Raw genomic sequence first — 51,720 nt, 5'->3', positions numbered from 1 at the left:
GGGTACGGCTCGGGGTACGGGGATGTGTGAGTTTTCATTGTACCCCTGAGGATACCCATGGACAATCAATAAAATCAAAACCATAAAAAACAACACTTTAAGCGCAAAAAGTAGAACCGCACGTACACTGATGGACACTATTATCTATTTACGCACCACATGGAAGCTGGCGTATTCCTAGAGCGTAAAGCGTAAGTATCGCTTTCAGGTCTAAGCCAAACAGCAGATACAAAAAAACGAGCCCATTGGCTCGTTTTTTTAATTTCTAAATCAGCTTAAGCAGTTTTGCCGATAAAGCCGAGTTTCTTACCTACCCATGCAAGAAGCAACATCGCGACAATAATCGCAAAGAAGTTTGAGCCAGCATCAGGGTGTTGTGCCTTCACAAAAGCCGAGTGGCCAAATGCACCTACAAAGAAACAAGCCAAACCTACTAGTGGAATATCTTCAGATACTGGGTTAGTTAGGTACTCTTGGTAAAGTGCTTGTACAGCCAAGACTAAAGCAATCAGTGGGAAAATAGAGAAGCCCACTTCGCTCATTGTTACCCAAGATAACAGAGCATCACCACACACACCGGCAATAACAGCAAGTACGAGTGTCTTTCTTTCTGAACCACGGTTTACAGTATTATTTTCATTCGACATTATTCAATCCCGCCTTTTAATCGGTTACGTTCACGTTCTTTACGATACCAAAAAGCCCCTTTGGCCATCATTCGCAATTGCATGATCAAGCGTTCAGCCAGTTCATCTCGCTGACGTCGATCTAAATCTAATGCTTCTGCCCCTGAGTTGAAGACCAAGATAACGGAGGCTTCAGCTTGAGTAAAAGCTTCGTCTCGTGTCATGCCAGTCGTTATCAAATATTCGGTTAACTCAGCAGAGAAGTGCTGTATCTCACGAGCTACCGCTGCACGAAACTCAAATGAAGTTCCTGAGCGCTCTCGCAATAACAGTCTGAATACGTTAGGGCTGCTTTCAATGAATTCCATAAAGGTTTCAACCGATGTACGAATCACACTGCCTTCTTTTACTATGCGTTGCCTAGCTTGACGCATTAACTGGCGCAGCAGTAAGCCACCTTCATCAACCATGGTTAAGCCAAGCTCATCCATGTCTTTGAAGTGACGATAAAAGGAAGTCGGTGCTATTCCAGCCTCACGAGCGACTTCTCTCAAGCTTAGATTGGAAAAACTACGATCGGCGCTGAGTTGGCTAAATGCTGCATCGATTAAGCTGCGACGAGTTTTTTCTTTTTGCTGTGCGCGAATGCCCATTGGTTTCATACTTTATCAATTTCTTCTTTTACAGCCTAAACAGGCATGTCTAATACTCTATTCAATATAACGCGAATCACTTATTTATATAAGGCACTCTGGTTATATAAGACACTAAACATACCTCTTTGTTCACGTACCGAAGTAAATACGTTCGAAGAAAAAATTTCAATATCCACGCTGTCATTTGGAGACATACGACATACCAAATATTATTTTTTCGATAACACTGCGTGATCCCACCGACTCTCTGATGCCCTTTTCATGTACCCGAGAACAGAATCGGTTAAAATCTCGCTAAAGCAATGTTAATCAAATATAACAAGGAAGATATCTATGCCGCACTCCAACCACTTTGATGTAATCGTAATTGGTAGTGGCCCCGGAGGAGAAGGGGCAGCGATGGGATTAACCAAAGCCGGGTTGAACGTTGCAATCATTGAGAAAGAGAGCAGCGTTGGTGGTGGTTGTACTCACTGGGGAACAATTCCTTCAAAAGCACTGCGTCATGCCGTAAGTCGTATTATCGAATTCAACAGTAATCCGCTGTTTTGTCAGAACAATAAAAGTATTCACTCAACCTTCTCCAACATTCTGGGTCATGCTAAATCAGTCATCGACAAACAGACTCGATTACGCCAAGGCTTCTACGACCGCAACCAGTGCACGTTGGTCTTTGGTACTGCACGTTTTATCGATACCAACACTGTCTCGGTAATGCAAAGCGATGGCACTGAAGAACATTACAGTGCAGACAAATTTGTTATCGCGACAGGCTCTCGCCCTTACCAACCAGATAACGTCGACTTCCTGCATGAACGTATCTACGACAGTGACTCGATTCTTTCTCTTAAACACGACCCGCAACACATCATCATCTATGGTGCTGGCGTTATTGGTTGTGAATACGCGTCGATTTTCCGCGGTTTGGGTGTAAAAACCGATCTTATCAATACTCGTGACCGTCTGTTGTCATTCCTAGACAATGAAACCTCAGATGCACTTTCTTATCACTTCTGGAACAGCGGTGTCGTGATTCGCAACGATGAAACCTTTGAGAAAATTGAAGGCACTGATGATGGCGTGATCATTCACCTAGAGTCAGGTAAAAAGATGCGCGCTGATTGCCTACTGTATGCCAATGGCCGAACGGGTAATACCGATAAACTGAACCTTGGTGCTGTTGGCTTAGAAGCGGACTCGCGTGGGCAAGTCTCAGTAAATACCAATTACCAAACCAATGTTGACCATGTTTACGCTGTCGGTGATGTGATTGGCTACCCTAGCCTAGCAAGTGCTGCTTATGACCAAGGTCGATTTGTGGCTCAAGCAATTGTGAAAGGTGAAGCTGAACGCCACCTTATCGAAGACATTCCAACCGGCATCTACACCATCCCGGAGATCAGTTCTGTTGGTAAAACCGAGCAAGAACTTACCGCAGCTAAAGTACCGTATGAAGTAGGACGTTCTTCATTCAAACACCTAGCTCGTGCTCAAATTGCGGGTAAAGACATTGGTAGCTTGAAGATTCTGTTCCATCGCGAAACCAAAGAGATTTTAGGTATCCACGTGTTTGGTGAGCGTGCCGCTGAAATCATCCATATCGGACAAGCGATCATGGAACAGAAAGGTGAAGCAAATACCATCGAGTACTTTGTGAATACGACCTTTAACTATCCAACGATGGCGGAAGCTTATCGTGTTGCAGCACTCAACGGGCTTAACCGTTTATTCTAGATAAAGAACCAATAGGAGTATTTGACCACCCATAGGCCAAATACATAAACAGCAAGCCATGCGCTTGCTGTTTTTATTTAAGATATTGAATGTTAAGGTATTGATAGTAATTAGATCATGATGTTCTAAATACCCCTTTACCTGTACAGCCTCATTTACTCTCCACAAACAGAGCCCTCGAGCTAAGCGAGAAACTCCCCTTTCTTCCACTGAGAAACAAACAACACACCAAGACCAATTCCGCGCATTGCCATAAAGCTCAGCATCGCTAACCACAGTGCATGGTTCTCTAAACCTGATGCTAAATAGAAAATCGCGAAGAAACTGCAGGTCGCAACAAACATACTATTGCGCATATCCTTGCCCTTAGTTGCTCCAACAAAAATACCATCCAACAAGAAGCACCACATAGACACCAATGGCATTGCGATTAACCACGGTAAATACACCTCGGCTTGACTCTTCACGTCTGGGATTGTGGTGATCATATTGATTAAGCTCGAGCCAACGAGTGCGAACACTATGGTCAGTACCAAACAAATATTGAAGCTCCAGAAGAAAGTTCCAATCAATGACTGGTTCAGCTCATCTTTGTCTTTCGCGCCTATCGCCTTACCGACCATCGCTTCCATTGCGTAGGCAAAGCCATCCATCCCATAAGAGATGATCATCAAGAAACTCATCAACACGGCATTGGCCGCAACAACATCATCGCCAAAGCTTGCACCTTGGAAGGTCATGAAAGTGAAAGTCGCTTGTAGGCATAATGAACGAAGAAAGATATCGCGATTCAATTTCACGAAACGACTCAAACCTTGGCTGGTTTTCTTAAGCAGATCCCATGGCGATGGTAACTGCTTCTTCGCCCAGATTCGGTAAACACAAATTAGGCCAAATGTTAGACCGGCATAATCAGCCATTACAGATGCCAATGCAGCACCTTCCACTTGCCACCCTAAGCCGATAACAAAAACGATATCCAAAACGATATTGGTGATATTGGTGATGATCACCATCCACATTGGCGCTTTGGCGTTTTGAGTCCCGAGCAGCCAACCTAGAATCACAAAGTTAGTCAGCGCGGCAGGTGCACTCCAAGCGCGGATTGAGAAATATTGCTGACCATAGTGCTTAACTTGATCACTGGCGCTACTCAATGAGAAAACTAAATCGGCGACTAAACTGTGTAAAAGTAAAAAGACACCAGCAAACCCTAAGGCCATGGTCACGCCTTGCACAAAAACTAAGCCTAGTTGCTTGCCATCATTCGCACCATAAGATTGTGCAGCTAGCCCTGTTGTCGACATACGCAGGAAACCAAGCAACCAAAAGGTCACGCTGATCATTGTGCCGCCCAGCGCCACACCACCTAAATACCAAGAGTGCTCTAGGTGACCGATAACCGCCGCATCGACTAAGCCCAACAGTGGAACAGTAATATTAGAGAGAACCATCGGGATCGCGAGCAACAGCACTTTTTTATGCATCGCCTGATTGGATAGCGTTTGAAAAATAGTTTGGGGATTAAATAACTTCACGATCACCTCTTAGATTAGAGGCGATAGTTTAACCTAGTGGGTGGGCTTTCACTATGTTGTGGAATTTTACTTATACCGGCTATGTACTCAGTTACTCGAAATACAAAACACCTAGGATTACCACTTAACGAGCACTAACTGCGGCGTTAAACGCTTTTTGACCTGAGAGATCTTACAAAGAAGTCGCTGCCACAATTTCCAACGGTTGCATTTTTGGTCTAGTGGAGAAAACGCTTTTACCCATTGTGCCCATGGCAACCAATTGAGAACACTGTCTATTGGAGAAGATAGGCCATGCGCATACTTTCCTGAACCAAGTTTTTGCCCCAACGTACTTGAGCTTTTATCTCCAGCTAAGACTAAACACGCATGTGCATGAGTAAAGTAGCGACTCAAAGACTGAATGAAGTTCGCCGTCTGCTGTTCATTGCAATCCAGCAGAGCATGTTCACACACCACCATCACCGAGGCTTGTTCTGGAATATTGAGTTCATCCAACCAAGTCAGGTCATCGACAGAACCACACTCCAAACGATAGCGTTCATTTTTGTGGAACAGACGTTGGCGCCACACAAGGTTTTCCGTGACATCCAGCTCAACCCAATGGCAGCGTCCATTATCTAAACGGTAGAAGCGGGTATCGAGCCCTGCTCCAACATTGATGATCCAAGCATCTGGGTTGTGAGATAGAAATTGCTGAACTTGAGAGTCACAAAGTTGAGTCAGTGTTGCGTAGAGAAGTTGTTGTTGGTCTAGCTCGCCAGTAAGACATTCAGGTGCGAGCTGGCAACGCTTGCAGGCTTGAGCTGCGATGGGGTCATAAACGAGACCATCATCGGCTAGGCTTTCACGACTACGAAACCAAAGATGTTGAACGAGGTTGGTCGGAACTTGGAATTCTTGATGTACAGACCCTTGTTCAGAAGAAGCCTTTTGAACAGAGGAGCGCGGCTTACGAGTAAGCGGCTTCATTTGAGGTTTGGTTGGGTTTGGCATCATCATCTTCCTTGTATCTCGACAAAGAAGATGATAATGAATATCAATTACAATGGCAAGTTATTGAGAATAAATATCAATAAGCTATTTGTACTGACTACATCCAGTCGGTGTTGCGAATAATACCAACCGCAAGCCCTTCAATAGACAAGTGTTGAGATTCTAGATCGACATGGATTGGAGAAAACTCTTCATTTTCAGCATGTAACAGAACCGTTGAACCTTTACGTTCTAGGCGTTTTACCGTTACATCATCATCGACACGAGCCACTACAACCTGACCATCGCGTACATCTTGTGTTTTATGAACAGCTAATAAATCACCATCCATAATACCGATGTCTTTCATACTTTCGCCATTTACACGAAGTAAGAAGTCAGCTTGTGGTTTAAACATGCCTGGATCAACTTGGTAATGCATTTCTACATGCTCTTGAGCCAAGATAGGCTCACCAGCGGCAACCTGACCGATTAATGGTAAACCTTGCTCTTCGTTTGCTGCATCTTCAAGCAAAATACGAATACCGCGAGACGCACCCGGGATAATCTCAATCGCTTCTTTACGAGCAAGAGCTTTCAAATGTTCTTCTGCAGCATTAGCAGAACGGAAGCCTAGTTCACGCGCGATTTCTGCACGTGTCGGTGGCATACCGGAATCTTCGATCTTACCTTTGATAAGGTCAAAGACTTGTTGCTGGCGGGGCGTTAACGGCTTCATGATTCACCTGTCTTTTTATACAGTTGACTGTGAGTATATCCAGTAACTGAACAAAAGCAAAGCAATTGGTTGTTTTTAGTTCATTTTTAGCAAATTACAAAAACAGGATCTCTAGCCACACATAACCTGCGAGTGCCAAACAGATGAAAACTGCTGCCGAACCGACATCTTTAGCCATCCCAGAAAGCTCATGATATTCACTGCCGATTCGGTCGACAACCGCTTCAATCGCGGTATTGATTAGCTCGACAACCATCACCAATACCACCGATGAGATCATTAAGATTCGTTCAACTTGGCTTACATCTAGGTAAAATGCCAACGGAATAAGCACGACCGCCATGAACACTTCCTGTCGAAATGCAGCCTCATTTTTAAACGAACTCGTAATGCCTTGCCATGAAAAGCCTGCTGCTTTGATGATGCGTTTGAATCCGGTGTTTGATTTTTTGGTCATTTTTAACCCTATACTCAATCAGTCGATGAATGATTTTCCACAAACTTAACGGCAATATGACTATTTCCATTAAAAGGTTAGACCAGTTTCTGGTATTCTTGCATCGATTAAATTTACGCCTAGGCTTATCCCTATTTCACTCATAGGATTTATCCTTTTTATCAGAGAAATAGAGATACGCTTCAGCACATTGAAATAACTATTGAGGCAGTGAACCTATATGTCTTCTGGACAATCTTTTTCACGTTCATTAATGAAGCTACCTTTATCCGTATTGGTAAAGGGCACATCAATTCCTTCAAACCCTGTTGAGGATTTGAACATTGATTTGAGCAAACCGATTGTATACGCCTTACCGTTTCGCTCAAGTGTCGACATTCTTACATTGCAAAAACATGCACTTGAATTAGGCCTACCTGATCCGTTGAGCAAGCTTGAAATCAACGGCAAATCACTGCAACGCTACGTTTTCATCTCTTCTCGCAAAACTCTGCTGCAAGACGATGATTATGTACCAAGCTCTTCAATTGAAGTGTTCTCTGAATTGCTTTCACTGCACGCCGACGACTCTGAACTCGATGTTCAAGTTATCCCTGCTACCGTTTTGTGGGGGCGCAAACCTGGTAAAGAGAATAACCAGAAGCCTTACCTACAGGCAATGAACGGCTTAGAGAAATCAAAAGCGGTATTGCTAGCCGGTCGTGACTGCTTGGTTCGCTTTAGTCCTGTGGTTTCTCTGCGTTACATGGCCAACTCACACGGCACCGACAGCACCATCGCGCACAAACTGGCGCGCGTGGCACGTATTCACTTCTCTCGCCAAAAGCTTGCAGCATCAGGCCCTAACCTACCAAGCCGCCAAGCTCTGTTTGATCGCCTGTTAAAATCAGAAGCGATCAAAAAAGCGATTGAAGACGAAGCACAAGCAAAGAACATCTCGATCGAGAAAGCGAGCAAAGAAGCTCAAGACATCATGGACGAGATTGCTGCGAACTTCTCTTACTCGCTGATCAAGCGTGGTGAGAAGATTCTTGGTTGGCTGTGGAATAAGTTGTACCAAGGCCTGCATATCAGCAACGCTTCAACGGTTCGTAAGTTGGCTCAAGATGGTCACGAGATTGTTTACGTGCCTTGTCACCGTAGCCACATGGACTACTTACTGCTTTCTTATGTGCTTTACCACGAAGGCATGGTGCCTCCGCACATCGCTGCGGGTATCAACCTGAACTTCTTCCCTGCCGGTCCTATTTTCCGTCATGGTGGTGCGTTCTTTATTCGTCGTAGCTTCAAAGGCAACAAACTGTACTCGACGATTTTCCGTGAATACCTAGCGGAATTGTTCGCTAAAGGTTACTCAGTAGAGTACTTCAGTGAAGGTGGTCGTTCTCGTACAGGTCGTCTACTGCAAGCGAAAACGGGCATGCTAGCGATGACAATCCAAGCAATGCTGCGCGGCATGAACCGTCCGGTGACTTTGGTTCCTGTATACATCGGCTACGAGCACGTGATGGAAGTAGCGACTTACGCGAAAGAACTTCGTGGCAAGCGTAAAGAAAAAGAAAACGCGAGCTTAGTGATTCGTACCATTCGTAAGCTGCGTAACTTTGGTAAAGGCTACGTGAACTTCGGTGAGCCGATTCAACTGAACCAATACCTGAATGAGCACTCACCAGAGTGGACCAAAGACATCGACCCAATGGGCACCAGTAAACCACAATGGATGAATCCAGTGGTTAATGACCTGGCGACCAAAATGATGACGCACATTAACGATGCCGCGGCGACCAACGCATTGACCCTTTGTGCAACCGCGCTATTAGCCTCAAGACAGCGCGCATTGTCTCGTGACTCTTTGGTTTCTCAGATCAATTGCTACCTGTCTCTGCTTAAGAACGTACCTTACTCTGATACATTTACGGTACCAAAAGACAGTGCTGAAGATCTGGTAAAACACGCTGAATCGCTGAACAAGTTCCTAATTGAATCAGACTCAATGGGCGACATTATTTCGCTAGACCGTCACCAGTCAATTCTGATGACCTACTACCGAAACAACATCATTCACTTGTTCGCTCTGCCATCTTTAATTGCCCAGATGACCATTCGTCAGCGCGGTTTATCGATTGAAGCGATTCAAAAGAATGTTGCAGCAATTTATCCGTTCTTAAAGAAAGAGCTGTTCTTAAGCTACGACGAATCACAGCTTGAAGGCGTAGTATCAAACATCATTGATGAACTTGTTAGCCAGGGCATGATTGTTGTGTCTGACAATGAAGTGACGATCAACCAATCGAACAGCCAAGCTCTTATGCTGTTAGGCCGTACGATTTCAGAAACGCTACAGCGCTACTCTATTGCTCTAAACTTGCTGGCAGAGAATCCGGAACTGGACAAATCTGACCTTGAACAGAAAAGCCAAGACATCGCACAGCGACTTGGTCGATTGCATGGTATCAATGCTCCCGAATTCTTCGATAAAGGTGTGTTTGCTTCTATGTTCGCAACGTTGAAGCAGCAACAGTACCTAGATAACGACGGCAACTGCGATTTAGAGAAGACTCAGCAATTCGCTAAGCTTCTTTACTCGATGCTTTACCCAGAAGTCCGTCTGACTATTCAAGAGAGTATTCACCAAGTCGAGTAATTCCTGTATATAGCAGGGCTCTGATAGCAGATTCAACGCGATCAAAAAAGGCACCCAATGGGTGCCTTTTTCTTTAGCATTCGTTAACTCGAAAAGCGGATGCTTACCAGAAGGTAATGAACAAGCCCGCTGTCACTGCCATTCCAACATAGTTATTATTGAGAAAGGCTTGGAAGCATAGGTCTCGATCACGATGGCGCATCAGGTGTTGTTGATACACAAACAAGCTGCCCGCTACCAACAATGCCCAATAGAAGGTATCTCCTAGTTGGTAATGCATGCCTAACGCAATCAGCATCGCTAGGGTGACGAGTTGCAAAGAGCCAACAATCAGTTTATCGAAGCGACCAAATAAAATAGCCGTCGATTTAATACCAATCTTCAAGTCATCATCTCGGTCAACCATCGCATATTGCGTGTCGTAAGCAATCGTCCACAACGCGTTAATCACGAAGACAAACCACACAATGCTTGGCAGTTCATTGGTTTGTGCCGCCCAAGCCATTGGTATCGCCCAACTAAACGCTAAGCCAAGAAACAACTGTGGAAGATGCGTAAAACGCTTCATGAAAGGGTAAATGAACGCCAGACCCACACCAATAAATGAGAGCTTAATGGTCAGTGGATTCATGGTGAGTACCAGCAAGAATGAAACTACGGCTAGCACTAAAAAGAGCAGAATCGCTTCCTTACTGGAAACCAAACCAGACGGCAGTGGACGCTGCTTGGTACGTTTAACATGACCATCTACTTTACGGTCCGCAAAGTCATTGATCACACAGCCAGCTGAACGCATCAACACCACGCCGAGTACAAAAACAACCAAGACATCAAAATCAGGCATACCTTGTGCGGCGATAATCAGTGACCACAAGGTCGGCCAAAGGAGTAATAGGGTACCAATCGGGCGATTCATTCGCGTTAATTGCCAATACGCCTTCGCTTTGGTGGCAAGCATTTACACACTCTCCTTAGAGTAAATGGGTGATGTTGGTAAAAACAGTTCTGCCACAAGCATCGGTTTATGGTTCATCCATAATCGAGAACGACGCGCGAGTAATCGCTCATCGCCTGCGATAACCCAACCGACTTGCAGCGCATCTCGCTCCACGTTCTCAGCACTGAAAACGGTCAATCCAAGCGGGACATTACCTTGTTGAGAAAGGTCTGAGTGCTGATGATCTTCTAATGTGACTCGGGGAATCAAGGTTCGACCTAACACCCACGGTTCGTCATCACCCTTTAAAATCACTTTACGCAGTAAGCAATCAAACGATGATAAAAGATGTTCCTCGTCTTGTTGCAGCATTGAGCGTTCTACAACTTGATTATGAAGCAACTCAACAGACAGGTGCTGACAGCACTTCCCCAACTTGCGGGAAAGAGAACCTTGCTCCATCAGCCACTCTTTGGTGGTTTCATTAGGAAAATCAAATGTTTCTGTACTTTGCCAATCTACATTCATTAACGAATTAAGATACAGCGATATTGGCTGATTCATACTAGTATTCAATAGGTGACTTTACACGTACAATAAAGCTTCAACTTTCGAACAAAATTAAAGCGTTCTTCGAATTGTAAACGTATTTAGATTTAGACCGCTCATTGTAACAAGACTAATGCGTTTCGAATATCGCGAATAAACTAAAGAAAAGTCACAAATATGCACAAACGTTATGTAGCCCAAATATTTCTTGCGATTACCCTACTCTTTTCAGCATCAAGTTTCGCGGAAGAGGAGTCGGCAGCTAAACTCGCCTACTTCACGCTAGAGCCAGACCTGACCACCAATTTTTACACTAAAGGTAAAAAACTGGGCTACATTCAGGTTCGCCTCGACATCATGGTGGCAAATAGTAGCGACTTGGCCGCTATTGAGCATCACCAACCACTGATTCGCGATGCGGTGATTGAATTGCTTGGCAAACAAAACGAAGAAACCATTAAATCTCTATCTGGCCGTGAAGACTTAAGAAAATCCTTAGTTGAACACCTCAACAAGATTTTGCTTCCAGAGACAGGTAAAACCCTGATTGCTGACTTACTGTTTACCAAATACCTTTATCAGTAATGATGTAAAACGAATCCCAATAAAAAAGCGGCTCATCTGACCGCTTTTTTTGTCTCTATCGTTTGGCTACTCATTAGAAGATATGAATTAGCTTCTTGCCGAGCTTGGTGCTTTCATCGCATCGATAAAGCCAATAATCACACCAGCGGCTAGACCAGCTAAATGCGCCGTATTGGCGATAGCCATAAATGGCTGCATGTACCCAAGCACCAACCACACCAACATAAAGCCGACAATCTGTCTTGGGATACCTAAACCAAGTTGTGGCGCCTTCGCACCAACCACCCATAAGTAACCAACCAAGGCATACACAACACCAGACAAACCACCGAAGTTCGCCCCTTCAACCCAATACTGCCCAGCACCTGAAAGCGCAGAAGAGACAGCAAAGATCTGAAGTAGCTTGAGGCTGCCAAGTTTCTTCTCAATGTCTCCACCTAGCTGCCACCACCACAAAATATTAAATGCGATGTGCATAACAGAGAAATGTAGAACGGCATGACTCAACCAACGCCACAGCTGCCATTGCTGTCCATCCACCGCTGGGAAATGTAGGGCATTGAAAATAGCTTGGCCAAAACCGATCTGTTGCAGCGCAAAAATCACCACACACACCAACATCAGGCTTAGTGTCACTGGGCCTGCTTTGGCTTTGATCATGCCCATGAAGCTTGGCGTGTGGTAATGGAAGTTGCTCTTTCTGGTCTCTGCCATGTCCCAAGATGCAGCTTGATAGCGCTTATGATTGGGCTCAGCCAGAAAACGATTCAGCTCAGCTTCGGTTTCAACCTGAAATTGGCCATCAAGAAGCCAAAGAGCAAAACGCCCTTCTCCCTCTGGAGACATCTGAATAGGGATCTGACGAGAGGCCATATAATCAATAAATGCTTGAGCAAGACGTGGATTGTCTAACACCATCAATCTAATCATTGTTACTTCCTATTCATTCTATGAGGGATGCTTGAGGCGGTTCAGGTGATGAAAGTCATTAACCTGCGATCACTGGAAGTTCAGCACGATGCCAAGCTTCGAAACCACCATCAACACTATATACCTCTTCAAAGCCTTGGTTCACTAAATATTGTGCCGCACCTTGGCTACTGATGCCGTGGTAGCACATCACTAAGATAGGTTGTTCGAACTCAACCTCATCCATGAATGACACCATCGTATCGTTAGTCAGGTGGTAGGCTGTTTTTGGGTGGGCAACCGCAAAAGACTGCGGGTCACGTATATCGACAAGTCGAGCTTCGCCTTGTTCGATGAGGGCTTGAGCGCCTTTAACATCGATATGTTTAAACTGGTCCATGACTTTCTCTTTTTATACTGATTTACTTTGCTGCCATTGTAACCTATCCCAAGGCTAACATTCACATCCACTTAATAAGGTTATCCACCAGCGATCACTTTTACACCATTTGTGGATAAATCTGTGAATTGCGTGAATAAAGTGTCTTTTCAAAAATAGATCCACAACATGTAGTAATGATCCTGATCTAACTGTGGGTTAACTGAAACATATCCCCACTCGAAAAACCCCGTCAAAGCCTTACTACACACTGCTTTTAGATAGCTGACGAATAAACTTCTCACAGAGTTATCCACAAAATCATTTTGCAAATTTCGATCGCAAAAGTTGAGAAATCGATCCAAAACAAAAAGGCCGAGATCTCTCGATCTCGGCCTTTTCAAAATTCAGCTATTTGTTAGCTCTACTAGAAAGTAGAAGCTAATAGAAACTAGATGCTATTAGAAATCACCAACGGCTTGTTTCAATTTCTTCATCGCATTCTTTTCTAACTGGCGAACACGCTCAGCTGATATACTGTAGGTATCCGCTAAGTCTTGCAGGGTTGCCTTGTTGTCGTCTAACCAACGTGAGCGAACAATGTGTTGGCTACGCTCGTCTAAGCTTGCTAGTGCTAGCCCTAGGCGATTATTGGTGTGTGACTCCCAGTTAGCCGCTTCAACCGTCTCAGCAACGTCTGACGCCTTGTCTTCTAGGTAGTAAACTGGAGCAGTGTAAGCAGAACCGCCATCGTCATCGTCCATAGGCGCTTCAAACGTCGCATCTTGTGCTGCTAAGCGAGATTCCATCTCACGAACTTCTGAAGGCTCAACACCCAGTTCACGAGCAACCGTCTCAACTTCACCGTTATTGAACCAACCCAAACGCTTTTTAGACTTACGAAGGTTAAAGAACAGTTTACGCTGTGCCTTAGTGGTCGCAATTTTAACGATACGCCAGTTACGTAGAACGTATTCATGGATTTCAGCTTTGATCCAGTGAACAGCAAACGAGACGAGACGAACACCAACTTCTGGATTGAAGCGCTTAACAGCCTTCATCAAGCCGATGTTACCTTCTTGGACGAGATCAGCCATTGGTAGCCCGTAGCCAGAGTAGCCTCTTGCAACGTGCACCACGAATCTTAGGTGGGAAAGGATCAAGCCTTTCGCAGCGTCGATCTCACCTTTGTAATGTAATCGCTCTGCAAGTCCACGTTCCTCTTCAGGAGTCAGCATAGGGTAGCTGTTCGCTGAGCGGATATAGCTATCTAAACTATCTTGTGTGACTAAAGCCATTTGATACGCTTGGTTTGCCATTCGGTTCCTCATCAATCTCTGATCTGGAGTAATACATCTATTAAAACCCTACAATCTTGAACCTAAAATGAACAGGTTTCAAGGAGGGGGAAGTAATTATGCATAATCAATTCGTCTATACAAGGCAAAAACTGGTTAAGAAGTGCCTATTTTTCGTCTAAATATGACTCTATTCACCTAAACTGGTTCAATTTCTTTTAGGTGACGCTGTGCAGAAAGCTTTGCAGCCACACTACCAAGCAGAGTTCCGACGATCAAAAGCAGTAAAGATTCATCCCAACTCAGGCCAATTAAACGGAAGTGGCTGTCGTATAGCTGAGCCAAGTCATCCACCGCGCTGTTCAGCAATACGGTAATCAATGCCGTCATTACCCAAGCGCTAATCGAACCTAAAACGCCAAACCACATCCCAGCATAAAGGTATGGTCGAAGAATGTAGCTGTCGGTCGCACCAATCAGCTTCATGGTTTGAATCTCTTCTTTATGCGCCAACACATTAAATCGTAGTGTATTGCCGATAATCAGAAATACCGCGCCCAGCATCAATACCGTTAAGGTAATCACGATGACAGCCGCTAATGCTTTGATCGCATCTAATCGCGCTAACCAATCTTCGTCTAGGCGAACATCGGTCACTAATTCTTGTTGTTTAACTGTGCCTGCCAGCTCTTTAATTAAGGTATCGCTGTGCACGCTTGGCGTAATCACCAGCACACCTGGCAGTGAATAATCGTCGAGAATGGTTAGGGCGTCTTCAAAACCAGAATACTGGCTGAGGTCTGCAAGCCCTTGCTGCGGAGAAATGTACTCCACGAGCTCAACTTGATCCCAACTTTCGATTTCATCCTTAAGCACCATTACTCGTGGCTCAGGAATACCATCCTCTACATAAGCACTTATTTGTGACGGGCTAGTGACATCTTGCGCCACTTCCCCTACATTTTTACCTAATAGGTACAAACAAGCTGGCATCGCCAACGCCATAGAGATCACCGCAAGGGTCAGTAAGTTGCCTAACGGGCGCTGCCACATTTGCGAGAACGATGACTTGGCTTGTTTCCAGTGAACAACAAAGAAGCCGTCGCTTGAAGCGCGGTTTGCTGCTCGATTAGATTGAGGTTTTTTGATGCGCTTATTCGCGGCCATAGTCTTCAACCTCACTCAAAAATCCTTGGTTTAATTCAAGATGGCGGTACTGAGGGCGAGTGTTCACTAACCCGATATCATGCGTCGCTAGGATGATCGTCACACCTGCGCGGTTGAATTCTTCAAATAATCGCAACACACGGTTAGATAATTCAGGGTCTAGATTACCGGTAGGCTCATCGGCTAAAAGCAGAGTTGGACGGTTAACCACGGCGCGAGCAATACCCACGCGTTGTTGTTCACCACCAGAAAGTTGGCTTGGCAAACAACGGGCTTTATCTAATAAACCGGTTTTATCCAACGCAGCACTGACTCGGCGTTTTATTTCGTTTTCAGAAATAGATTCAATACGCATAGGCAGAGCGACGTTATCGAAAATCGAACGGTCCATCAGCAGGCGATGGTCTTGAAAAACAATCCCAATATTACGGCGTAAGAAAGGAATGTCTTTGGCTGGGATACGAGTGATATCGTGATCGTTGAACCAGACACGTCCATCAGTTGGACGCTCTATCGCGCAGATCAACTTCAGCAAGGTACTTTTACCAGCCCCAGAGTGCCCACCCAAAAAAGCCATCTCTCCACGTTTCAGGTGAAAGTCCACTTTTTGGAGCGCTTGTCTTCCACCTCGGTAGGCTTTACTCACTTGCTGAAATTTGATCACCGAAAATTCCTCTTACGATCACTAATATCAAATTTAAAAACGGTAGCAGATTAAGGATAAACCACTTTGCTACTCGCGTTACTCTTCGCGGCTAAATAGTGCTTCAATGAAGTCTTTAGATTCAAATGGACGCAGGTCATCAATACCTTCACCCACACCAATGTAGCGGATTGGAATCTGGAACTGGTCAGCAATTGAGAAAATTACACCACCTTTCGCCGTACCATCTAGCTTAGTCAGTGTAATACCCGTAACTGGAGCCACTTCACTGAACAACTTCGCTTGGCTGATAGCGTTCTGACCTGTACCTGCATCGAGCGTTAGCATGATTTCGTGTGGCGCAGAGTCATCAATCTTCTTCATTACACGAACGATCTTGCGTAGCTCTTCCATCAGGTTGCTCTTGTTCTGCAAACGACCGGCTGTATCAGCAATCACAACATCAACACCACGAGCCTTCGCTGCTTCAATCGCATCGTAGATAACAGACGCACTGTCCGCACCAGTGTGTTGAGCGATAACTGGCACATCGTTACGCTGACCCCAAACCTGAAGCTGTTCAACGGCTGCAGCACGGAAGGTATCACCCGCTGCTAGCATCACTTTCTTGCCTTCATTTTGGAATTGTTTCGCCAGCTTACCGATCGTAGTTGTCTTACCTACACCGTTCACACCCACCATTAAGATAACGTAAGGTGTTTTAGTGGTATCAACAACCAGTGGCTGTTCCACTTGGCTTAAGATGTCTGCCATCTCTTCTTTGAGCAGACCATAAAGCGCTTCACCGTCTTTTAGGTCATTGCGAGATGCTTTTTCTGTCAGGTTTTCAATGATCTTAACCGTGGTATTCATACCCACGTCAGCAATCAGAAGTTGCTCTTCTAGCTCTTCAAACAGGTCTTCATCGATTTGCTTGCCTTTGAACAGACCAAAGAAACCAGCACCGATGTTTGCTTTAGTGCGGCTTAGGCTGCGCTTAAGACGAGCAAAGAAGCTTTCTGTCGGCTTCTCTTGTACTTCTTCAACCTTAGCTTGAGGAACTGCCACTTCTTCCTGTTCTGCTTCTGCTTCTGCTTCTGCTTCTGCTTCTGCTTCTGCTTCTGCTTCTGCTTCTGCTGCGACAGGTTGCTGCTCTTGTTGAGCTTCTTCAAGCGCTTGCTCAGATTCAGTTGGCTTAACTTGTTCAGCTTCAGGCGCGACCTGTTCAGCCTCAACTTGTGATTCAACTTCAGTTTGATCTTCAACGCTTTCTACGTTCGCTTCATTCTGAGTTTTTGGGCTTTGTTCTTCTTCACCAAAACCAAGCCACGATAATAATCCGCGCTTCTTTTTTTCCGTCATCAGAGGAGTTTCCTAGATCTACTAATTAGCTGTATTGACTTAATACACGTCGACTCTTTGCTATTGTTATACAATACAAGCTTGTACAAACGAATAGTAAAGAAAAATGACAAAGCAGTGATAAGTTTGCTTTTAGCTTGATACACTTTGTCATTGCAAATTTATTTAATACACGAACCCACTTAAATTGGGCTCGGTATAGTATCACTTTATTAGCGGTCAAAAAATCTATGGTAAGACGTCGCCAGCAAAACACATCACAAAAAAAGCCATCCGGAGGCTTTGTTCGAATTATTAGTGGCTCATGGAGAGGTAGAAAGCTGCCTGTTCATGATTTAGAAGGATTACGCCCAACCATTGACCGAGTAAAAGAAACACTCTTTAACTGGGTGGCTCAAGATATCCCACATTCAACTTGCTTGGATGTATTTGCCGGTTCTGGCGGTCTAGGTTTTGAAGCAGCTTCTCGCCAAGCCAAAATGGTGACACTGCTCGAAATGAATCAAAAGGCGGCTAAACAGCTTTCTGATAACGCGAAAGAGCTCAAGGCAGACAACATTAATGTCGTGAATACTGATGCTATCTCTTTCCTTAAGAAACCGGGCACGCCTTACGATATGGTTTTCCTTGATCCACCATTTCGCAAAGGCTTACTGGCAGAAACAGTACAACTGCTTGAGAGTAACGGTTGGCTTGCAGACAATGCCATCATTTACGTCGAGACAGAGAAAGAACTGAAACTCGAAGCTATGCCAGAGAACTGGGAATTGCATCGCGACAAGACCACCGGACAGTCAAGCTACCGACTGTTCAATCGAATCACTGAAGAATAGGAGTTATTGAATGAAGTTCTTGCTTCCACTAGCAAAAGCCGCTATCGCCTTTGTTTGGTTTATCTTAATCGTAAATATTTTCTACCCGTTCCCGGGTAATGCTGCGATTGCGCTTTATATCATGACAGCATTCTTGTTCTTCATGCACGGCCTGCAGATGCTGATTTTCATCGGTGCTTTCGGCGACAAGATCGAGATGTCACGTTGGGAGAAGTGGTCAATATTGATTTTCGGTGTCTTCGCCTTACTCGATATCCGACGCAAACACATGATGTAATCGAGCTTAAGCCCAGATATAAAACGCTTAGCTACAGAAAACATCATGACAGAAACAGTAGAGACAAAAACGCCGCTCATTTGAGCGGCGTTTTTTTATTCAGCAATGATATTGATGTTAGCCCATGTAGCCTTTCACACCATCGAGGAACATTTGCGTCGACAGCATAACCAACAACAAGCCCATCAAGCGTTCGATGGCTTTAAGACCTCTCTCTCCCAGCACTCGCAGGAAGAAGCCATTAAACATCAGAATAAAGAAGGTAGCACCCCAAGCCAGCATCACTGCGCCTGAAAGCTCTAACATATTGTCAGGGTGCTGTGTCGACAACAGAATCAATGCCGCAATCACTGAAGGGCCAGCAATCATTGGGATCGCCATCGGCACAATAAACGGTTCTTCACCCGCCGCGAGTCCAGTAATACTACCCGCACTTGGGAAAATCATCTTAATCGCAATGATGAATAGAATAATACCGCCAGAGATACTCAAGGTTTCAGGCTGCACGTGCAGGAAGTTCATGATGCTTTGACCAGCAAACAAGAACAACAGCAGGATAACCAGCGCAAACATCAGTTCACGAACAAGAACAATACGGCGACGCTTCGGATCAATATGCTTAAGGATAGAGAGCACGATTGGTAGATTGCCAAGCGGGTCCATAATAAGAAACAGCATGGTTGCTGCAGATAAAATTTCCATAAGTTTGTCTCGAAAAGCGTAAGTGCGCGGAGTATAGCAGCCTCAACATTGATTTTCGAACGCAGTAATAAAAGGATTAACTTATGTAATTAGAAGGGAATTTTGCGAGAGCAAATAGAAAGGAAAAAGGAAAAAGAGAATTTAAAGAGTGAAGCCGAAACGTCGCATCCACTCTTCTTATCGATAAAAGCCAAAAGGCTCTAAAAACCAAATCTCTGGGAATTAGTGGTTACACACACGTTCGCGGTTAGTGCAAAGCTTATCATCGACAACGACAACCTTTTCCATCTTCAAGAAAAACTTCAACAGGCTATCTAAATCCAGACCATTGAGCTTACAAGTATGGAAGCGAGCTTCTTCGCCATAGGTTTGAGCAAGCGCTAATGTTAGCTCTTCGCGAGTCAGTGGCTTTTCACTAAGCAGGTTTAAAACGTTGTGTGCGTGAATTTCAGTCGTCATAACTCAATCTCATATTTAATGAATTACACGTAGAGTACCGAGTTTTAGCAACGCCGTTTTGATGTAGCTCAGGCTTGAGAGAGCTCTACCCTAAATAGTAATCGATGCGACGATGAATGCGTGTGCGAGAAAGTAACTGCCCGTTACCCAAAAGTAAGCGCCCTTGATTGGGCTGCGGTAACTGTTTAGCGCATAAGCTAAGGCCGAAAGGAGCAGCACGCTACAGCCAGCAAAACCGACCGCGTGTGATAACTGAGGATCCAGCAGCCAAACCTCACCAGAAGCCCATGCTAACTGAATAAGCACAATGCCCATGATGACCACGGGAAAAACGAGTTTGTCTAAGCGTGGCAGCAGTAAAAAGAAAGCAACAACGCAAGCTGCCAATAACAGCGCGAACAACCACCAAACCATTTCACCTGATAGCTGTAACCAAAAAGCTTTGCTGTAACAGAGTTGAGCCAATAAGAAGCAGACAAAATGCAGAGGGCGTTTTTGAGTGAGAGTATGAAGCACATCTGCGATCGCAGAGATAGCCAACCCCGCAACTATCCAATAGGTAAAGTCAGCCACAACCGACTGAGTTAAAGCAATGGTCGCTAATAATACAAAGGTAAATACCTTATACGATAAGGCCTGACCGATATGTCCATGTTTCGTTCCTGCTATTGCTCCGATACCAGATAAGGAAACCGCTAACCAACTCCACATACCACTTGCCCTATTGCTTTAAATCGTCGCCAGTCTAGGCACACGAGTGTTGATGTAAAGCCTCAGCCCCTCAAAATTGGATCTTGATTACGCTTCCACTAAAAAGAGTCTCTTTAGATTGAAGTCGTAACAATTACCACCATGACAATGGCCATTCGTTTAAAACTAGAACGAATCATCATAAAACCCATTCAAACTGGCATTAGAGTCGCCATACTTGAGTTTTGGCCAATTCTAACCTATCGACTTCACCAAAATCGGCTTAATTCCGTCAAATACCACACTTGAAAAATTAAAATAACCACCTTTAAATCAAACAATAACAATAACTTAAACAAAGAAACTCAAGATTAATAGGAAAATAAAAACGCCAACCAAGCCTAGACTTGTAAAGTAGCCAGTTTTCTTTTTTTAAATCCCAGTTTTGTCAGGTTATTTCAAGCCCCCGGTAAAAACCGCCACAAAAACCAAGTCGAAAACTTAAAAAACCAACCAAAACAAACCTAGCCACCACCAGCCCCTATTAATACAGTTTAACAACCTTTAACAATATAAATTACACAAAACAACCATTACAAAACAACAAGTTAAATCAAATTAGAACAAACATAAATCACAACGAACAAAATAAGAACACACCATAAAACACAGTTAAACACTGCCAAACAAGCCAAAAACTCATAGTTTTCTACTACTTTTAAAGCTTTCGAAAGTAATTCTTGATCTAAAGCCATAAGTAGTGCTATTCTTTAAAACATAGCGAGAGACAACCAAATTTAGGAGTAGTGTTATGATTTCATCTTCGCAAAGACAAGGACTTGTAATGATCGCGGTAGTTGTAGGTCTAATGACACTACCGATGATGTACTAAGCAAGTTACAGATAAAAAAAGGGACGCCATGAGCGTCCCTTTTTTTGTTCAATTTTTTCACTTCGAAAACAGATGCAGTGTTAGCACATCCCAGTTCGCATAATAGAAACCTGCGGCAGCTAAAGTCATTGCCATCATCAGTAAGATCGCAACTCGCCAGATAAAACGACCACTACGTGGAGTCAGCTCCTTCTCACAGTCGTTACACATCATGATGAACTTATGTTGGTCTCCCAACTTAGCCTCATGTTCATTGACTACCTTATTACGACACGTTGCGATATAGCGCAGCTTGCTCACCATATCGTGCGGTAGCCTTTCTTCACAGCTTGTTACAAGCTCATGCAATCCTTCGCCTTCGGCATGATATTGAAGCCTCAATAATTTCTCTATATTGCGAGTTCTTGTCACCACTTTTTCAATATCGGTCATCTTAGCCCTCCCACTCCACACTATAATTCTAGTCGAGCATTTCCCTATTCTTATACAAAATCACTGTTATTTACGAGAGAAAGAGACAATAAATAACAATGCTTTATCCCAAACTGACCATTAAATGTGATGTCTGCCGAAAAATAATCAGCTTGGCTTACAACAGTTCACGAATAACGGCTTTAAACACATATCCCTATTGCCTGAAAGACTAGAATAACCATCACGACTACATGGAGGTTATATGCCTAATTCACTCTTTTTTGCCATCTTTGCTCTCGCTGCTCTAGCGGCTTGGGTATTTATTGGTTTCTATCGAAAACACTCACAAGGTGAAAATGCGCCAGAGAAGAAAGTGAATGTCACGGTGTTAGACAAACAATCGATCGACCTTCCTGACGCAGAACCGGGCCAAGAAGATCAAGAGTACTGGATTTACGTTCAACGTGGTGTGGTTGGTCCGAAGCGAGAATTCCAAGTCGGCATCCACTATTTCCACGCCCTTAACCCTGGCGACAAAGGAACCTTAACCTACCAAGGCGATAAGTTCTTACACTTTGCGTTGAAGCGCTAAACGTCAGCCGCTTCAACTGTCGTCCCTAAGCAATCCATCAGAAAGCCTTAGCAATCACCGCTAAGGCAATAACCAACGCGTTTTCTCTGACTTAGACACCAACCAGCTCATCCATAATGCGCCAGCTCCGCTGATCACAATCCATAATGGAATAACCCATGCCGGATGTCCTTGGTACCAACCAAACTCTTTCATCGGCCACAAGAAAATCGGGTGCAGCAGGTAAATACCTAAGCTGTGCTTACTGATAAAGCCAACCACTTGGTCACTCTTCTCAGACAGGCCTTCACCATAGTAACGGCATACCATGAACACCATGCTCGCGGCTAATACGGTATTCAACGTTTTGTAAGATAGCCAGCGCCCTACCGTGTACTCTTCTGCTACCAAGCTTGCATCAACCACCATGTAAACCGTGGTTAGTAACGCTAGCCCACCCAGTAACACACTCACGCCAACGGTCATCTTGTTAAGTGGCACAATCTTATACAGCAAGTAACCCAATGGTAAGTAACCGGTGTACAACCACAATTCGTGACTCCAAGGGCCATCGATTTTCAGTAAGAACAGCAATGTTGTGAACAACCATACCGCCGTAAAGGCATAGACCGATCTATCACCGTACTTTCTAACCATGATCTGCAAGAACGGAATCACAAAATAGAGTGGGATGAAGTAATAGAAGAAACCAAGGTGGTAATAGGTGTAATGATGGTAGCTATTAAGCAACACGTCCCAACTGACGTCGGCATCAAAGCCCATTGCTGACCAGCCCGACAGATAGGTATAGAAAAGCGACCAGACAATGAAAGGTATCAGTACCTTGCCCAAACGACGCTTGAGGTAGTATTTGGCGTCAAACGGGCGCTGATCACTGAGCATCAGTGCGCCAGTAATCAAAATGAACACAGGTACTGCCCAGCGGCTGAAACCGTTTACCGTAATGGCAGTAAGCCATTCACCGAAAGGAATAGTGCCCAACTCATTGCGATAAGGCGCCAAAACATGAATCGCGATAACCGCTACGGCCGCGACACATCGTGCTAAATCAAAAAAGAGAATTCGCTGCTTCATGTAAATGCCTGATTAATATTCAATCATTCTACTATAGCAATAAAAAAGCTGACCGGAATAAATACCAAGTCAGCTTAGTGTTAAAGGAGATACTTATCGCGAATTTAGCTCATACGACTCTAGCTTCTGCGACTTGAGCTCTCACAAATGAGGCTCATGTGGCTGAAGCTTATGCCGCTGAAATTTGCGGCACTTTCGGTAAACGCAGAGAGATCACCGTCGTTATCGCCAAGAATGCGAAGGAAACCCACAGACACGCAGACAAACCTGCCATTTGGAATACCAAGCCCGACAATATCGTGCCAATCAAACGGCCCATCGCGTTTGCCATGTAGTAGAAACCGACATCAAGAGAAACGCCATCGCCTTTCGCATAACTCACAATCAAATATGAGTGAAGTGATGAGTTCACCGCAAAGATGACACCAAACACCATCAAGCCACCGATAATAACTAACTCGGGTTGCCAGCCAATCTGTACCGCATAAGCGATAGCAGCGGTCACTATAGCCAGCGCACCAGCCCATAACAGCGCGGCATGGCCATCTGGCACCTTACCTTGAGCTTTACCAGTAATCTTCGGCGCTATGCCCTGTACAAAGCCATAAGCGATAGTCCAAGCAGCTAAGAAACCGCCAACCCATGAGTGATCCCAACCAAACACACTGCCTAGGTAAATCGGCAAAGCAATCACAAACCACACATCACGAGCGCCAAACAGGAACATACGTGCTGCGGATAGGATGTTGATGGATTCAGACTTAGAGAAGATCTGTTTGAACTTAGGCTTGGTTTTCGCTTTGCCCATGTCCGCTTCTAAGCTCAACACACTGCCAACGAAGACCAATGCCAACACGGCTGCCATCGCGAGCACGGCGTATTGGAAGCCAATCGTTGAAAGCAGTAAACCACCAATAAAGAAGCCTGCCCCTTTAAGCGCATTCTTAGATCCGGTCAGAATCGCAATCCACTTATAAAGCGCGCCTTGTTGTTCATCAGGAACCAGAGTCTTAATTGAGCTCTTGGCACTCATCTTATTGAGGTCTTTAGCGATACCAGACAAGGCTTGCGCCGCCATGACCCAAGGAATGGTCAGCATTGCCGTTGGCACCGCGAGCATACCCAAGGCGACGACTTGCATGCCTAACCCAATGTTCATGGTCTTATTGAGGCCAAGACGCGCCCCTAACCAGCCACCGATTAGGTTAGTCACCACACCAAAGAATTCATAGAAAAGGAACAGTGAGGCGATTTCTAACGAACTGTAGCCAAGGTCGTAAAAATACAGAACCACCAACATGCGAAGTGCACCATCAGTAATGGTGAAGTTCCAGTAGTTAAAAGTCACCAACATGTATTGGCGAACGCTCTTACTTAGATTTGAAAACATAACGCTATCTCTGCAATCTAAACAAAAAGAGCTTTTGGATCATGATAAGTTCAACACTCCAGAGACCAAAAGCTCCCTGTCTAACACTGATGACTATTAGCTATTCGCTACGCCATTAATGTATTCAACCTGGATAGGTTTAGTGAAGGCACCTGGACGCAGTGCCTGCACCTCTTGAACTACCTTGCTCAAATCCCAGCCTTTTTCTAACAGTAGGTGAGCTGCGAACAAACCAGTGCGACCAGAGCCGCCCATACAATGCATTGCAACCTTGCCGCCGTTATCGACGATGTTATGTAGCTCAGGGCTAGCTGCTTGCCACTTCGCAGCAAAACCAGCACCCGGTGCACAGTCGTCTTCAATTTCGATCTGGAACCATTGCATACCTAACGCACGTGTTTTTTCACCAAGTGCCGCCACGTCTTTGCTTGCAAGCTCATGGTCATCAAGTGCTGTCACGATAGCTTCAACGCCTTGCTCTTTTAGCTGAGCCAGTGATGCATCAAGCGTTGCTTCTTTTGTGCCTGGGCACGGAGTAAGCACTAGCGCACCTTGCTCTAGGTCTAGGTCTAGTTGCCATGTTGGATGTATCATTATATCTTCTCCAGATTCTTATTAAGCAAGGCCAACGGTACGAACAAGCTCAGCGGTACGTGTTGCGTAACCCATCTCATTGTCGTACCAAGCGTAGATCTTAACCATGCGCTTACCGACCAACATCGTTGATAGTGCATCCACGATTGTTGAGCGTTGGTCGCCTTTGTAATCGATAGAAACCAGTGGACGCTCTTCAAAGCCAAGAATACCTTTTAGTTCATTCTGAGACGCTTCTTTCAGCATCGCGTTAACTTCTTCTGCCGTGGTGTCTTGCTTCACTTCGAAGATGATGTCTGTCAGAGAAGCGTTCGCTAGCGGTACACGAACTGCGTGGCCGTTGATGCGGTTTTCTAGCTCAGGGAAGATCTCAACAATCGCTTTGGCGCTGCCCGTCGTTGTTGGGATAAGACTCATGCCACATGCACGTGCGCGGCGTAAGTCTTTGTGCGGCGCATCAAGAATAGTTTGCGTGTTAGTTAAATCGTGAATAGTGGTGAAGGCTGCGTTCTCGATACCAAGCTTCTCGTTGATCACCTTAACCACTGGCGCGATACAGTTCGTTGTACAAGACGCTGCCGTTACGATTTTGTGTACCGCAGGGTCGAAGATATTGTCATTCACACCAACAACGATGTTTGCGATGCCTTCTTCTTTCACTGGCGCCGATACCACAACACGTTTCACGCCCTGCTCTAGGTATTTGTTTAGGAAAGAGGTCTTACGGTGAACACCTGTCGCTTCGATAACCACATCACAACCAGACCAGTCGATCGCATCGATGTCGCGCTCTTGTGTGGTCTTGATGCGCTGGCCATTAATGATCATCTCATCGCCTTCTGCAGTTACTTCGTGGTGAAAGCGACCTTGAACTGAATCAAATTCTAGAAGGTGGGCCAGTGTTGTTGTGTCGCCAGCAACATCGTTAATTTGAACAAATTCTAGCTCATCCCAATCGAATGCTGCGCGAAGTGCTAGACGGCCGATACGACCAAAACCATTAATACCTACTTTGACTGTCATTTTCTGTTCTCTCAGTTAATTGCCTTCATATTTGAAGCCGCAGCGTTGTTGACTACGTTCACTTACCGGAGCGCCGGCCGCCCTAATTACATAGAGCCACTATGCTCATAGGGATAAGTTCACTTGTCGCCTAGCTGCAACTACAACTATTTCGGCATTAAGTTTTAATGTATTTAAACGCAACATACTGGGCGTGAGTTCATCGACTCTAAGCGCTCAATATCTTGCTGGTATTCAGTTTTCAAACAGTTCGATGCAATAAGGTCGTCAATTAACTTTAGCATCCAACCTGGTAAATCTTGTGACAGGCGGTAAAACACCCACTGCCCCTGGCGAACATCAATCAAAACACCGTTTGAACGCAGCTGCGCAAGATGGCGTGAAACCTTTGGCTGACTTTCTTGCAATGCCTGAGTCAACTCACCAACCGATAAGCACTCATTGCGAACTATCAACATTAAGCAACGCACTCGCGTTTCATCGGACAGTAATTTAAAAAATTGGTGAGGAAGCATAAAAACATACTCATATATGGATATGCGCATATCTTAGATATAAAAAAACGCACGTCAAGGCGTGCGTTTCAATTGTCATAAAAGTTTAACGAAGAAATATCAGAGCTTGTTGGTCACGGTATGGCTCCAACGGCGCGCTTCAGTAAGCTCCGTTTTCACCTGATCCACGCTTAATCCTAAATCGGCGCAGTGCTCATCAATCTGTTGCCAATCGGCATGCTCAAAGCTCTCTTCAAGTGCGAGCAAGGTACCATATGGCCCTTCTCTACGTAATAGAGCAACCTTGATACTTTTACACAGCGGCAACTGCTCGACTAAGTTATCTAACGACAAGTCCAACAGAGCATCCAACAAGGAGAATAAGCCAATCATAAAGGCCTGTTCTCTATACCCTTCAAATGCCTGATAGCGAGACATACGCTGACAAAACTGAGCACGCTGTAGAGACAATCCATACAGCTCTTTAGGCTTTTTATCGGACACATAAGAGGCGACGGCTAACGAGACAAACATTTTCAGTTTCTCTTGACCTAGATATACCAAAGCCTGACGAAAAGAAGAGATGGTAACTTCAAGGCGCGGCGACATAGTATTCACAAAACGCAGCAGCTTATATGAGAGCGCCACATCTTTCGCGACAATGCTCTCCACCCGTTGAAAGTCCACATCGGGCTTACACACTTCTTGAAACAGCTCCATAGCAATCACTTGCTCAGGGCTAATGTATTTACTCTTGATGATTTCCGGTTTATTGAAAAAGTAACCTTGGAAAAACTTAAAGCCAGCCTCTTTGGCTTGCTGGAATTCTTGTTCGGTCTCAACGCGCTCCGCCAAAAAGCTAAACTTTTTCCCTTGATGCGCCCTAACCAAATCACACGCTTCATCCAAACCCATCTGCATAATATCGAGCTTTACGATATGCGTGTATTTAAGGAAACGTTCCCATTCTGGGGTCGAAGTAAAATCATCTAGGGCAATCATGTAACCCGCTTGGTAAAGGTCTTTAACCGCTTCCAACAATTCATCTGTTGGTTTACAGGTTTCCAGAATCTCTACCACCACCTTATCTTTCGGCAAACTTAAGGGCAGTCGACGAATCAAACTTTGATAAGGGAAGTTGATAAAGCAGCGTGAAGATGGAATAGAAGGGTTAAGACCAACAGACAAGAAGTTCTCAACAATCAGACGATACGTTGCTCGATTAGACTCAATATGCGCTGGGTACGCATTCTTTTCTCCATCGCGAAATAACAACTCATAGCCGAGTGTATTCCTCTTGCGATTTAAGATAGGTTGTCGAGCAACGTATGTAGCGGTCATTTCTTGATAACTCTGATTGGTTTAACTATAACTCAGTCGCTTAATCTAAGCTTTCGCGGCAGCTAGCAAAGCACCGCAGCCCATGAACATACCACCAAATATTTTATTTATCTTACCCATTATGCGATCAGAGCGAATAAAACGTCCCATTTGTGACGCTAATGAGGTGTAACCCAACATAACAACGCTATCAATGAATACTGTCGTCACACCTAGCACTAATAACTGAGGTGCTTGAGGTTGTGTAGGGTCAATAAACTGAGGAAACAAAGCCACCAAAAACACGATTGATTTCGGGTTAGTTAGGTTGATAAGCACAGCGTTTCTCAGCAGTTTGCCACTCGACAGAGTAGAGCTTTCTTCAGATGCTACTAGGCTCGAGCTATCACGCCACTTTTGAATACCTAACCAAAGTAAGTACACCACGCCGACCCACTTAATGATGGTGAACGCCAACGCAGACTTAGCAACGAGTGCACCGATACCCGCGCCCACCAGCATAATGTGAAACGCAAGACCAAGCTGTAAGCCAACAATTGATGCGAGTGACTTTTTAGTGCCATAGCTAAGCCCATTACTGATTGAGTTAACGGTACCCGAGCCCGGAGCCAAGCTAAACAAAATCGCTGTGACAACATAAGCAAGCCAAACATGAGTATCCATTTGCATTTCCTTACTAGTTCTTTAATCTAACAACATTAGTAGCAATAAAGCTCTCACACGCATCAGTTCAGGTAATTTCCCATGGAAAACCACAGCGAAGCCACCTTCCCTTACACTCAAGAACCTCAGTTCGATCATGCGATTAAACACCCGATCAACGCTCTTTGGCAACAAAGAAAAGAGGGGTTTTTAACATCGTCTGGTAAAAAGAAACTGTACTGGTGCAGCCTCACCTCAGAAAAGCACAGCAAAGCTATTGTGATTTCAAATGGCCGTATCGAATGCTGCCAAAAATACCAAGAAATCTTTTATGATTTTTATCAACAAGGCTATGACGTTTATTCATTTGACCACCAAGGTCAAGGCCAGTCTGAACGTATGGTAACAGACTCTGACATTGGTCACATTCATGAGTTTGATGATTATGAATCTGACATGTCTGACGTCATTGCCAGTTTTGATCTCAGTAAGTATTCCAATCGCTACCTGCTCGCACACTCAATGGGCAGCACCATAGCCACTCGCTACCTACAAACCCATCCAGACCACCCGTTTGATAAGGTGACTCTGTGCGCTCCGATGTTTGGTATCAATACCGAGTGGTACCTGAAACCTATCGCGATGATCGTTGGACAAGTGCTTACCGCTTTTTATGCCAAGCCAACTTACGCGCCGGGCCAGCAAGCATATTATTCGAAGCCTTTTGAAAACAACTTACTGAGCCACAGTAAGGTTCGCTATCAGTGGTTCCGCCGCTTATATGACGAGTCTCCATCTTTGCAGGTGGGTGGACCAAGCACGCGTTGGGTGTGGCAAGGGTTAATGGCCGCCAAGCAAGCAATTCAACAAACTCGTCAAATCAAGATCCCTCTGCTATTGATTCAAGCTGGGGATGAAAAGATTGTCAGTAACAGTGCTCAAGTAAAGTTCATCTCTAAGCTGAAGAAAACCAACTCTGATTGTCAGTTTAAGTTGATTGAGGGTTCTAGGCATGAGGTGTTGTTTGAGCAGGATGAATATCGCAATCAAACACTGGATGCGATCAATCAGTTTTTCGCCTAGAGCTAATAGGCTAAGCAACCTACCAAGAAAATAAGCGCTAAAGAGGAAGAGAAGTAAGTGAGCTTTGCCCTCTTTTCTTGCATGAATTTGGCATACAATTTCTACCTAGAGATATTGTAGTTAAAACGATTCTAGCGCTGGCTAGCGTCAATATTGGTTAAGCATTTTGCAATGAGGGTTAAATGAGTATTCCTGCACTAAAAGATTCCGTGAAAATTGTTGCTTCTGATTTAGATGGTACGCTTTTGGCTCCCAACCATCAGCTAAGCGACTTTACCAAGCTAACGCTTAAGAAATTACACGACCAAGGTTATACCTTCATCTTCGCTACGGGTCGTCACCACGTCGATGTGGCGGGTATTCGTCAGATAGCAGGTATTCCGGCGTACATGATCACTTCAAACGGTGCACGCGTGCATGACCAAAACGATCAACTGATGTATAGCCAGAACGTACCTCAGGAACTCGTTCAGCCAGTTATTGATATTGTGCGCCAAGATCCAAACCTCTTTATTCACATGTACCAGAATGAAGATTGGTTACTAGACCGTGAAGATGAAATGTTGGCTAAATTCCACAGTGAGTCTGGCTTTAGCTACAAGCGCTTTGAAGCTGAAAACGCACCAAGCGAAGGCATCGCGAAAGTCTTCTTCACACATCCAGAACAAGACCACGAATATCTCGTCACGTTTGAACAAAAGCTAAGAGATGCTTTTGGCGACAAACTGAACATCGCCTTCTCTACACCTTGGTGTCTGGAAGTGATGGCAGCTGAAGTCTCTAAAGGCCACGCTCTAGACGCTGTTGCAAAATCACTAAACCTGACTCTGGATAACTGTGTTGCCTTTGGTGATGGCATGAACGACGCTGAAATGCTGGCTATGGCGGGTAAAGGTCTAATCATGGGTACATCACATGAGAAAGTGATGAAAGCACTACCTGACAATGAAGTGATTGGCAGTAACGCAGACGATGCCGTTGCTCACTACCTAGAAAAGCATCTGCTCTAATCTCGCTCGTTGAACAGATCTGAATAAATAAAAAGGCAGCCAACTGGCTGCCTTTTTTGAACCTTACGTAAAAAGCTCTCTCTAACGCTATCGAGAACCTAACACTTCTTTGCTTAAGATTGCCTGCCACTCTTGTTCGGTAACCGGCATGATCGATAAGCGATTACCGCGTTTCACCAAGGGCATTTCGGAGAGTTCAGGCATGGCTTTAAGCGTAACCAAAGGAATCAAGCGCTCAGTCACTCGCACAAACTCGACATCCACCATGATCCAGCGTGGGTTATCGGGTGAAGACTTAGGATCGTAGTAATCACTCTCAGGGTCGAACTGAAAGTGGTCTGGGTAGGCTTCTCTGGTTACTTTAGCGATCCCCGCTACGCCAACTTTTTTACATGATGAGTGGTATATCATCACCAGATCGCCAAGCTTGACGTCATCACGCATCATGTTTCGAGCCTGATAGTTGCGTACACCCTCCCAACAAGAGGTATTTTGTACTCTAAGAGTCTGAATAGAGAAGGTGTCGGGTTCTGTTTTAAATAACCAATATGCCATAATAAATCCAATTAACGGTTGCTCCGAGGAAGATATAACATGAAGGTAATGAAAAACCCAGTGACATGGCTAGTCGCGTTCGCTCTACAAGGCTGTGTTACGGCACCTGATACGCCGCAACAACCTGAACAGCCCCCAGCAAACTTGGATGAGCCACTGAGCATTCAACCGCAAACCTTCATCATGCGTGGTCAGGTGGTGGTTGGCCATGAAAGCCGAACCTTCACTCCTTGCGGTAGCCAACAACAATACTGGTTAGACTTATCTCCAGAGTTAGCGTTAGAAGCACAAGGGCTCTCAACGAGACCTTACCAAGCCTTATATGGCGAGCTGATTGGTCACCTAACCGTGCCGAGCCAAACGGGTTATAACGCAGATTTCACAGCGCGTTTCGTGGTTGACCAAGTGAACATCCTAACCGCAGAGAACCCAGATCGCTGCGTCCAACCGCTGCGCTCAACACGAGTATTTGGTAATGAACCCTTCTGGTCAGCAACCTTCGATAAAGACCAGCTGAAATACACCAAGATGGGCGAACAGCCACAGACCCTCGATATTGAATCAAGCCGCACCACATCGAGCAGCCGTGACTACCAATTAGAAGGTAAAGCTGCACAAGGCAAACTCAACCTTACGAAAGAGAGCTGTAGCGACGGCATGAGCGATTCTATCTATGGATGGCATGCCAAGCTTAACCTCAATGACAGTAACTACAATGGCTGTGCGACGGTCTCTAACCAAGATCCAACGCTGGACTGGAGCGGACTCTACTTCGCTAGCTCAACGCAAAACTCAGGGTTCTCTATCAACCTTGAACTCAACAATGACCACAGTGCTATCACGACTTATTCATACAGCAATGGAGACCCTTCTATTGTTGAACAAGGCTTCTGGCAGCAACTGAACCAAAATCAGGTACAAGTGGTTATGACTCGCCACCAGCAACAATATTTGATCTCCGAGCGCATCTTCACACTCGATAATGGCAAGCTAATCGCTGAAAAAGAGAAAGTGGGCAACGTGGTGTATCCGATTGCCAATGGCGGTCTGGTGCTATTCGAAGCTAAGGGTGCGCAAGCACAAGTAAACACCACCACTAACGTTGATCTAACCGCAAAGCAGGTGAACTCCAGCGATCAACTTGATCCAAAAGTCGACCAAGCGATCCGCGAATACTTTAAGATCAACAACAGCTCACCTGACGACACTAAATACCGCTGGTTAACCTACGACCTCAACGGCGACGGTAAAGAAGAGCTGTTCGCCCAACTCGATTGGTGTGGTTCTGGTGGCTGTACACTGCTAATTTTCGAAAACCATCAAGATAACTGGCGCTTCAATAGCCGAGTGACACTGGTTAAGGGCGACATACGCTTAGGTAAATCGCAAAACCACGGCTGGCAGGATCTGATCTTCAATGTCAGTGGCGGCGGTGCAACACCGGCGAAACACACACTTTCATACTCTGGTGTCAGCTACCCGCTAAACCCAAGTGTCGCTCCAGTTGCAGATGATGCTGATATCAGCGACGTGGTTTTGTTTGCTGATGGTATCTCACCCGCACAAAGTGGAGTTAAGTTGTAAACATGAGTAACCAACAAGCTTGCCATGGTTGTAGCTTCACTCACCAATGTATTTGTCACCTGATACCTAGTGTCGCAAGCCAAATCGATCTTGTACTGCTCACTCATGAGAATGAACTGTCACGCGATACCAATACAGGGAAGCTGCTTCAGCAATCCCTTGATCAGTGTCAGTCCATTGTATGGCAAAGGAAAACACCACCAGCGGAGCTCATCGCACTGCTTGACGATGAAACACGACAACCGTTTCTTTTATTCCCAAGTGATCAAAGTGTCGAGTGCCAGCAAGCTGTAATGACCCAAGCCCAGAGCCGTAAGCCGCTATTCATCATCTTGGATGGCACATGGCAAGAAGCGAAGAAGATGCTTAACAAGAGCTCGTGGTTACAAGCCGTTCCGCAAGTTCACCTCGATATTACCAGCGAATCTTCATACACCTTGCGCCGCAACCAAGACAGTGGCCACTTGTGTACTTGTGAAGTGGGTATTGAGTTACTCAAATCTTTAGGTGAAAGTGAATCTGCCAAGCTCATTGATGACTACTACCAGCATTATCTAAAAGTGTTCCACGCCGACAAGTGTGGCCACGCCCTCAAATAGACCAAGCAGGCGCGCGGGAAGGTAAAAACACATTTCGGGACGAGACAGACACTAAAAACAAAAAGGGTGAGCCATAAGCTCACCCTTTTTACATCGTATTTTCGTTATTGAGCCAACCAGTGTTTCACGTGAAACGCTCGCTCCATCAAAACAAACGCTGAGGTTGACCAAAGTAATACCCTTGCAAGTAATCGACCCCCATGTCTTCAGCAATACGGCACACCTGCTCATTATGAACGAACTCCGCCACCGTCTTAGCATTCAGAATCTGGCATAAGCTCACCAACTGCTGAGCGATCTTGCGCTGCTTTTTATCTTTATCAATATTGCGAATCAAACTGCCGTCAAGCTTGATCACCTGTGGTTCTAGCTTCAATATCTCATCAATGTTCGAATAGCCCGAACCAAAGTCATCAACAATAATATTCACACCAAGATCGCGGAAGTGATTACACACCTCAATCAAGCGACCGTAATCCTGAATTTGTTCCGTTTCTAACACCTCCAAGCCAATACGCTGTGGGTGACTGATTTTCTTGATCGCTTGTTCAAGGTGAAGAATGGTTTTCTCATTGCTGAAATCTTGTGGCGCTAAATTAATTGAGAACGAATCGGTTCGCTGACTCATAAAATCGAAGGTGCGCGTTATCATCTGACGACTGAGGCGTGTATAGAGATGGGTTCCTTCAATGATTGGCAAGAACTTACCCGGTGCAATTAACTGGCCGTCCTCTTCAATTCGAACCAAACACTCGTAGCTCTCTACCTGATGACTGTGTGCTGAAACTATGGGCTGAGAGCACGCCACAATATTCTGATTAAGCACCGCGCGACTCACGCACGACAGCCAACCAAGTTGCTCTTGGCGATGCTTCTCCAATTGAATGAGTGCCTTGGCGCTCACTAGGTGCTTGTTCTGGCTGACAGCGCTGCGCCTCGCATCAATCGCCTTCAACAATAAGTCATCAATAGAGGTAGTCGGGAAATCTCGACGGCTGGCGATACCCGCACAGATAGACACCGACAAGTAATCAATATCGGGTAAACCGGTAGGCTCAAAATTCACATGCTCGGTTTGATCGGCAAATTCCGAGAATCGCTGATGAATATGTTCTTGGCTCGCCCAACTATCAAACACCACCGCCCACTCACCAATACCGATACTGTAGAGCTGACAGCCCTCATCAAAGAACTGCCACAGCGCCTTTTGAAAGTACTCACTCAAATCATGCAGAAGCTTGTCACCTACTCGATAACCATACTTCTCATTGATCTGACCAAAGGTCGTGACCTTCAAAGCTAGTAAGTGGCTATCACTGCTCATCTTCGACAGTTTCTCACGCAGCACACTTCGATTGGGTAAACCTGTACGGTGATCAATTCGATAGCTTGCCGTCAATGCAGTGGCTTGCTGCTGAATCTTACTCGCCATGCTGTTGTTCATGTCATCGACATCAAGCAGTGCATTTCGGATCAATGAAAACAGAGGGGATATGTTGGTCGCGGGTTGCGTCTCTAATGGCAATACCGCCTTACCCTCGCCTTCTCTAAGCGCAAGATAAGTGAGGCTATGGTGCAAGATTCGCTGTTGGCCATTCTCTTGATAAAGTTCTCCCATGCAGTAAACGCCATAGCTGTCGGCCAATTTTTGGAAAACCTCAACCTCTTGGTTGCCATCAATAAAGTCGATACGAGATGTACAGTTATAAATGAAGAACTGTTCTGGCCTATGAGAGGCGATCTGCTGCACGCCCAGTCGTATCTGCTCTAAGGTCAGTGATGGATGGTCATAACAAAACCGGACCTCATCGCCCACTTGGAACAGGCCGCTGAATTCTATCTCTCCACTTTCCGTTACCTTGAGCGGTAAGTGAATGTTTTGCTCTTTCGGGTCACCGACCATCAAGGGAAAGTTATGCAGTTGCTCAAAAGGCACTTCGAGGCCATCAGCGAGGTAACGATTGTAGAGTTCGCGAACAGGCATCCCATCCAGTTCCAACAACCGGTTCTCTTGAGCACCTGTCACTCGAAAAGTTCGACCAATCGGATTCCATTCAGTGTAGTAACCCTTAGCGATGGAGAGCTCAACACTGTGCAGCGCCAACATCACATAGGCATTTTCATAGCAAATGCCGTCTAACATCACCCATCGCCCATTATCTGTGATGGTCGATGCACCGCCACAGATCGGTAATGAATACATCGACTGCTCAAACGCTGAAAATAGATCTCGGTTATTTATCTGCAAGCGGTCTGCGAAACAGATGATGCTTTGAGTATTATCATTGCACTCAAGCTGTTGCCACATAGCGTGGCTATCGAGCAATGGTTGTTCGCTATATTCGACAACACCACAAGAGTAAGACGTCGCGTCAAAGCGGGTAACAATCAGATAAAGACCTTGGTGCAGGATGACACCTTGACTAATGTAGTGGTTAGCACTGCAACCAATCAATTTGGCATTGGGAAAAGTCGATTGAATCACTTGGCAGGCAGCCAAAACAGAACCTTTCTCGAAAGACGAAAACACCTGAATCAGTAGGCTTTCATGTTGATGAAAATCTATCTTTTCCAATTCACGTTGGGTTTGCTCAATGTCTTGTATCAGGAGAGAAGTCGACTGCATATTCACATTAATCGTTACGTTAATGATTTATTATTGTGCTTATTATAGATAAGGCTTGCACGGAATACTTGCGATCGCGTTATGAATAATGTGACCTTAGTTAGACATCATTCATTCCGCCAAAAAGCAGTCATTAATGGCGGCGCAGTACTTTTATAGCCAGTCGTTACACAATGCGGGAAGCTTTAACTGCTAAAACAGTCGCTTAGGCTCACCGAAGTAGTAACCCTGCAGATAATCGACACCCATTTGCTCTGCTATCTCACAAACCTGTTGGTTATGGACAAATTCAGCGACCGTTTTGGCATTGAACACTTGGCACAAACGAATCAACTGAGAGGCTATGTTTCTTTGTTTTTGATCTTTGTCGATATTACGAATCAAGCTACCGTCGAGCTTAATGATCTGTGGCTCAAGCTTAATGATTTCCTCGATGTTGGAGTAACCAGAGCCAAAGTCATCAACAATGATTCTCGCCCCAAGCGCACGGAAGTGATCACACACCTCAATCATGCGGCCATAATCTTTAATCTGTTCAGACTCGAGAACTTCTAAACCAAGTCGAGTAGGATCGTTCATAGCACTGATGGCGGTCTCGAGCACCTCAAGCGTCTTGTCGCTCAACAAATCTTGCGGGGATAGGTTGATAGAAAATGGGCTTTGCTTATCCGCCATATAACCTATGGTGTTCTTAATCATGTGTCGGCTGAGGCGAGTGTAAAGGTGCGTGTCGGCAATGATAGGTAAGAACTTACCTGGTGGCACAATGGTACCGTCTGACTCCATGATTCTGACCAAGCACTCTTGGCCAATCATTTCGTGCGTAACCGACTCCACAATTGGCTGGGAATAAGTGATGATGTTCTGATCTAAAATCGCACGACTTACACAGCTCAGCCAGCCTAGTTGCTCTTTGCGATCTTCTTCACTCACCTGAATGTCTTTAGCATTGGTGATGTGGGTATTGTTACGTACTCCATAGCGTCGAGCTTCGATCGCTTTCAATAAGATCTGGTCACCACTGTCGGTTAAGAAGTCACAACGACTAGCAAAGCCGCCACACAGAGAAACTGACAGGTAATCAATATCAGCCAAACCATATGGCTCAAAATTTATGTGTTCGATGTCATCGGCGAACTCAACGAAACCTTCTTTTATTTTCGTACTACCAACACTAGCATTGAAGATAATCGCCCACTCTCCAACACCAATACTGAATAGCTCTACCTTCACGCGAGGCTCTTTAACCACACGAAGCTGTAATCGCTCGATAAAGTGATTAGACAGATCGAGTAGCAGCTGATCCCCCACTTGATAACCATACTTCTCGTTAACCTGATGGAAGTTGGTTAGCTTTAAGGTCAGCAGATGTTCACTGAACAGAATCGTATTGAGGCGCTCTTTCAGTACGATACGGTTCGGCAAACCAGTACGCGAGTCAATGCGATAGCTTTCGGTTAAGCGACGCGCTTGTTGATGGAGTTTCTTTTCCATCTGAGTATTCATACTGTCGAGATCAGCGACTGCATTTCTGACTAGGTTAAGCAATGGCGACACGGTTGAGCCACACTGAAAGTCTTCGCAATGAAACTCTTTAATCTCGTCAGACTCGCGCATAGCGATATAAGTCAAGCTGTGGTGCAGTATCTCTTGGCGGTCTTCATTACGGTATAGCTCCCCCATGCAGTAGGCACCACATGTATTCACTATCCCTTCAAATGGCTTGAGCTCAAGTTTACTGTCGATAAATTCAAGTCGAGATACGCAGTTATAAATGATCACCGATTCAGGCTGATGCATGGCTAGCATCTCGGCACCGTGGTGCACCTTTTCTGCAGTGAGCGATGGGTGGTTATAACAAAACTGCGCCTCTTCACCGACATGCCAAGGGCTATCAAACTCAATACTGCCATCATCATTAATACGTAGCGGCGTCGAGATACCCTTCTTTCTGCCAAGTTCTCGATAAAGTGGAAAGCTCATCAGTTGACTAAAAGGAAGGTCTTTGCCATCCGCAAGGTAATGTTTGAATACTTCAATAGCCGGCTTGTCGTTCAATGCGTATAAGCGATTTCCGATTGCGTGTGTGACTCGTAGCTTCATCCCAATCGGGTTCCACTCAGAGTACGCGTCCGACCAAACCTTCAATCTTGGGTTAGTCAGAGCCACAGCAACACAGGCGTGCTGGTAGGTTTGCTCGTTATACATAACCCAACGGCCAAATTCATTCTCATGGCACAGTCCACCAGCTATCGGCAAGGCGTAAGGCAAATTTTCAAAAGCGCTATAAATAGGATAATCACGCCCTTCAACCTGATCGCACAAGCTGATGACCGTTTTGGTTTCTTCTGTAAGGCGCAGCTGAAAAGCTAAGTCTTGGCTGTCTTGATTTGGATTGCCGGAAAAAGGCTGGACCGCAGAGGTTAGATGGGTTTCGTTGAACTCACTGATGATGACTAAGGTGCATGCACTTTCAAGGCAATTATCACAGATAACATGACGAGCACTCTGGCCAATTAGCGTCGCATTATTTAAACGATTGAGGGCAACACCCGCGATTTGACGAGCTAGATCTGAAGATTGAGCTGAGAAAATTTGAATAAGGTACTGTTTGCTGTCACACCATTCTCGCTGATCAAATTGAGCTCTAAATAACGCCTCAGTATTTGCGAGAAATGTAAATGTTTGCATGCCAACCCTTGTTCAAAATCGAGTGAAGTAACAACCCGCAACCACTGCTATGACTGAAATGAATCGATAAAAAGTAGTCGCCAATTATCCTAGCCTAATCAGGCTTTTATAGGCGACTAATGTAACAATTCAATAGCATAAATGCGACACAATAAGCTTACCGAGCCATTAAATTAGTCGCATAAGATCGCTAAGTTGGTCTATTTCAACATCAGGGAGCACACTCGCCTTCGGGGAGCGGTATAAATTGGAACCAGTGTCATTAAACCAGCACGCTTGGAAGCCATTTTGCTTGGCTCCATAGACATCCGTTTTGAGGTGATCGCCAACATGAAGAATATTCTCAGCGTCACAACCTAGGTGTTGCTGAGCTTTTTCAAACATATCTGGATAGGGTTTTGCTCTGCCATCAGGGCCGGCTTTAAGGATTAATTGAAAGTACAGCCCTAAGCCAATTTTGTGTGGATCGACATTGCCATTGGTAATCGCAACCAGAGGAATACGTTGGCTAAGTTCAGTCATCACTCGATGCGTTTCTTGAGGGACATCGACTTGATTACGCAACCACAAGGCATGCTCAATGCCCTCTCGAGCCGCTTGCTCTGCTTGCTGCAGAGAGTAACCCAATTGCAGCAAACCACTCTTAATCTGAGTTTCACGCCACACGGTGACATCATGTTTCAAAGCTGGGTTTTCAGATGCGACTTGCTGCTTAATGCCCTGCCACTCTTCAAGCGATAAAGAAGCCGACACTGGGTGCTTTTGATAAAGCCACTGTGCCATCTCTTTCTCAACCTTCATGATCACAGGCCAGTTGTCATACAGGGTGTCATCCAAGTCAAAGGTCATGGCTTTGATGGGCTTTAACCCTCGATAAATTCGCATAGTAAACCCTTTAATCTAATCTTTATTCTTCTTACGAGCTCTCGGGTGAGCCTGATCATAAGCTTGTGCTAAGTGTTGGAAATCTAAGTGGGTATACACTTGGGTCGTCGAGATGTTTTCATGGCCAAGCAACTCTTGCACAGCACGAAGATTTTGGCTCGATTCCAGCACATGCGTTGCAAAGGAGTGACGCAGTTTATGCGGGCTGATGTGGCTCGCGACAGATTGCTTCTTGCCCCACTCTTCCATGCGCTTTTGCACGCTGCGATGAGAGATACGAGTCCCGAGCTTAGAGACAAACAGCGCGGTTTCACCCGGTGAAGCCAATTCACCACGAACTTTGAGCCATTTATCGACCCACTCTTTAGCTAAACCAGAAAAAGGCGCTTTGCGTTCTTTGTCGCCTTTACCAATCACTCGGATTTCGCCTTGTCGACCCAACACATCTTTCAGATTGATGCCGACCAGTTCTGCCAGTCGTAATCCAGCACCATACATCACCTCCATCATCGCTCGATCACGAATCGACAATGGATCGTCCTCATTCACATCAAGCAGTTGACCCACTTCATCAACATCGAGGTTTTTAGGCAAAGGGCGTTGTTTGCGAGGTGCAGAGACACCTTTGGCTGGATTGGCGGTCATTTCGCCACGCAACACAAGGAAATCAAAGAAGCTGCGCAGTGACGATAAGCGCGTTGCAATGCTGCTCGCTTTCATTCCCTCACGCATGCCTTTACTGGCCAGTTGTCTGACCCACGCCGCATCGACTTGACCCCAATCCTTTAGCCCTAGAGTGACTAAATGACCGGCCATGGTTTCAAGTTGTTGTTTGTAATTACGTTGGGTGTGTAGGCTGAGTCCCTTCTCGCTTCGGAGATATTCATAGAAGCGAGAAAGTGGCTTTTGAAGGCTGTTAGGAAGAGGTATTTTGGGCTCTAGGCTCATTATTTATCTGCCAAGGTAAGGTGTCCGCCAAATGAGCGACAACAAGTGCTAAATGGCGTAAAAAGAGCGTATCCATATGGGGTTGGAAATGTCCGCCATCTTCACTAGAAAAGGCGAGCAAACCCAATGGAGACTGCTTAGCAAGCGGTAGTACTACATAAGAGCCTAGCTCTGGAACTGGATAATCACCAAACAAATCGTGTCTGTCGGCTTTTCTCAAGCGTCCAAGATAAGCATCTTTGCCATTGAAATGGTTAAGCGAAAACTTAGAGTAACCCTCAGCACTCAACTGATAAAAGCCAGATTGCGAAAGAATACGAACATGAGCCTTAAGCCCAAGATCTAACGCTTTTTGTTCAACGGCTTTTATCACCTGCATGAAGTCACTGCATTTCAGCACTTGCGCTTGCAGATCCATAAACTCATAGAAGGTTTTATCGTTATTTGCTGCCAACGACATCAAGCCAGTGATCTCTTCTTCAAGCTCTTCGATTCGATGACGTTGGCGTTTAAGCTGAACCTCAACCAGAGAAACAGCGCCCTGCTCAACGTTATTGATAGCAAGGCGATCAACCAAATCTTTTCGGTCTTGGAAAAAATCTGGGTTATCACGTAAATATTCCGCGACCACTTCTGCGGTGAGTGCGTCGGCTTCAACGTAAGACAAAACCTATCCTTTATTTTTATGAATATATTTGTTTTGGGTCGTTATTAGCAAGAAAGTTGACCATCAAACACATGCGTTGCAGGGCCGGTCATAAACAGAGGTTTACCCGGGCCTTGCCAGCTAATGTGTAAGTCACCGCCTGGTAGACGAACCTTCACATTCTCAGCCAGTAAGCCTTGAGTGATACCCACTGCAACTGCGCCACACGCTCCGCTGCCACATGCCTGAGTTTCACCCGCGCCGCGTTCGTAAACACGTAGACGAACTTCTTCACGGTTAACGACCTGCATAAAGCCAGCATTAACACGCTCAGGGAAACGTTCATGTGATTCAAGTAGTGGGCCTAAGGTGTCCACATCAGCCGTGTCGACGTCATCAACCACGGTAACCACATGTGGGTTACCCATGCTTACCGCACCACAGAATAAGGTGTGTACATCCGTTCTTAGAATATACGTCTTCTCTGGCTGCTTGGCCTTGAATGGAATCTTGCCGGGTTCGAACTCAGGAATGCCCATGTTCACCGTGATCAGGTCATTCTCTTCAATCTTGAGAACCATTTTACCTTTCTTGGTACTCACGTTGATGCTGTACTTATTCGTTAAGCCTTTCATGCGAACGAATCGTGCAAAACAACGTGCACCATTGCCACACTGCTCCACTTCACTGCCATCCGCATTGAATATGCGGTAATGGAAATCAGTTTCTGGATCATAGGGAGCCTCAACCACAAGTAGCTGATCAAAGCCCACACCAGTGTGACGATCCGCCAAACGACGGATCAAATCTGGAGAAAAGAAAATATTTTGAGTAATGCAGTCCACGACCATGAAATCATTGCCCAAACCATGCATTTTAGAAAAGTGGAAGTGCATAACGCTTAAAATTACTCCGGAAGAATGTTTTCAAGTTCCCACAGACTCGTAAGCTCTTCACGCTGACGAACCAAGTGAGTTTTATCGCCATCCACCATCACTTCAGCCGCACGCGAACGAGTGTTGTAGTTAGATGACATCGCGAAGCCATAAGCACCCGCTGAACGAACTGCTAGCAGATCACCTTCTTCAAGAACAAGGTCACGATCTTTACCTAGGAAATCGCCTGTCTCACAGATTGGGCCAACCAAATCGTAAGTCACAGCTTCACCCTGACGAGGGCTAACAGGAACAATATCCTGCCAAGCTTGATAAAGTGCTGGGCGCATTAGATCGTTCATTGCTGCATCGATGATGGCAAAGTTCTTGTGCTCTGTTGGCTTGAGGAACTCGACTTTCGTTAATAATACACCAGCGTTAGCAGCAATCGCTCTTCCAGGCTCGAAAATCAGCTCTAGATCAGAATGATTGTCTAGGCGAGCCAATAAGGCTTTCGCGTAGTCAGAAGGCTGTGGTGGTAATTCATCACGATAAACCACACCCAAACCGCCACCGACATCAAGGTGTTTGATGTTGATACCGTTAGCACGTAGCTGATCGATCAGCGCAAGCAGGCGATCGGTTGCATCGATGAAAGGTTCGATATCCGTTAACTGAGAACCAATGTGGCAATCAATACCATGGATAGACAAGTTATCGAGTGTTTTTGCAAACTCATAAACAGCAGGAGCACGGTCGAAAGCGATACCAAACTTGTTATCACGCAGACCTGTAGAGATATAAGGGTGAGTGTTGGCATCAACGTCTGGGTTGATACGCAGTGAAATCGGCGCTTTAACACCAAGCTCACCAGCTACTTTATTCAGTCGCTCTAGTTCTGGTTCAGACTCTACGTTGAAACACTTAATGTTCAACTCAAGCGCACGCTTCATTTCAGCGGCTGTTTTACCGACACCAGAGAATACAACTTTTGCTGGATCGCCACCGGCAGCAACCACACGCTCTAGCTCACCGCCAGAAACGATATCGAAGCCAGAGCCCAAACGAGCCAAAGTATTCAACACGCCAAGGTTTGAGTTAGCTTTAACGGCATAACACACCAAGTGCGGATGCTCACCAACCGATGAATCAAACGCATTCCAGTGGCGTTCTAATGTTGCACGAGAATATACATACAGCGGTGTACCATATTGCTCTGCTAGTTGTGAAAGTGCGACGTCCTCAGCCCAAAGCTGGCCATCTTCCTGATAGTTGAAGTAATCCAAAGTTCTTATCCCTTATAAATAACGATTTCTGCGTGTTTTCACTTATTGTGATTGTTCGGTTTGCTGAACTTCATCAGGATCGTACAAAGGACCCGTTTGACCACAACCAGAAAGTCCAATAACGGACATCATAAATAGAGCAGCAATTAATTTTTTCATTTTGCATATCGTGATTATTAACTCAATGCCCCCTATAATCGCACCACACTCAGGAAAAGCAATAGGATAGAAAGGATGAACGAGACTGAATTTCATCAGCTGGTCGATATACAGATGCAAAACATCGAAGAAGCTATCGATGAATCAGAGGCAGATATTGATTACGAAGTGACTGGTAACGTGATGACGCTGGAGTTTGAGAACCGCAGCCAAATCATCATTAACCGCCAAGAACCAATGAAAGAAATCTGGTTAGCGTCTAAATCTGGTGGCTTTCACTTCAAGCTAGTTGACGACAAGTGGACATGTTCAAAGACAGGCATGGAGCTGTTTGAGATGGTTAAAGAAGAATGCGTGAAGCACGCAGGTGAAGCGATCGATTGGGTCTAATCATTTGTAAGCAAAACTAAAAAGGAGTGAATCAATCACTCCTTTTTCAATATCAATCGGGCTTAGTAAGACTAGATGTTGACTATCTTTGAGCTCCGAGAAGCTAAAGTTGCATCGTTACGATAAGGCACAACGTAAGAATTGCCTTCTTCAGGATGAACGATTTGGTAGTACTGAGGTAGGTTAAAGTTAATCAACTTAGACGACATCTTCGACTCATCTTTTACCGATGTGTAGAAAGAATTCACGCTCGCGATCATCTCATCTTTTTCACCGCTGTACTGGTGGTAGACCTCAACTTGGTTCGACTCGTCCAATACATAAATATTGAAGCCTTTGTCGGTATCTTCGAAAAAGAACTGAATCAAGCCCTCACTCGCAAAACCATCCACCACTTCTGGTAGCTGATACTCTTGCTCTTTATCGAGCATCAGTAAAGGTGAGCCTTTGAGCTTATTGGTTGAGATGCTACGGTAGAAATCGACCGAGTTTTCCAACATCTGTACCGACACACCACGACGTTCGAAGAACAGACCAAACATCTTATTAGCTAAACGAATAGCCTTAAAGCGGCGGCGCTTCTCGGGTTCAATCGGTTTCAATCGTAAATCGATACACTCAGCAAGCAGTTGATACACCATGTTACGCATCACACCACGCAGGTTTTTGCTGTAACAGAACACATCAACCGATTCTGGCGGTAAAGCATCTTGGTGCATTTTGCCAAGCACCGTCTTCAGCGCATCCAGCATTGCCGTATCACCTTGGAAATGCAGCGTACGTACTTCATGCCAAGAGTTACGATAAACTAAGTCGACACTGCCGACTAAGCTCTTACCTTCCTCACCAAAGCTGAAGATATCGGCGTTCTTGAGGTCCACTTTTAATGCACGACCACTTAATTCAGACGTCGGGTCATTTTCAAAGTTGATGAACATCGCTAGCTGGCTTATCTCACACGGGCTCGCCAGTGCTTGCATACTTGGGCGACGCTTACGCAAAGAAAACGTATTACGCAGGTCGCTCACCATTTGATAGAACTTATCGATATCGATGTGAGCGTCACGTACCACAGAGTGCAAACGTGTCGACTCGGTAATCAAGCCATTAAAAAACGACCATGCTACCAACTTACTCAAGTACTCATGGTGCTCTAGAGAAGGCTGACCAAGAATGCGGTGTGCAACCAGTGGCTGCTTATACAAGTACCAACCTGCTTTATTCGACTGACCCTGACGAACTTCGATGAAGCTCAAGTCGGGTTCATGCAGATCCGGAGAGATTTGTGGGTTCAGCAGTGTCACTTTACCTGGCAATACCTCAAACGCAGCGTAAAGCTTACGTGCCAAGATGCTGATATCTTGTGGACTGATTGCCGAAGTGATGTCGTTACGACGCGCAAATTGAATCAGATTACGGTAGCTCAGCATCAAGGCATCAAGCAGTGCATGGTGCACCACTTTAACCTGCTCAACCTTCCAGTTACGGCGGTTATCGAGCTCAGCAATGGTTTCATGTCCCCAATTCCAAGACTTAGTCATCTCAGTCAAGGCTTCACGACGCCACGCAACAGAACCAATGCCCGCATCTCGTGACAGCTTCTCGTGGGTCTTAAGATAAAAACAGCGTCTTACCAAGTCCAATCGAGTGTGGTCGTTAATGCGTTCTAGATAGCGCGTTACCTTTTCAAGCATCAGATAGTAGCTATCCATGCCATACAGATCCGGTTCATCCGCAAAGAAGCGGCGCTTGGTATCAATACTCAGCAGTTGGGTGTTTGGGTATTCCCACGAATAGGCCTCTAACAGGATCGCCTTCAAAACCGATTTATACGGTGAGTCGATACTCTTATAGAGCTGCCACAGGTTTGAACCAAAGTACTCTTCAGCGGGAATACGATTCAGCTTGCCGAAATCGATCCACTGCGAGCAATCAAGATAACCATCCTGACACAAACCTTGAACATACTCGTCGTAACACTCTTCCATTTCTGGCGGAATGATTTGCCACAACAAACGCTGACCAGCTAAACGAACCGCAGAGCGATAAAACTCATCAAGCAATAATAAGTGCTGTGAAGAACCACAGTTATCGCCGGTCATCTCTTCTGAATGGTTCGAACGGAAACGCTCTTCATCCATCAAGAAGAAGTTCGCTTCTACTCCCAAGGTTTCAGCCCAATCGGTAATCAAGAGACACTTGTTGGTTAGGCTATCGCGAGAGGCGCCATCCATATCCGGGGAAACACACACCCAGATATCAAGATCACTTGAAGTGCTTTGACCAATAGAAGAAGTACTACCCATGGTGTACAAGCCAAGGATTGCTGGTTCATCCGTCTCGGTGAGTTTGCCACCCAGCGTTAATTCGGTATCAGAGACAAATTGCTTTTGGAATTCATTAAGCGTGAAGCTACGAATTCCAAAAGGAACTTTTTGGTCATAATAACCAGGCATCATCGGGTGATTGAAGTGAAGCAGTGCGGGAATAAGGTTGAATACTCGCTGGCCTTGCACATTCATCAACGCCAACGCACGATCAATGCGCTGCTGATTTAGATTGTCTAATCGTTGAATCAAAGTTTGAGTGTAAGCCTGCAAGGTAAGTCCTTGGTTTGAGGTTAAGTGCAGTTCTGTTTAGTTACTGAACGAAAGGAGCAACAAAACGTGATCAATTTAACACTTTTACCCTTAATGGTAAAGCAAAGGAACCCGTCATACTGGTCAATTCCTTGATGACAGAAAGTTAAACTCACGGCGCCGTAGTGTCCTCTTTATTGACTATTTCTAATAATAGCCCATGTTTCAAATGAGATACTAATCACACTATTTTGGTGAACTCATGAAAATCTCTCAGCTATCAAAGTATGGAATGATCAAACAGTAAGAATTCTCGCCTCATAATGGTAGGATTAGGCTATTACAGAACCTATATCGGAAACACCATGACAAATTCAGCACCAATCCGTATCGCGACCAGAAAAAGCCCTCTTGCCCTTTGGCAGGCATACTTTGTAAGGGATGCACTGCAAGCTGCTCACCCTGGTTTAGAGGTTGAGTTGGTAACTATGGTGACCAAAGGTGACATCATCCTAGACACTCCGCTTGCTAAAGTGGGTGGTAAAGGACTGTTCGTTAAAGAACTTGAAGTAGCCATGCTAGAAGGTCGTGCTGACCTAGCGGTTCACTCAATGAAAGATGTACCTGTCGACTTCCCTGAAGGTCTAGGTCTGGTAACAATTTGTGAGCGCGAAGATCCGCGTGACGCTTTCGTATCAAACACTTACAACAACATCGACGAACTCCCACAAGGTGCTGTCGTGGGTACGTGCAGTCTGCGTCGCCAATGCCAACTGTTAGAATACCGCCCAGATCTGATCATCAAAGAGCTGCGCGGCAACGTTGGTACTCGTCTAGGTAAACTCGATGATGGTCAATACGATGCGATCGTACTGGCTGCTGCAGGTCTTAAACGTCTAGAGCTAGAAGAGCGTATTCGTAGCTTCATCGAACCAGAGCAGTCTCTCCCTGCTGTTGGCCAAGGCGCTGTTGGTATTGAGTGTCGCCTTGATGACGAGCGTCTGATTAAACTCCTTGAACCACTGAATCATAAAGACACGGCTGATCGTGTACTGTGCGAACGTGCAATGAACCTTACCCTAGAAGGTGGCTGTCAGGTTCCTATCGGCAGCTACTCATTATTAGATGGCGAAAACATCTGGCTACGTGCATTAGTTGGTGAACCGGACGGTTCTAAGATGGTTCGTGGTGAGATCTCTGGCCCTCGCAAAGATGCAGAAGCACTTGGCGTGACTCTGGCAAATCAATTGCTGGATGATGGCGCGAGAGAAATCTTAACCAAGCTCTACGTTGACCAAGAATAATCATGACAGTGTTGGTGACTCGTCCCGGTTCAGAGGGACAATCGCTTTGCCAACAACTAGCGGATGAAGGGGTTCAAGCAATCCATCATCCGCTGATTCGTATCGTGGATAATCCCAACTCTGCGGATTTAAGCACCCAGCTTAATAACAGCGATATCATTATTGCAGTCAGTCACCACGCCGTGGCGGCTGCCCAAAGCATCCTTTCAAAAACCTCATCCATTTGGCCTACTTCGCCGCTTTATCTTGGCGTTGGTCAAAAAACTGCGCACGTTTTAAGCAAAGTCTGTAAACAAAAAGTAAACTATCCTCAAGTTAGTGATAGTGAACATCTTCTTAAACTTACTGAACTTAATGGCGTAGAAAATAAGTCCATTTTGATACTACGTGGCAATGGTGGGCGTGAGCTCATTAGGGATTCTCTACTCAATCGAGGTGCACAAGTCTCTTATTGTGAGACCTACCGTAGAGAATATATTCCTATTAGCGACCACAATACCTATCAAACATGGATAAACAAAAAAACGTCCAAAGTTGTCATCACTAGTCAGGAACAATTGGAGTATCTCTGCTCAATTACCCCTGATGAGTATTTGGCTTGGCTTTCAACAAGACATCTATTTGTCCCAAGCCAGCGCATTGTAGAACGAGCACAACAACTCGGCTTCTCGAATGTGACCAATACTCACAGTGCTACGAACCAAATATTACTGGCTGCTCTCCGGCCCTAGCTAGAAACAGGAAATAAGCATGACAAGCAAAAAAAATAATGAGCATATTGAACCTGAAAAGAAACAAGATACTCAGCCAGTAGTTGTTGAAAACGAAAAAGCTGACTCTACAGAGACAAAACAACCTGAACAGAAGCTTGATGCCTCTGCTTCAAATACCGCTAAAAATGAGCAGCCTCAAGCTGAGCATAAAGAGCAAATAGAGAAAGCAGAAAAGCAAGGTAAGCGCGGTGTCAAACTAGGCGCTATTGCGATCGCTATTTCAATTATCTTCAGTGGCGGTATCGCATTTCAAATGCAGCAAAAGAGCGCTGAATACTCGGCTCAAATAGCCGCTCTTCAAGCACAACTTCAAAATACCCAATCTGCGGTAAATAAAGACCTACAAACCATCAAGCAAGAGACTATCCAAGAAGCCTCACACGCGGTGGAGAAAACTCAGGTCGTGCAATCTCAACAGCAGAAGAGCATTCAAAGCCTGCAGTTAGCAGTGGCTGACGTGAAAGGTCGCCGCCCGAATGACTGGTTACTTGCCGAAGCCGATTACCTTGTGAAACTAGCAGGACGTAAACTGTTCCTCGAGCATGATGCCGTTAGCGCAACCAAGTTAATGGAAAGCGCCGATCAACGTATCGCAGCACTGAATGACCCGAGCTTAGTGTCACTGCGTCAATCAATGACCAATGACATTACCAAGCTTCGCACTATTCCTCTGATCGACCGTGACGGCTTAGTTCTGCGTATCACAAGCTTGCAACAGCAAGTCGATACACTGCCGCTTGCCAATGCGATTCTTCCAGAAGCTGCGGCTGTTGAGAAAAAAGCGGTATCGCAAGATATTAATGATTGGCAGAACAACCTGATGACGTCGATGAAAGACTTCTCAGAAAACTTCATTACCTTCCGTAGTCGTGATGGCGAAGTTATCCCTCTACTATCACCAGAACAGCACTTCTACCTTCGTGAAAACATCAAAGGTAAATTAGAAACCGCGATTCGCGCCGTCTACAAAGAACAAGGTGAACTCTATAGCGCAGCTCTTAATACCGCTAGCGAGTGGTCGAAAGCTTATCTAAATCAAGATAACAACTCAGTGATTGAATTTGAGAAAGCGATTAAACAGCTAAGTGAACAGAACATTTCTGTGAAATACCCTGTAAAGCTTGAGTCTCAAAATGAGTTGTCAGATGTGATACGTGAGCGCCTACGTCGTGAAGTCACCGTTATGACCACGGAGGAAAAATAATGATTCGTTGGATTTTTCTTTTTCTCGTTCTAGGTGCTGGGTTAATTGTTGGTACTCAGTTCTCTGGTCAACAAGGCTACGTTCTGATCTCAATTGCGAATAAGACCATTGAGATGAGCGTAACAACACTGGTTATCTTCGTCATTGCTCTTCTAGCGGCTCTATTCGGCTTAGAGTACCTATTTAAAAAGCTTATGTACGCAAGCTCGACAACTTGGAACTGGTTCAGTGTTCGTAAGCTGAAACGTTCTCGTCGTTATACCAATGAAGGCATTATCAAGCTACTTGAAGGTGACTGGAAAGGCGCTGAGAAGAAAGTAACTCGTTGGGCTAACCATCACGACATGCCTCTACTTTGTTATTTAGTCGCTTCTCAAGCGGCACACGAACAAGGTAATACAAGTGAGCGAGATAAGTACATCGAGCTTGCTAGCCAACAGGACGACTCTCTACTAGCGGTTGAGCTAACTAAAGCTAAACAGCAAATCAGCGAGTCAAACTACGAAGCTGCATTCGATACACTTTCGACCCTAAAAGGCACATACCCTAATAACACTGCTGTACTTGGCCTGTTAAAAGCCACTTACTTGCAACTGAAGTTATGGCAGCCATTGCTAGAGTTAACTCCTAAATTAGTTAAGAACAAACTTCTAACAGCTGATGAGCAACGTGAATTAGAACAGAAAGCACAATGTGGGCTACTTCATGATGTGGCACAACAGCAAGGTAGCGAAGGTTTAATCAGCCATTGGAACAAGCTTTCAAGAAAACAGAAACAAAGTTCGCACCTTGTATCCTGCTTTGTGAAGCAACTTATCGCTCGCAAAGCTGACTCAGAAGCCTTCACTGTGATCAAAGAGAACATTGCAAAGAGTGGGTCAAATGAACTCTACATGTTGCTTCCAGAGCTGAACTTATCCGATCACCACCCAGTAGTGGTCATGCTAGAACGTGCAATTAGTAAAGACAGTGGTAATGCCGAAGCACACAGCGCGCTGGCTCAGTTCTACTTAAGAGAGCAGAAGTGGGCGGAAGCACAAAGCCACTTCGAAAAAGCCCTAGCACTTCGTTCAAATGTTTCAGATTACGGATACCTATCTGACGCCCTAGAGAAGCAAAACTTAACGAAAGCAGCTCACGAGGTTTCTCGTAAAGCGCTCGCTCTAGTTCAACCCGCTTAATTCAAAGTGACTCAAACTAAGCCGATGTCTAACATCGGCTTTTTTGTATCTGTTACTTATCCATAGATAACTTCTACAATACCTATAAACCAAACGCCTCGAACCCTACCCATCCAATGCTACCAAACCAACTAATCATGAAATTGCTCAATCGGGCCTCTCAAACAGACGGAGAACGACTTTAATTATGTCTGTACGTAGTTTTACCATTCTTATAAACAAGTCCTTATAAGAGGTTCGAGAGAAGTCATAGAGAAAAGTGACACCTAGAAGCTCAAGAGTAAATGGAGATCACCTTGAGAGAAGGCGTTTAAAGATATTTACCCGCAGACAGATACCCACTTTAAATCACGCTGAATTAACAATTAAATAGACATCAATGTTCCAACTATAAACCGTTATAACCGGGGAGTTCACGTAACTGCCTGTAGATTAATCTATTAAGTAGAGGGAGATAGCAAGAGTTACCGACCAACAAAACCTTGTTATTAGAAACGAGGCATCTTTATCAGCCAGTTCAAATTAGTAGGAGATAGAGCTCTCAAGACGCTCAGGAAAAGTTAATCAACGAACCAATAGCCACAAGTATAAACTTACGTAATCAAGCGCTGCTAGAGAGAGCAGAGCTTAATAATAAGTGTCGGAATATCAGAGCTCGTGATCAACGTAAAGCGCCTCTACAAACTCTGAGACGAATAATAAGACTCATACCAATCCGGAAAATTAA

General features: G+C 45.2%; 50 protein-coding genes. 15 read left to right on the top strand and 35 right to left on the bottom strand.

Annotation, left to right across the window (positions count from 1 at the left end):
• Positions 1 to 275: 275 nt before the first annotated feature.
• The gene (locus tag AB4161_RS12985) at positions 276 to 647 is read right to left on the bottom strand and encodes a YijD family membrane protein (protein ID WP_017061049.1); all 372 of its coding nucleotides are present in this window, start codon (positions 645 to 647) and stop codon (positions 276 to 278) included.
• Positions 647 to 1,288: an HTH-type transcriptional repressor FabR gene (fabR, locus tag AB4161_RS12980; RefSeq protein ID WP_010438693.1), complete on the bottom strand. Its 642-nt coding sequence runs from the start codon at positions 1,286 to 1,288 to the stop codon at positions 647 to 649. Before fabR ends, AB4161_RS12985 begins: the two co-directional genes overlap by 1 nt.
• A 327-nt stretch (positions 1,289 to 1,615) precedes the next feature.
• Between fabR and sthA the strand changes: the two genes are divergently transcribed.
• Positions 1,616 to 3,016, top strand: a complete 1,401-nt coding sequence (gene sthA, locus AB4161_RS12975; protein ID WP_017061048.1) for a Si-specific NAD(P)(+) transhydrogenase — start codon at positions 1,616 to 1,618, stop codon at positions 3,014 to 3,016.
• 182 nt (positions 3,017 to 3,198) lie between these two features.
• Here sthA and dinF read toward each other — a convergent pair whose 3' ends face one another.
• The 4 genes from dinF to AB4161_RS12955 all read right to left on the bottom strand — a co-directional run bounded on the left by dinF (position 3,199) and on the right by AB4161_RS12955 (position 6,725).
• The gene (gene dinF / locus AB4161_RS12970) at positions 3,199 to 4,554 is read right to left on the bottom strand and encodes an MATE family efflux transporter DinF (protein WP_017061047.1); all 1,356 of its coding nucleotides are present in this window, start codon (positions 4,552 to 4,554) and stop codon (positions 3,199 to 3,201) included.
• A gap of 117 nt (positions 4,555 to 4,671) precedes the next feature.
• Positions 4,672 to 5,550 (bottom strand): class I SAM-dependent methyltransferase, encoded by an 879-nt coding sequence (locus tag AB4161_RS12965; protein WP_017061046.1) that lies wholly within the window; start codon positions 5,548 to 5,550, stop codon positions 4,672 to 4,674.
• Between the two features lie 97 nt (positions 5,551 to 5,647).
• Positions 5,648 to 6,268, bottom strand: coding sequence for a transcriptional repressor LexA (lexA, locus tag AB4161_RS12960; protein ID WP_019820514.1), 621 nt, complete (start codon positions 6,266 to 6,268; stop codon positions 5,648 to 5,650).
• 94 nt (positions 6,269 to 6,362) lie between these two features.
• Complete coding sequence (locus tag AB4161_RS12955) at positions 6,363 to 6,725, bottom strand: diacylglycerol kinase (RefSeq protein WP_372083421.1); 363 nt, start codon at positions 6,723 to 6,725, stop codon at positions 6,363 to 6,365.
• Positions 6,726 to 6,945: 220 nt separating this feature from the next.
• Here AB4161_RS12955 and plsB point away from each other — a divergent pair, with 220 nt between their 5' ends.
• Complete coding sequence (gene plsB, locus AB4161_RS12950; protein ID WP_371725603.1) at positions 6,946 to 9,369, top strand: glycerol-3-phosphate 1-O-acyltransferase PlsB; 2,424 nt, start codon at positions 6,946 to 6,948, stop codon at positions 9,367 to 9,369.
• Positions 9,370 to 9,472: 103 nt separating this feature from the next.
• Here plsB and ubiA read toward each other — a convergent pair whose 3' ends face one another.
• Together ubiA and AB4161_RS12940 are read right to left on the bottom strand one after the other, a co-directional pair.
• Positions 9,473 to 10,327 (bottom strand): 4-hydroxybenzoate octaprenyltransferase, encoded by an 855-nt coding sequence (ubiA, locus tag AB4161_RS12945; RefSeq protein ID WP_017061043.1) that lies wholly within the window; start codon positions 10,325 to 10,327, stop codon positions 9,473 to 9,475.
• Positions 10,328 to 10,870 (bottom strand): chorismate lyase, encoded by a 543-nt coding sequence (locus AB4161_RS12940; RefSeq protein ID WP_164091128.1) that lies wholly within the window; start codon positions 10,868 to 10,870, stop codon positions 10,328 to 10,330. It abuts the gene before it with no gap.
• A 162-nt stretch (positions 10,871 to 11,032) separates the two neighbouring features.
• On the opposite strand from AB4161_RS12940, the gene AB4161_RS12935 reads away from it, so the two are divergent.
• On the top strand, positions 11,033 to 11,440 hold the full coding sequence (locus AB4161_RS12935) for a flagellar basal body-associated protein FliL (RefSeq protein ID WP_017063771.1): 408 nt from the start codon (positions 11,033 to 11,035) through the stop codon (positions 11,438 to 11,440).
• A gap of 87 nt (positions 11,441 to 11,527) precedes the next feature.
• Here AB4161_RS12935 and glpG read toward each other — a convergent pair whose 3' ends face one another.
• The 6 genes from glpG to ftsY form a co-directional block, all read right to left on the bottom strand.
• A complete protein-coding gene (gene glpG, locus AB4161_RS12930; RefSeq protein WP_017063770.1) occupies positions 11,528 to 12,370 on the bottom strand; it encodes a rhomboid family intramembrane serine protease GlpG in 843 nt (280 codons plus the stop codon).
• Between the two features lie 58 nt (positions 12,371 to 12,428).
• Positions 12,429 to 12,749, bottom strand: a complete 321-nt coding sequence (glpE, locus tag AB4161_RS12925; protein WP_017061039.1) for a thiosulfate sulfurtransferase GlpE — start codon at positions 12,747 to 12,749, stop codon at positions 12,429 to 12,431.
• Between the two features lie 440 nt (positions 12,750 to 13,189).
• The gene (gene rpoH / locus AB4161_RS12920) at positions 13,190 to 14,047 is read right to left on the bottom strand and encodes an RNA polymerase sigma factor RpoH (protein ID WP_017055518.1); all 858 of its coding nucleotides are present in this window, start codon (positions 14,045 to 14,047) and stop codon (positions 13,190 to 13,192) included.
• A gap of 177 nt (positions 14,048 to 14,224) precedes the next feature.
• A complete protein-coding gene (gene ftsX / locus AB4161_RS12915) occupies positions 14,225 to 15,193 on the bottom strand; it encodes a permease-like cell division protein FtsX (protein WP_017061038.1) in 969 nt (322 codons plus the stop codon).
• A complete protein-coding gene (ftsE, locus tag AB4161_RS12910; RefSeq protein WP_004736585.1) occupies positions 15,180 to 15,857 on the bottom strand; it encodes a cell division ATP-binding protein FtsE in 678 nt (225 codons plus the stop codon). The genes ftsX and ftsE overlap by 14 nt, the downstream gene beginning before the upstream one ends.
• 78 nt (positions 15,858 to 15,935) lie before the next feature.
• A complete protein-coding gene (gene ftsY / locus AB4161_RS12905; RefSeq protein ID WP_104216375.1) occupies positions 15,936 to 17,198 on the bottom strand; it encodes a signal recognition particle-docking protein FtsY in 1,263 nt (420 codons plus the stop codon).
• 230 nt (positions 17,199 to 17,428) lie between these two features.
• On the opposite strand from ftsY, the gene rsmD reads away from it, so the two are divergent.
• Both rsmD and AB4161_RS12895 read left to right on the top strand, forming a co-directional pair.
• Positions 17,429 to 18,031: a 16S rRNA (guanine(966)-N(2))-methyltransferase RsmD gene (rsmD, locus tag AB4161_RS12900; RefSeq protein WP_017061036.1), complete on the top strand. Its 603-nt coding sequence runs from the start codon at positions 17,429 to 17,431 to the stop codon at positions 18,029 to 18,031.
• Positions 18,032 to 18,041: 10 nt separating this feature from the next.
• Complete coding sequence (locus tag AB4161_RS12895) at positions 18,042 to 18,308, top strand: DUF1145 domain-containing protein (protein ID WP_016784000.1); 267 nt, start codon at positions 18,042 to 18,044, stop codon at positions 18,306 to 18,308.
• Positions 18,309 to 18,425: 117 nt separating this feature from the next.
• On the opposite strand, the gene AB4161_RS12890 is transcribed toward AB4161_RS12895, so the two are convergent.
• From AB4161_RS12890 to AB4161_RS12875, 4 genes are all read right to left on the bottom strand, one after another.
• Complete coding sequence (locus AB4161_RS12890) at positions 18,426 to 19,010, bottom strand: YhgN family NAAT transporter (RefSeq protein WP_017063768.1); 585 nt, start codon at positions 19,008 to 19,010, stop codon at positions 18,426 to 18,428.
• Positions 19,011 to 19,232: 222 nt separating this feature from the next.
• Positions 19,233 to 19,469 (bottom strand): YecH family metal-binding protein, encoded by a 237-nt coding sequence (locus AB4161_RS12885; RefSeq protein ID WP_017066763.1) that lies wholly within the window; start codon positions 19,467 to 19,469, stop codon positions 19,233 to 19,235.
• Positions 19,470 to 19,559: 90 nt separating this feature from the next.
• Positions 19,560 to 20,180 (bottom strand): lysoplasmalogenase, encoded by a 621-nt coding sequence (locus tag AB4161_RS12880; protein ID WP_017061033.1) that lies wholly within the window; start codon positions 20,178 to 20,180, stop codon positions 19,560 to 19,562.
• 928 nt (positions 20,181 to 21,108) lie between these two features.
• Complete coding sequence (locus tag AB4161_RS12875) at positions 21,109 to 21,483, bottom strand: DUF4145 domain-containing protein (protein WP_372083419.1); 375 nt, start codon at positions 21,481 to 21,483, stop codon at positions 21,109 to 21,111.
• Positions 21,484 to 21,727: 244 nt separating this feature from the next.
• Between AB4161_RS12875 and AB4161_RS12870 the strand changes: the two genes are divergently transcribed.
• On the top strand, positions 21,728 to 22,057 hold the full coding sequence (locus tag AB4161_RS12870) for a DUF2500 domain-containing protein (protein WP_017061032.1): 330 nt from the start codon (positions 21,728 to 21,730) through the stop codon (positions 22,055 to 22,057).
• 60 nt (positions 22,058 to 22,117) lie between these two features.
• On the opposite strand, the gene AB4161_RS12865 is transcribed toward AB4161_RS12870, so the two are convergent.
• The 7 genes from AB4161_RS12865 to rhtB form a co-directional block, all read right to left on the bottom strand.
• Positions 22,118 to 23,131, bottom strand: coding sequence for an acyltransferase (locus tag AB4161_RS12865; protein ID WP_372083418.1), 1,014 nt, complete (start codon positions 23,129 to 23,131; stop codon positions 22,118 to 22,120).
• A 169-nt stretch (positions 23,132 to 23,300) separates the two neighbouring features.
• A complete protein-coding gene (gene arsJ, locus AB4161_RS12860) occupies positions 23,301 to 24,521 on the bottom strand; it encodes an organoarsenical effux MFS transporter ArsJ (RefSeq protein ID WP_029235838.1) in 1,221 nt (406 codons plus the stop codon).
• A gap of 96 nt (positions 24,522 to 24,617) precedes the next feature.
• On the bottom strand, positions 24,618 to 25,115 hold the full coding sequence (locus AB4161_RS12855) for a cyclin-dependent kinase inhibitor 3 family protein (protein ID WP_136974440.1): 498 nt from the start codon (positions 25,113 to 25,115) through the stop codon (positions 24,618 to 24,620).
• A gap of 21 nt (positions 25,116 to 25,136) precedes the next feature.
• Positions 25,137 to 26,138, bottom strand: a complete 1,002-nt coding sequence (locus AB4161_RS12850) for an ArsJ-associated glyceraldehyde-3-phosphate dehydrogenase (protein ID WP_017061027.1) — start codon at positions 26,136 to 26,138, stop codon at positions 25,137 to 25,139.
• A gap of 173 nt (positions 26,139 to 26,311) precedes the next feature.
• Positions 26,312 to 26,653, bottom strand: a complete 342-nt coding sequence (locus AB4161_RS12845) for a metalloregulator ArsR/SmtB family transcription factor (RefSeq protein WP_017063763.1) — start codon at positions 26,651 to 26,653, stop codon at positions 26,312 to 26,314.
• A gap of 99 nt (positions 26,654 to 26,752) precedes the next feature.
• A complete protein-coding gene (locus tag AB4161_RS12840; protein ID WP_017061025.1) occupies positions 26,753 to 27,973 on the bottom strand; it encodes an EAL and HDOD domain-containing protein in 1,221 nt (406 codons plus the stop codon).
• A 45-nt stretch (positions 27,974 to 28,018) separates the two neighbouring features.
• On the bottom strand, positions 28,019 to 28,636 hold the full coding sequence (rhtB, locus tag AB4161_RS12835; protein WP_017061024.1) for a homoserine/homoserine lactone efflux protein: 618 nt from the start codon (positions 28,634 to 28,636) through the stop codon (positions 28,019 to 28,021).
• A gap of 81 nt (positions 28,637 to 28,717) precedes the next feature.
• Here rhtB and AB4161_RS12830 point away from each other — a divergent pair, with 81 nt between their 5' ends.
• A complete protein-coding gene (locus AB4161_RS12830) occupies positions 28,718 to 29,698 on the top strand; it encodes an alpha/beta fold hydrolase (protein ID WP_017061023.1) in 981 nt (326 codons plus the stop codon).
• 182 nt (positions 29,699 to 29,880) lie between these two features.
• Positions 29,881 to 30,708: a Cof-type HAD-IIB family hydrolase gene (locus tag AB4161_RS12825; RefSeq protein ID WP_017061022.1), complete on the top strand. Its 828-nt coding sequence runs from the start codon at positions 29,881 to 29,883 to the stop codon at positions 30,706 to 30,708.
• Between the two features lie 87 nt (positions 30,709 to 30,795).
• Here AB4161_RS12825 and AB4161_RS12820 read toward each other — a convergent pair whose 3' ends face one another.
• A complete protein-coding gene (locus AB4161_RS12820) occupies positions 30,796 to 31,263 on the bottom strand; it encodes an EVE domain-containing protein (RefSeq protein WP_372083417.1) in 468 nt (155 codons plus the stop codon).
• A 39-nt stretch (positions 31,264 to 31,302) separates the two neighbouring features.
• On the opposite strand from AB4161_RS12820, the gene AB4161_RS12815 reads away from it, so the two are divergent.
• Positions 31,303 to 32,847, top strand: coding sequence for a COG3650 family protein (locus tag AB4161_RS12815; protein WP_102428637.1), 1,545 nt, complete (start codon positions 31,303 to 31,305; stop codon positions 32,845 to 32,847).
• A 2-nt stretch (positions 32,848 to 32,849) separates the two neighbouring features.
• The gene (locus tag AB4161_RS12810; protein WP_017061019.1) at positions 32,850 to 33,446 is read left to right on the top strand and encodes a tRNA-uridine aminocarboxypropyltransferase; all 597 of its coding nucleotides are present in this window, start codon (positions 32,850 to 32,852) and stop codon (positions 33,444 to 33,446) included.
• 145 nt (positions 33,447 to 33,591) lie between these two features.
• On the opposite strand, the gene AB4161_RS12805 is transcribed toward AB4161_RS12810, so the two are convergent.
• The 8 genes from AB4161_RS12805 to lptM form a co-directional block, all read right to left on the bottom strand.
• Positions 33,592 to 36,072 carry an EAL domain-containing protein gene (locus AB4161_RS12805; RefSeq protein WP_017063759.1) on the bottom strand — a complete coding sequence of 827 codons (2,481 nt, stop codon included), beginning with the start codon at positions 36,070 to 36,072 and terminating at the stop codon, positions 33,592 to 33,594.
• 192 nt (positions 36,073 to 36,264) lie between these two features.
• A complete protein-coding gene (locus AB4161_RS12800; protein ID WP_017061017.1) occupies positions 36,265 to 38,763 on the bottom strand; it encodes an EAL domain-containing protein in 2,499 nt (832 codons plus the stop codon).
• A gap of 168 nt (positions 38,764 to 38,931) precedes the next feature.
• Entirely contained in the window at positions 38,932 to 39,648 is a 717-nt protein-coding gene (gene yigB / locus AB4161_RS12795; protein ID WP_017068593.1) for a 5-amino-6-(5-phospho-D-ribitylamino)uracil phosphatase YigB, read from the bottom strand.
• A 15-nt stretch (positions 39,649 to 39,663) separates the two neighbouring features.
• Complete coding sequence (gene xerC / locus AB4161_RS12790; protein ID WP_017061015.1) at positions 39,664 to 40,596, bottom strand: tyrosine recombinase XerC; 933 nt, start codon at positions 40,594 to 40,596, stop codon at positions 39,664 to 39,666.
• A complete protein-coding gene (locus AB4161_RS12785; RefSeq protein WP_017061014.1) occupies positions 40,565 to 41,263 on the bottom strand; it encodes a DUF484 family protein in 699 nt (232 codons plus the stop codon). Before AB4161_RS12785 ends, xerC begins: the two co-directional genes overlap by 32 nt.
• A gap of 44 nt (positions 41,264 to 41,307) precedes the next feature.
• Positions 41,308 to 42,138 (bottom strand): diaminopimelate epimerase, encoded by an 831-nt coding sequence (gene dapF, locus AB4161_RS12780; RefSeq protein WP_017061013.1) that lies wholly within the window; start codon positions 42,136 to 42,138, stop codon positions 41,308 to 41,310.
• 11 nt (positions 42,139 to 42,149) lie between these two features.
• Positions 42,150 to 43,403: a diaminopimelate decarboxylase gene (lysA, locus tag AB4161_RS12775; protein ID WP_017061012.1), complete on the bottom strand. Its 1,254-nt coding sequence runs from the start codon at positions 43,401 to 43,403 to the stop codon at positions 42,150 to 42,152.
• A gap of 42 nt (positions 43,404 to 43,445) precedes the next feature.
• Positions 43,446 to 43,562, bottom strand: coding sequence for an LPS translocon maturation chaperone LptM (lptM, locus tag AB4161_RS23255; RefSeq protein ID WP_017063757.1), 117 nt, complete (start codon positions 43,560 to 43,562; stop codon positions 43,446 to 43,448).
• 75 nt (positions 43,563 to 43,637) lie between these two features.
• On the opposite strand from lptM, the gene cyaY reads away from it, so the two are divergent.
• Complete coding sequence (gene cyaY / locus AB4161_RS12765; RefSeq protein ID WP_017061010.1) at positions 43,638 to 43,952, top strand: iron donor protein CyaY; 315 nt, start codon at positions 43,638 to 43,640, stop codon at positions 43,950 to 43,952.
• Positions 43,953 to 44,023: 71 nt separating this feature from the next.
• On the opposite strand, the gene AB4161_RS12760 is transcribed toward cyaY, so the two are convergent.
• A complete protein-coding gene (locus tag AB4161_RS12760) occupies positions 44,024 to 46,552 on the bottom strand; it encodes a class I adenylate cyclase (RefSeq protein ID WP_372083416.1) in 2,529 nt (842 codons plus the stop codon).
• 344 nt (positions 46,553 to 46,896) lie between these two features.
• On the opposite strand from AB4161_RS12760, the gene hemC reads away from it, so the two are divergent.
• The 4 genes from hemC to AB4161_RS12740 are packed head-to-tail and all read left to right on the top strand — an operon-like array spanning position 46,897 to position 50,993.
• Positions 46,897 to 47,835 carry a hydroxymethylbilane synthase gene (hemC, locus tag AB4161_RS12755; protein ID WP_017061008.1) on the top strand — a complete coding sequence of 313 codons (939 nt, stop codon included), beginning with the start codon at positions 46,897 to 46,899 and terminating at the stop codon, positions 47,833 to 47,835.
• A gap of 2 nt (positions 47,836 to 47,837) precedes the next feature.
• Positions 47,838 to 48,566, top strand: a complete 729-nt coding sequence (locus tag AB4161_RS12750; RefSeq protein WP_017061007.1) for a uroporphyrinogen-III synthase — start codon at positions 47,838 to 47,840, stop codon at positions 48,564 to 48,566.
• 19 nt (positions 48,567 to 48,585) lie between these two features.
• On the top strand, positions 48,586 to 49,812 hold the full coding sequence (locus tag AB4161_RS12745; RefSeq protein WP_065584265.1) for a uroporphyrinogen-III C-methyltransferase: 1,227 nt from the start codon (positions 48,586 to 48,588) through the stop codon (positions 49,810 to 49,812).
• Entirely contained in the window at positions 49,812 to 50,993 is a 1,182-nt protein-coding gene (locus AB4161_RS12740; protein WP_017061005.1) for a heme biosynthesis protein HemY, read from the top strand. Before AB4161_RS12745 ends, AB4161_RS12740 begins: the two co-directional genes overlap by 1 nt.
• The last annotated feature ends 727 nt before the right edge of the window (positions 50,994 to 51,720 follow it).

This window comes from Vibrio sp. 10N.286.51.E5, from assembly GCF_041469125.1.
GTDB lineage: Bacteria > Pseudomonadota > Gammaproteobacteria > Enterobacterales > Vibrionaceae > Vibrio > Vibrio crassostreae_C.
This window is presented reverse-complemented; position numbering and strand designations above follow the sequence as displayed.

Coding starts and splice junctions, on each gene's coding strand:
- AB4161_RS12985 (WP_017061049.1), bottom strand. CDS start 647: ATGTCGAATGAAAATAATACTGTAAACCGTGGTTCAGAAAGAAAGACA.
- fabR (WP_010438693.1), bottom strand. CDS start 1,288: ATGAAACCAATGGGCATTCGCGCACAGCAAAAAGAAAAAACTCGTCGC.
- sthA (WP_017061048.1), top strand. CDS start 1,616: ATGCCGCACTCCAACCACTTTGATGTAATCGTAATTGGTAGTGGCCCC.
- AB4161_RS12965 (WP_017061046.1), bottom strand. CDS start 5,550: ATGCCAAACCCAACCAAACCTCAAATGAAGCCGCTTACTCGTAAGCCG.
- lexA (WP_019820514.1), bottom strand. CDS start 6,268: ATGAAGCCGTTAACGCCCCGCCAGCAACAAGTCTTTGACCTTATCAAA.
- AB4161_RS12955 (WP_372083421.1), bottom strand. CDS start 6,725: ATGACCAAAAAATCAAACACCGGATTCAAACGCATCATCAAAGCAGCA.
- plsB (WP_371725603.1), top strand. CDS start 6,946: ATGTCTTCTGGACAATCTTTTTCACGTTCATTAATGAAGCTACCTTTA.
- ubiA (WP_017061043.1), bottom strand. CDS start 10,327: ATGCTTGCCACCAAAGCGAAGGCGTATTGGCAATTAACGCGAATGAAT.
- AB4161_RS12940 (WP_164091128.1), bottom strand. CDS start 10,870: ATGAATCAGCCAATATCGCTGTATCTTAATTCGTTAATGAATGTAGAT.
- AB4161_RS12935 (WP_017063771.1), top strand. CDS start 11,033: ATGCACAAACGTTATGTAGCCCAAATATTTCTTGCGATTACCCTACTC.
- glpG (WP_017063770.1), bottom strand. CDS start 12,370: ATGATTAGATTGATGGTGTTAGACAATCCACGTCTTGCTCAAGCATTT.
- glpE (WP_017061039.1), bottom strand. CDS start 12,749: ATGGACCAGTTTAAACATATCGATGTTAAAGGCGCTCAAGCCCTCATC.
- rpoH (WP_017055518.1), bottom strand. CDS start 14,047: ATGGCAAACCAAGCGTATCAAATGGCTTTAGTCACACAAGATAGTTTA.
- ftsX (WP_017061038.1), bottom strand. CDS start 15,193: ATGGCCGCGAATAAGCGCATCAAAAAACCTCAATCTAATCGAGCAGCA.
- ftsY (WP_104216375.1), bottom strand. CDS start 17,198: ATGACGGAAAAAAAGAAGCGCGGATTATTATCGTGGCTTGGTTTTGGT.
- rsmD (WP_017061036.1), top strand. CDS start 17,429: ATGGTAAGACGTCGCCAGCAAAACACATCACAAAAAAAGCCATCCGGA.
- AB4161_RS12895 (WP_016784000.1), top strand. CDS start 18,042: ATGAAGTTCTTGCTTCCACTAGCAAAAGCCGCTATCGCCTTTGTTTGG.
- AB4161_RS12890 (WP_017063768.1), bottom strand. CDS start 19,010: ATGGAAATTTTATCTGCAGCAACCATGCTGTTTCTTATTATGGACCCG.
- AB4161_RS12885 (WP_017066763.1), bottom strand. CDS start 19,469: ATGACGACTGAAATTCACGCACACAACGTTTTAAACCTGCTTAGTGAA.
- AB4161_RS12880 (WP_017061033.1), bottom strand. CDS start 20,180: ATGTGGAGTTGGTTAGCGGTTTCCTTATCTGGTATCGGAGCAATAGCA.
- AB4161_RS12875 (WP_372083419.1), bottom strand. CDS start 21,483: ATGACCGATATTGAAAAAGTGGTGACAAGAACTCGCAATATAGAGAAA.
- AB4161_RS12870 (WP_017061032.1), top strand. CDS start 21,728: ATGCCTAATTCACTCTTTTTTGCCATCTTTGCTCTCGCTGCTCTAGCG.
- AB4161_RS12865 (WP_372083418.1), bottom strand. CDS start 23,131: ATGAAGCAGCGAATTCTCTTTTTTGATTTAGCACGATGTGTCGCGGCC.
- arsJ (WP_029235838.1), bottom strand. CDS start 24,521: ATGTTTTCAAATCTAAGTAAGAGCGTTCGCCAATACATGTTGGTGACT.
- AB4161_RS12855 (WP_136974440.1), bottom strand. CDS start 25,115: ATGATACATCCAACATGGCAACTAGACCTAGACCTAGAGCAAGGTGCG.
- AB4161_RS12850 (WP_017061027.1), bottom strand. CDS start 26,138: ATGACAGTCAAAGTAGGTATTAATGGTTTTGGTCGTATCGGCCGTCTA.
- AB4161_RS12845 (WP_017063763.1), bottom strand. CDS start 26,653: ATGCTTCCTCACCAATTTTTTAAATTACTGTCCGATGAAACGCGAGTG.
- AB4161_RS12840 (WP_017061025.1), bottom strand. CDS start 27,973: ATGACCGCTACATACGTTGCTCGACAACCTATCTTAAATCGCAAGAGG.
- rhtB (WP_017061024.1), bottom strand. CDS start 28,636: ATGGATACTCATGTTTGGCTTGCTTATGTTGTCACAGCGATTTTGTTT.
- AB4161_RS12830 (WP_017061023.1), top strand. CDS start 28,718: ATGGAAAACCACAGCGAAGCCACCTTCCCTTACACTCAAGAACCTCAG.
- AB4161_RS12825 (WP_017061022.1), top strand. CDS start 29,881: ATGAGTATTCCTGCACTAAAAGATTCCGTGAAAATTGTTGCTTCTGAT.
- AB4161_RS12820 (WP_372083417.1), bottom strand. CDS start 31,263: ATGGCATATTGGTTATTTAAAACAGAACCCGACACCTTCTCTATTCAG.
- AB4161_RS12815 (WP_102428637.1), top strand. CDS start 31,303: ATGAAGGTAATGAAAAACCCAGTGACATGGCTAGTCGCGTTCGCTCTA.
- AB4161_RS12810 (WP_017061019.1), top strand. CDS start 32,850: ATGAGTAACCAACAAGCTTGCCATGGTTGTAGCTTCACTCACCAATGT.
- AB4161_RS12805 (WP_017063759.1), bottom strand. CDS start 36,072: ATGCAGTCGACTTCTCTCCTGATACAAGACATTGAGCAAACCCAACGT.
- AB4161_RS12800 (WP_017061017.1), bottom strand. CDS start 38,763: ATGCAAACATTTACATTTCTCGCAAATACTGAGGCGTTATTTAGAGCT.
- yigB (WP_017068593.1), bottom strand. CDS start 39,648: ATGCGAATTTATCGAGGGTTAAAGCCCATCAAAGCCATGACCTTTGAC.
- xerC (WP_017061015.1), bottom strand. CDS start 40,596: ATGAGCCTAGAGCCCAAAATACCTCTTCCTAACAGCCTTCAAAAGCCA.
- dapF (WP_017061013.1), bottom strand. CDS start 42,138: ATGCACTTCCACTTTTCTAAAATGCATGGTTTGGGCAATGATTTCATG.
- lptM (WP_017063757.1), bottom strand. CDS start 43,562: ATGAAAAAATTAATTGCTGCTCTATTTATGATGTCCGTTATTGGACTT.
- cyaY (WP_017061010.1), top strand. CDS start 43,638: ATGAACGAGACTGAATTTCATCAGCTGGTCGATATACAGATGCAAAAC.
- hemC (WP_017061008.1), top strand. CDS start 46,897: ATGACAAATTCAGCACCAATCCGTATCGCGACCAGAAAAAGCCCTCTT.
- AB4161_RS12750 (WP_017061007.1), top strand. CDS start 47,838: ATGACAGTGTTGGTGACTCGTCCCGGTTCAGAGGGACAATCGCTTTGC.
- AB4161_RS12745 (WP_065584265.1), top strand. CDS start 48,586: ATGACAAGCAAAAAAAATAATGAGCATATTGAACCTGAAAAGAAACAA.
- AB4161_RS12740 (WP_017061005.1), top strand. CDS start 49,812: ATGATTCGTTGGATTTTTCTTTTTCTCGTTCTAGGTGCTGGGTTAATT.